Here is a 56,954-nt window from a genome sequence, read left to right as displayed (position 1 = left end):
GTGAACCACATTGATCTGTTCAGCTTTGATCAATTGCAGTAACGCATAGGGGTCTTTGTGCTGCTCCGGCTCGGCCACCACCAGAGGAGCGCCGCAAAGCATAGGCAGGAACAGCTCCCATAGCGACACATCAAAGGTGTACGGCGTTTTTTGCAAAAATCGAGCGTTATGGTCAAGCTGGTACTGAGCCTTCATCCAGAGCAGCCGGTTAACGATAGCGCGGTGACTGACAACGACACCCTTAGGATCCCCTGTGGAGCCGGAGGTATACAGCACGTAAGCCGGATCCTGAGGTTTGGCTGGGCGAATAACTTGCGGCTGGGCTTGAGTATCAAACAACTGACGTACATCAAGGTGTTGAATATTCACGGTCTGAAGTCTGGGCTTGCCGCCATGATAAATAATTGCCTTGGGGCCAGCGCCTCCCAGAATACGTTCTGCACGTTCTGCAGGTTGTGCAATGTCAATGGGTAAGTAAGCTGCACCGCTGGCAATAATACCGTGCAGGCACATGATCATCTCGTCGCTACGTTCCAGAGCTACCGCGACAATATCGCCACGGCCCACGCCCATTGCGGCAAGGTGATTGGCAATATTCTGAATTTTTGCACTGAATTGAGCAAAGGAGAGCGACTGGTCTTTAAACACCAGGGCGGTGTGGTCGCTAAAGTCTATGCACTGCTGGGTGACGAGTTCACCGAGGCTTAGATCGCTGATGGGCTGATCGGTCTGGTTGCAGTCCCTGACCCACTGCAGATGTTCATTCGGAGTTAACGATGGCACCGCGCTGAGACGATTCGCACGCAAAGCGCTGCGCAGAAAGCTCAACAAGCGCTCAAGGTGGGCTTCTACTTCATTTTGCGAATAAAGCTTCGGATTGGCCTCGAGCTCGAGGCGCAGACCCGTGGCATCGGGAGCAGACCTGAAGTTGATGTTCAGGTCTTCTACCGGCCCGGCACACAGCACTCGTTGGCGAGCATCCAGCCCTTCTAAATCGTAGGGTGCATCGAAGGGTAAAATATTGACCAATGGACCGTACAGGCGGCGCAAGCCACCCAGCAAGCCTAGGTCGCGTCGTAGTTGCTCGCTGCGGTAGCGCCCGTGGCGGCGAGCAAGACCAATGCGCTTAGTGCTGTCTTTAAGAAAGTCGCCGATGGTGCCACGCTGATTGATGTGCAGGAGCAAGGGTGCGATATTCATCACGGTGGCGACGGCGCGTGCACTGATGCTACCCATTCTGCCCATCCACGGCATACCGACAATCACGTCGGACTGACCGGTGTGGCGTTGGGTATAGGCGGCACTTAGTGCGGTGAGTATATCGGGCCAGCTGCAACCATACTGGCGCTCTGCAGCCTGCAGTAGTTTAAGAGTGCTGTCGTCTACCGAAGCAGATGCCTGAAGGCGTGTGTGTGCAGTAAGTGCTGCAGAAGCACTCAAGCTCGCAACGTCACCCATGTCGGCAAGCGCGGCTAACCAATGTGATTGGCTACGAGCGCGCGCTTCGCTATGTCGATAGCGCTGATCGTCAAGCAACACTTCACTAAATGAAGTGAGCGGCTTGGCGTGAGTAACGCTGCCTTTGCGCCAGTTTTCATAGAGATAGGTTGCACGGTTTTCGATCAGCGACATTCCGTAGCCGTCAGCCGCCAGGTGGTGCACGCGCTGGTACCATTGGCAATGCGTGTCGGACAGCAAAAACAACTGTTGTGCAGACAGAGGGTCGTGGGTGGGATCTATAGGACTCAGATGATCGGTGCGCATCGCTTGCCCGGCCAGATCGTGGCCATTATCGTGTGCGCGAAGGTCGATCACCTGCAAAGAGGGACGATGGCTGCCGTCAAAATACTGGAGTGGCCCATCTTCGGTCTCGACCATACGCAGCGACAGGGCATCGGCTTCGTCCAGGGTCTGATTAATTGCCCGGCACAGAAGGTCCAGATCAAACTCACCGATAAAGTCAGTGCAATGTGCTGTGTTGAAAATGGGGTTTAGCGGATCAAGTCGCTGCGCATACCATAAGCCCTCCTGAGCTTCTGTCAGGGGGTGCGTCTGGTCGGGCTGAGTCATTCTTTCAACGGCTTGGGAAGCTAGGTGATCTTCGCTAAACATCATAGGTAATACGACAACAAAATCGCCAGTAGGCGTTAGTGATTAAGAGTGGCGCTGACTAGAGCCCACCAGTGTTGCAGCGTGGCATTTTCCGCCATTTCTGAAAACTCGATCTTTGCTCCGGCCTCGCGCCAGCGCGACGCTAAGGTCATGGCTCGCATCGAATCAAGGCCCAGATCCATCAGGTTGTCATCGTCGTGTATATCGGCGGGGTCTTCGTGCAGCATTGCTGCAATATCAGCCCGCATGCTGTCTAAGTTGATGGGAGTGGTCATAATCAGTGTGCTTGTTGAATGATTTCGGCGCGTAATTGAGCCCTTAAGGTTTTGCGGCTGATTTTTCCGGCAGCCGTCTCGCTAAACGCATCCACGAAAACTATTTGATCGGGTACTTTGAATTCAGCGATGCCGCGTTCACGTACCCATTTTTTCAGGTCTGCGGCCCGGGGCTTCTCGCCTTTGGGAATGATAAAAGCGCAGCTGCGTTCACCGAGATATTCATCTGGAATGGAAACCACAGCAGCATCAAAAACCTGGGGGTGTGACAACAGGTGATCTTCCACCTCTTCAGCTGAGATCTTTTCGCCGGCCCGGTTAATGTGATCGCCAGCGCGGCCTTGTACGATGAGATAACCGTTTTCGTTGAGCCTGACGATGTCTCCGGTACGGTAATAGCCGTCTTCGGTGAATGATCGCAGATTAGCCTGGGGGTTATTGTGGTACGCACGGATGGTGTAGGGGCCGCGCGTCAGCAAATGCCCGGATTCTCCCTTGGCTACGGGCACATCGTTATCATCCACAATAAGTAGCTCATCATCTGGGCTAATGGGACGGCCTTGCGTTTCGATGATGGTGTCAATGTCGTCTTCAAGCCGAGTGTAATTGACGAGACCTTCGGCCATTCCGAAGACCTGTTGCACAGTGACATTTAATACAGGCTTAACACGTTTGGCGACTTCTGGAATCAGTTTGGCTCCGCCAACCTGTATCACTTTCAGGCTGGAGATATCGTGATTGCTTTTGGGTGCTGCCTCTAGCCATAGCAAAAGAAGAGGAGGAACCAGGCTGGTGAAGCTAACCTGCTCTTTTTCGATTAATGCGAAGCAGGCCTCAGGGCTGGAAGAAGTACTAAGCACTACGCAGCCCCCGCGTATAGCGTTCCCATGAATCCAGGTGAGCTCATGGGGAAATTGTGCGCCATAGGCAACGCCCCCAGGAAGACGCTGTCGGCATCGACCCCACAGATGCGCGCACTTTCGCGCAGCGTGTAAATGTAGTCGTCGTGGGTGCGTGGAATAAGTTTTGAGGGCCCGGTACTGCCACCAGAAATCTGCAGAAAAGCGACATCTTGAGGTGATGATACCGAAGCAGGTGGAGCCTGATGTTCTGCAGGGTTTTGTTGTAGAGCATCGAAGGACTCAAACTCCTGGGCGTCACCAACAACGAAGGTTTTCTTTAGGGCAGGACAGCGCTTGGCGAGCTCGCGAGCGAGCTCACGGTAATCGAAACCAGCATCTACGTCTGTACAAAGGTAGGCATCAGCTTCACCCGTGCTGGCGAAGTGCTCGATTTCGGTTATGCGGTGTGCAGGTAACGCGTATATGGGGATCAGGCCAGCACGAAACAGCCCAAAGGCTGAGCTGAGAAACTCAGGAATGTTGGGCAAGTGAATAATCACGCGATCACCTGCCTTAAAGCCCGCGCGGATCAGATTTGCAGCCACGGCTGAAGCCCGCCGATCTAGCTCGCGGTATGTCCAGCGCGTATTGCCACCGACCACGGCAATGCGATCGGGATGCGTCTGGGCACGTTTGCTCAGGAACTCACCGAAGGTTTCGCCTTGCCAATAACCGGCTTGTTGATAACGTCTGACAAACTCGGGAGGCCAGACCTGTTGAATAGGAAAATCTTTCATCATGGTAATGAGAACTATTGCATAGAGTTAAGGGTTTGTCAGTTTACTTAGCGCATGTAGCTGCGTTAGATCGAGGGTTTGAGTCTGGAGTGTCGGCTCGCTGCCATAAATGGCAACCGCGCATGAGTAATGCTCGGGGCACTCCACCAACGCATAGGCGTATTTCTCTAGACTTAACTCGGCAGGACCGTTGAGTACATGGGTAAAACATGAACTCGGCTCACGCAGGACCACAGATTTCAGTTCAATGCGCAAGCCGATACCCTGGGCTTTAAGAAGGGCTTCTTTACAGACCCACAGGTTATAGAGCGATACCAGATCGCCAGCCCGCCATGGGTCGTTGGGGAAGTAATGAGTAATTATGCTTTGCAGCTCAATTTCTTGATGGGCCTCGATATCGACCCCTACCGGAGTCTGTGCAATGGCAATGGTAATTTGCCGATTCGAATGCGATAAGTTGATATGCCATACGGGTTGCACTGCCAATTGCGGAACGAATGGCTTACCGAAGGTATCATGCTCAAATTCAAGTGCCGCTGCTGACAGGGCCGTATGCGCCTGTAGCAACCAATAAGCGGTAGCGTAGGCTAACTGGCGAGCCTGTTGATCAGTGTCATGTCTTAATGCACGCACGCGTAACCAGTCTGCGTCTTTCAGGCAGTCAAAGTAATCGCTATCCAGACAGGAAAATAGCTGTGTATTAAGATGGTAGATGTGTATAGGACTCATGACACTGACTTGGATAATAATGGTCGATAGGCTGTAGACGGTAGGTGAAAATCTGGTGCGTATAGCTTGGCTGTCGGGAAATCGAGAGTAGCTGTAAGCGATGGCAAACAGTTAATTATTAGTAAATGTTAATCATTCTCATTCTAGTGCTTTTTGCTTATGAAAGCTAATTAGACTATTGGAACGTTGTGCGTTCTGAGAAATCATATATTGCATGCCGGGCTGAAAGATGAAGCATGGGCCCATGCGTTTGAGCAGCAAACAGTTGCAGGTCGGCAGAAAAATGCTGAGCTTCCTGTAATGCGGTCATAAACTTTCTGATTAGAGGAAGCGTGGGTGATCCGCCGGACCTGATCTGGCCAGGAGCTGCTGCTTTGGCATGCCATTGTTCGTTTTCCCCTGCCATTATCTGCAAGTACTTCGTTTCAAGCTGAGGGGGACTTGCTGACAAGCTCTGGAATCAGTGGCCAATGCCACCATAGCGCCGGGCTCGCTGCATAATAAAAGTCAAAAAGGGCGGGTTGGGTCAATAAGGCGTATAGGCAATACAAGCCACCATACGAATGTCCGAATATCCCTGTTTTCTGCTGCTCTACATTGAGCTCAGAGCGCAGATAGCCAATAACGCTGTTAGCCAGGAAGGCCGAAAAAGCATCAGCGCCACCGCATTGCCAGCTTGCTACCCGCGGGTCTACCTGTTCTCTACCAGGCGCTTTGGGACTGAAATCAAAAGCACGTTGGGCCGCTGTTTCTGCATGGCTGAGCCCGTAGCCTAAAGTAGCGATGTGGACTTGCTGTCTGTTGATAGCACTGGATATATGCTGGATGTCCGCCCCTAACCAGTCGCCATCCAGAAGTAAAAGCAGGGGGCGGGGTGGTCGCCAGCGACGGGCCAAATATGCAGTTGATGCGTTTGGCCCACTGGGTCAACAAGCGAGTGCTCGATAGGATCGGACATCATTTTTGATATTTTGCGTCTTAGGTCTTAGTTATCCTGGATATCCACCATGTATGTTCCTTTCAGAGGCACGGTGAGGAAGCGCTCATTGATCTCATTCAAGGTGTCGGCTGCGGAGACATCTTGGAAACGCTCCGGATGAATCCAGGAGGCCAGAGCCTCAATGAACACAACATGCAGCGGCGAATCATTAAATGCGTGCCAAATACCGTGAGCATTGCCGGCTTTCATGGCAGGCAGTGAGCTTAGTCGGTTAGCCGCAATGATGCGCTCAAGGCTGTTTTGAGCCTCCTCCGGACTCACATCGGTGCCGATGCGCAAACCTGCGTTGGCACGTTTGCCTGCACCTGTGCCCGTGGCCACATAAACCATTGGGTTGCTGCTGTATATGTATTCAAAATTCAGACGGCCGGTGACTGTTTTCAGCACATCACTGCCTATGTTGTGTCCACCCGCATAGCTGATCATGTCGTTGAAGGTGCCTGTTCCAGGCGAGTTGCAGCAGTCGGTACTGCCGGCATGGGCATGCAGGAGAACGGGCGGGCGGTCTTCAGCATCAAGATCGGCCAGGCGGTCTGCCACCCGCTGCATATGCGACTGGTATAAATCAATGAACGACTCGGTGCGTTCGTCTTGGCCAATGGCCGAGCCTAATGCACGCAGACTGGGTACCGTGTTCTGTAGAGGATCAACGAAGAAATCGATGATAATCACGGGTACGCCTGCAGCAGAAAAGTGTCGCAGCAAGACAGAGTCTTCAGGAGGCTGTCCCTTGGAAATGCCAGCAAAACTGGCAGTAAGTACCACCAGGTCGGGCCGTTGGGCCAATGCCTGCTCAACTGAAAAGCTATCGGCGGTATGGCGTGCCACAGTCGGCACATTGGCAATATCGGGAAAGCGCTGCAGGTAGTTTTGATACTCGTTAGAAAAGGACGTGCGGAACTCGTCCGACCACCCTGCCAAAATGCTGACAGGATCAGGATGCAGCAAAGCCAGAACGGGCAGGTGTCGAGCCTGAGCCAGCACAACGCGAGTAGCGGGCTTTTCAAGTGTGACAGATCTACCCAATGCGTCTACTACGGTCACAGGCTGTGCACTGGCGCTGAGCGCTAACACGCTGAATGCTGCTGCCCAAAGTAACGATAACAAACGGTTTTTCATGGTTCGGGTACCTAGGTGATGGGCGTGCGCAAGCCGTCGATCATGACTTGATTGCTGCCTTTGGAGCAGGGTTCTATACGGGCAATTACGCCATAGCCCTCTGCCAGTGAGTCGGCGGTAATGACGTCGTTCGGAGGGCCTTCGCCCAGTAGTTCGCCTTTCTTGATCAAAATAGCGTAGTCGCTGTGACGTAGCGCTACATTGAGGTCGTGCAACACTATCAGCGTGGTTAAACCATGCTGATAGGTTTCCTGGCGTAGTAAGTCCATGACATGAAACTGATAGTTCAAGTCAAGTGCCGACAAGGGTTCATCAAGCAGTAATAGCGTCGGACGGCGAATCAGCGCCTGGGCCAGACCCACCAACTGTTTTTGTCCGCCAGACAATTGATCGAGATAGTGCATAGCCAGGTGATCAATGCCCAGGCGTTTCAGGAGATCAAGAATCTGGGTGTCGTCGACCGCTTGCAAGCCAGGGGCGAGAGCCGAAGCTTTGGCGGCTACTAATACCGACTCAAATACCCGCAAATGAACAGAGGCAGGAAGTGATTGCGGGAGATAAACCACATGCTGTGCCCGCTGCTCGAAGTTGGTGTGATTTAGATTTTTTCCATCCAGAATGATCTCGCCATGCTTTAGCTTAAGCAGTCCGGCCAGGGCTTTAAGTAGCGTGGATTTGCCACTGCCATTGGGGCCCAGTAGTGAAATGACTTGTCCGCTTTGTAGTGGAAGCAGGCTGAGGTCATGAATAATGCGTAGCTTTCCGTAGGAAAGGCTGAGATTGTTGATTTCTAGCATAGCAGCTACTTACCCTGGCGGCGTAATACCACCATCAGGAAAAACGGCACCCCCACCAGCGAGGTCACAATACCAACCGGGATAATAATGCCCTGGGCAATGTTTTTTGATGCGATGGAGGCTAATGACAGAATCAGGGCGCCAATTAAGGCACTGCCAGGCAAATAGAAGCGGTGATCTTCCCCAAACAGACGACGCGCAATATGAGGGGCGATTAAGCCAATGAAGCTAATTGTGCCCACAAATGACACCGCAAGGGCGGCCAGCAGACTGATGCGCAATAAGGACGTAAGCCGCAGGCGTTGCACGTTAATGCCAAAGCTGAAGGCGCGATCTTCACCCAACCGAAGGGCGGTAAGCTTCCAGGAGTCGCGTATGGCCAGTGGCAAAATCAGCAGTACTGCCAGAAACATCGCTCCTACTTTGGGCCACGTGGCGCGGGAGAGACTACCCATTGTCCAGAAGATCAGGGATTGAAGGTCTTCGGCGCTGGCGACAAACTGCATCAATGACACTAGTGCATTGAATGAAAAGACCAGGGCAATACCAAACAGGACGAGACCGGAACTGCTCATAGAGCCCCAGCGAGCGACCGCATCAAGCAACAGGGCTGAGAACAAGGCAAACATGAAAGCATTCGCCGCTACCATCCAGGAGTGGGGCAGACCGGGTAATGACAGATCGAGAATAATAGCCAGAGATGCGCCAAAGGCAGCAGCCGACGAAATCCCCAAAGTAAAGGGGCTGGCCAGGGGTTATTCAGGATGGTCTGCATTTCTGCACCCGCCAGCCCCAGGCCCAGACCGATGGCCACTGCCATCATCGAGTAAGGAAGCCGTAGCTGCCATACAATGACGCTTGTAGTGCTTTGCTCGCCTGCAGGGTTCATCAGGGCCTGCCATAACTCTGACCAGCTTAGCGCCGACGGCCCCAGGGTAAAGTCAGCTAGAACAGAAAGTACGATGACAAACACTAAAGTCGCCATCAGCAACCAACGGTAACGCAAAAGCTCGTGATAGGGGGTGGCCGCAGAGCGAGTATGATCGGCAGAAAGCATTAAGAATTTAAATGAGAACCGTTTACAAAGATAAGAGTATAGTGGATTGATCTCTCAATTGTGCGCAAGAATAGAGTTTGGCTGTCATGAACCATGTACGTTTTACGCTTGAAGCCGCAGAGGGCAGCGTTTTCCATATTAACCTCGCATGGCCTCAGGCGGTGCCTCCCAAAGAGGGTTGGCCCGTTTCGTATATATTGGATGAGAAAGAGTTTTGGATGGCTTTGCGGGCGACGCAAGGTCAGACATCTGCCAATACAATTCCGCAGGATGCTGAGGGCATAGTGGTGGGCATAAGCGTTGCGAACGCGGCGCAGCGTCATTATGCCTACACGCCGCTTATCGACAGAACCTATGCAGCCACTCTGCAGCCCGAAGGCTCGGGGGGCTTTGGGTTTTTAGCCGATCTGCTTATCAACGAGATTGCGCCCACAATAGAGCAGGCTTTGCCGGTTAATCCTTTAAGACGGTCCTTATGCGGGCATTCACTGGCTGGCCTGTTCGTTAGTCACTACATGTTGACGGCGCCTATCAGCTTTAACCGCTATGTGATTTCAAGCCCTTCGGTCTGGTGGTCTGATTTCTATTTGCTTAATCATGCTTCACAATGCTTAAGCTTGCGTCGATTCCATCCGGGCGCGGAAGTCTATATAAGTGTTGGTCAGTACGAACAAGGCCTGGGGCCTGCAGATCAGGCGCTGCCGCAACAGCAGCAAATGCGTAATCAGCAGCGACGCCAGCAGCGCAGAATGGTTGACGGAGCCCGCGAGCTGGCTCATGCGCTGCGCGCTTATTCGTGTTTCAATCTTTACTTCGAAGTCGTAGCCGAGGCAGATCATGGCAACGCCTCGGCAACAGCATGGCGCCGCCTGTTTAGTTAGCGGGCAATACAGGCGGACCATAAAAAGGTAAAATACGAACTGCTGCCCCGTGATTGACATGTGGGCAGTTTTTTATGTCGAGTGTGGTGACTAGCGTTGCGGCACCGCCCCCATTTCTGAATGGGGTTTATCTGTATTTGGAGTCCACCATGTCTGGCCCTATGCTTTACGAGCGCACGGTTGCGCTGAATAAAACTGAACATCACGATTTGAAGATCAACATTCGCGATAATCATTACGAGTTCGCGCGTACGACCAATGCCATGCCATTGTCGATCAGCGAGTTCGCTGACGCCTCACGCAATTACCCTGTGGTTTTTATTCAAAGCGAAGAAAATCAGTTTCACGTGGTTGCGTTGATGGGGCTAGAGAACGCCTCTAACCTCTTCGTATCGCCGGAAGGCAGTTGGGATAAAGACGCCTATATTCCGGGTTTCGCAAGACGCTATCCTTTTATCTTGGGCACCACTGAAGATAAAAGCTCCCTCGCCGTCTATGTCGATGAAAGCTACTCTGGTCTGGGTAAAGATGATGGGTTGGCTTTCTTTGAAAACGGTGAAGAATCGGCCTACCTAAAACAGCTCATGGAATTTCTGCGTGCTTATCAAAATGAAATTTCGGTCAGCCAGAAATTTGCCAGCCGTCTATACAAGATGGGCTTGCTCGAGGCACGTTCTATTACGGTTACCCAAGACGGTGAAGATAAAGTGTTAAGCGGGTTTTGGGTTGTTAACGACGAAAAATTCGATAAGCTTGACGACAAAATGGTGGTTGAGCTGTTTCACAACGGGGCATTGGCCTTAATTGAACTGCATCGGGCGTCACTGGGAAATATCCAGAACCTGGCTCGTCGTGCAGAGCGCCTGACAACCAAATAAGAAGTCTGATTCTGGGCGGCTGTGTCCTGCCTCACAAAAAAGCCGTGCTAAAGGCCATGCCAAAGCATGGCTTTTTTGTTCTTGCTATACAAGAACGCGCCCAACAGCGAAAATGAACTCATGACAACTACCTCTGCCAATGCACGGTTTGTGCCTAAAAACATAATACCTACCCCGGAACAGCTGGCTATTCAGCTATCTCAGCGGCGGATTAGTTTGGTGCATGCCAATGCCGGTGCTGCCAAAACAACTACGTTAGCACTACGCATTGCGGAGGCCCTCGCACGGGGAATGGCGCCAGCCAAGATTCTGGCGTTGGTTTTCACCGATGAGGCCAGGCAAATCTTGCAGCAGCGTCTGCTTGAAATTGGTGTGGCCAGGCATCACTTGCGACAGATACGCATACGCAGCTTCGACGGTTTTGCTACAGAGATGTTAGCCAGCGCAGAAAGTGTCACAGTGCCTGTGTACACTCAGGCAGAAGAATTACGCCCTTACGTATTAGAAGCTATCGAGCGCGTCAGCCTGAAATATGCTCATCGCTACGAATACCTTGATATACGCACACACCATGTGGCTTTAAGCCAGTTTTTAGATTGTCAGCAACGCTTAAAGGCATCGATGAGCTTTGAGGATGATGACCTGGGTCTGAATGTTGAAGATGTGGCCATCAACGCCAAAGCTACGCTGACTGATTACTTAACTACCCTAGAATACGAAGCGCTTAGAAATGACAGTTACGAAGGGGTGGTATTCAGAGGCCCTTATGATGCTACCTACGATCTGGCGCAGTTACTGAGCTATGAAGCGCATTGGCATGATGCCTTGCCGACCTATCGTCTGGTGGTGGCCGATGAACTGCACGATCTGAATGAAGCTTCGTTCAGTATTTTGTGCGCACTGCTCGACAAAGGGGATGTTTACTTTGTAGGGGCAGGTGATAAAGATCAGGTTATTCATGGAGAGCTGGGAGCAGATGAGGCTTTTTTGCTCGATCGTTTTAAACAGCGTTATTCGCATGCCCGCTCGCTGCCTCTGACACAAACTTATCGTCACGGACCACATTTGGCATTCGCCGTTGAGCATTTTAAAAATAAACTGGTTAGTTCAGCCTTGCCTTTGCATACGCAGATTGATACTGCTTATTATGACCATGCAGATCTTGATGCCGGCGGCCTGGCCTGCCTGAAAGCGATCAAAGGCTGGACTGATGCTGGCAATACCCTGAGCGGGTGTACCGTATTGTTGCGCGACGAGCATCAGTCTGTCGCCGTCGAAAGCGCTTTGCTGACAGCACGAGTGCCTTATGTGGCTCAGGGCTTTACACCTTACTTGATGCGGCGTGAGATCGTGTTTATTCGGGGCCTGATGGCGTTGGCGCTGTCTGCACTGGCCGATGTGCCCTCACATGCGTTACGCCGCGAGATGGTGGGAGCCCTTGCATTCTTTGCCGAGCTGGATCTTTCCGACGATGATCTGGTCTTGGCGCAAAATGACATCGCCGAACACCCTGAAATGCTGGCCCTTTTTTACAGCGGACAAATTCTGCGCACAGCCCCTGCCTTGCCCGCTAAGCGGATGTCGCAAGCTCTGGAGTACTTACGAGTTAAGGCCGATGAAGGCTTGGCGCATGAAGTCTTGCACGAGGTCTGCAATATTTTAGACTTTTCTGCAGTGGCCCAACGCTTGTTTGTACATGAACATCAGGCACTGGTTATCAAGAAATCCATTGCAGGCTTTATTCGCGTAGCCGAGCAGAAACAGGTATCGGTAAGAAGCTTTTATGCCTGGCTTATTGAACTGGATCCCTCAGTCAAGGCCGAGAGCCCGCATGGTCAGGCAGTGCGTTTAGAGTGTGTTGCGAACTCCAAAGGCAAAGAATACCCTCACGTTATTCTTCCTTATTTGCACAAAGATGAGTTTCCTTTAAATACGGTCACCACACTAGAAGAGGAAAATCTGTTTTACGTGGCGGTGACGCGTACCCAGCAGCAACTAAGCCTGCTAGTGCCTAAAGATGAAGCGTGGCGGAGTCCTTTTGTTGCGCGCCTGGGCATCAATCAGACCTGGGACCGTTCGAATCAGGCCTTGGCCAGCAATCGCTTACGAGAGAAAGCCCAGCCTTATGTACAGGCCATGACGGGTTCAGGCCCTAGCCGCTTCAGGGTGCAAGAGCCCGCGCGCAGTGGCGAAAGAGTTGATCTTGTGGTGCCCTTTGCTGAAAAGGATGAAGCCAAGGCTCTTGGGGCGATGTGGGACCCAGGCATCAAACGTTGGTATGTACCAGCGGGAGTTGATGCGGCGGCCTTCGAAAGATGGCTGTCGTCTAAATAAGAAAGCTCAGCCATAGACATGGTTATATGGATAATGCGGCACACTGCGGCTTCAGAATTTAGTCGCCATGCGCGTGCTGGGCGAACTTAGCTCGACAGGAATAATATGCAGATTGCCATGGTGCACTCCTGTCTGGGAAGTGATCGCGTGGGCACATGCTTTTACCTCGTTGGCTCTGCCCCGCATAATAAGAGTTTCAAGGCAATTGTTGTGATCAAGGTGGACATGCTGAGAGGCCACCACGATGTCGTGATGGTTGTGCTGCATCTCGGTTAAGCGATTGGCTAGCTGACGGGCATGATGATCATATACATACGTTAACGTGCCCACACACCAGCTTGAGTCACTATCCTCCAGTTCAGCGTCGCCCAGTTCTTTGCGAACGAGATCGCGAAACGCTTCAGAACGATTTAAGTAACTCTTCTTTTTAACCAGTTCGTCAAAGGCATCGGCCAGTGCGTTGTCGACGGAAATTGTGAGGCGCCTCATGAGGGTCCTTTGGGGGAAATTAGAAGTTGTTAGCCGAAGCTCCGCTTATTTTATAAGGCTTTAGTTATTTTCGCTTCAGAAAGAACCGCAGGCATCTGGCAGAAGGCAGGCGTGTGGTCATTAATCGCTTGATTTGGCACGGGGCTATGCTATGCTATTTTCGTGTGATGAATTTTAAATTTATCATACTCACGTTCCTTTTTGCCAATCATTGGGCCCAGTAATACTGCTCAATATCCTGAATAAATCATATGAAAAAACTTGCATTTTTAGCCATTTTTGCCTCGTTGGGCTTGATCTCTACCGCACAGGCTCATGACGCCTGGCTTGCTCCTGCCGGTGACGCTTACGAAGTCGTTTATGGCCATGCTGGTCAGGTAGAAGCTTATGAGGTTGATAAAGTTAAGGCAGTCTCTGCGTGGAACTCAGAGGGCGACGAGCTGGCTATCAAACGTGCACACGTCAACGACACGGTTACCATTACCGTAGAGGGCGATCCGGCGATGATGACCCTCGTGTTTGACAACGGATACTGGAGTAAAGCCAAAGGCGGGAAGACAGTCAATCTTCCCAAAAGCCAGAATCCGGGGGCGGAAACATCCTCGCATCCGATAAAGTTTCATAAGAACATTCTACGCTGGAGCGAATTTGCTTCCACTGCTACGGGTGTACAGGCCGAGATTATTCCTTTAAGCGCTACGCAGCCCAAAGCGGGTGATATGTTTGCGGTGCAGGTGCTGTTCGAGGGTAAGCCTGCGGCAGGCTGGAAAATCGCTCTGAATGATGCTGAAGACAGCCAGCTGCTTACCGATGCTGATGGCAAAGCGGTTTTGTCCTTGACTGGGGGCGAGACATTTGTCTCTGCCGCTCACCGTTTTGAGGTCAGCGATGATCCGGAGACAGATGTGTATGCGGTTAATGTCAATCTTGTATTCACGACCATAAAGTAGCGCCATGTTGACCACTCTACAACGCGCATGTGGGTTGTTTTTAGGGTTGGCGGTACTGTTTAGTGGTCCCGCCCTGAGCCATGCGCTATTGGTCTCTGCCCACGCAGGGCAGGAGGCGATTAGCGGGCAGGCTTTTTATTCTGATGGTACGCCAGCAGCCGATGAGGCGGTGGAGCTGTTTTCCCCACCTGACAGCAAGCAGATACAGCTTTCTGTGCAAACCAATGGAAGCGGCAATTTTACTTTTAGCGACTTGTCCCCCGGATCGTATCGAGTTGTAGCTTACGGCATGGAAGGGCATCGCGCGCAAGCAGACATCTTGCTTCAGAACCCGCGCTCGGCCGATAACGGAACGATGCAAATCGATGCTGCGGATATTGCCTTGCTGAGGCAGGATATTGCCCGGCTTGAGGCCCGCATTCGCCTATCGGATATTGTTGGAGGGATTGGCTACATAGTCGGTTTGGCCGGCTTGTACTTATTTTATTTACGGCGTCGCAAGCCCTGACTTTACACAACGCGTATGCATTTATCTGAAGGTATTCTATCGGCTCCTGTGGTGCTTGCGACGCTGGGCGTGGCAGCACTGGCGACCGCCTGGAGTGTGCGTAACTTATCAGAGCAGGCAATACCGCTGGCCGCTATCTTAGGCTGTGTTTTTTTGCACTTGGCACGGTTCATATTCCCGTCGGGCCTGGAAGCGTTCATTTGCTGTTGAATGGTTTATTAGGTGTGTTGCTGGGCTGGTCTGCTATTCCCGTCATTGTCGTGGCGCTGATATTGCAAGCAGCCTTGTTTGGCTTTGGTGGCTTCGCGGTCTTGGGAGCCAATGTGCTGATCATGGGTTTGCCCGCGGTCGCGGCCTATTACTTTAGCGCTCATCTGCTATATCGACGCCCACTTGTAGCTGGGGTAATCGCTGCTTTCATTGGCGTCAGCGGGGCAGCTATTGTTGCCTCGGTCTTATTGTTTGCGAGCGGGGGCATGTTTTTACTCACGCTATCTACATGCTGCTTATCGTGCATGTGCCAGTTATGTTCATTGAAGCGGCCATTACGGCTCTGGCTTTGCAGGCCTTGCTGAAGCTCAGGCCTGAGCTGCTGCTGCGTTCGGCCTGATGGGTCTGGGTATAGCCGATTCTCGCTTGCGAATAGGCTTGGCTTTCGCGGGTAGCCTGGCGGTAGTTCTGGCGACAGATTTGCTTAGGGTGGCCATTGTGGCATTAGCGCTATTGCCCCTGTCTGTTTGGGTGTACCGAGATCAGCTCAAAACCTTGTTTAAACGCCTGCTTCCCGCAAATCTGTTGTTATTTTTTTTGTTTGCGTTTGTGGCCGTTGACTGGCGAGCCTGGCAGTGGGTCGAGCCAGGGTACTCCTTGGCTTTATTGGCGGTAGCCCGCGCCAATGCGGCTATGCTGCTATGTGCTGCCTGTCTGAAGGGGTTGAGTGCAGAGAGTATCGCCGGAGCAGTGGCCGACATCAGTCGATCTAAAAAGTTTGCGCTGCTCAGTTTTTTGATGGTGCGCTATCTGGCTGAGTTTCAGCAAAGCCGTGATCGTCTAGAACGTAGCCTTAGCGTGCGAGCCTTTGTAGCCAGACCGTCCAGGCATGTTTATAAAAGCTATGGCATCTTTTTTGCCCGCTTGCTGCTCGACGGGCTCGATCGCGCGACGTCGGTGTCGCGAGCCATGCAGGCACGATCTTATAACGGCATCTTTCTTTATCGACAAAAAAAGCGATTTTACGGCCTGATTGGTACCGTGTTTTTGCGGTGCTTCTGTTTATTTTGCTGACCTTGTGGCTGCCCTTATGACTCCAGCTTTAGTGGCTAAAAACTTATGTATTGATGTGTCGTTAAAGCCTTTGATTACAAGGCTTGATCTGTGCATTAATTCGACGCAACGGGTTGCATTGCGCGGCTCGTCAGGCATAGGAAAAAGCACGGTGCTTAACGCCCTGATGGGGTTTATTCCCTTTAAAGCCGATGCCCTGAGTATTTTGAATGTTGATGTCAGCCAAGGCGCTGGTTTTGAGGCCTTGCGTGGCCCAGTGGGTTTTATGTTCCAAAACCCGGACGATCAGCTGTTTTGTCCTACGGTTCTGGATGATGTGCGTTTTGGCCCGTTGAATCAAGGTTTGCTTCCTGAAGAAGCTACGTTTGTAGCTAGGGAGGTATTGAGCTCTTTGGGGATTAGTGATCTTGCTGATCGCTCGTGTGCTGTGCTGTCGGGTGGGCAGAAGCGCCTGGTTGCCTTGGCGGGGGTATTGGCGATGCGTCCGCAGCTATTATTGCTGGATGAGCCTACGGCCTCTTTGGATAAAAGATCGGCGCAACGGGTTCATGATGCCCTGCTGGCCTGCCAGTTACCTATGCTGTTCACCACTCATGATGATTTTTGTGAAAGGGCATTGGCCACCGATGTGGTTCGTCTAGACTCTTAAGCCGCTGATTTACGTCGCTCGGCGCCGCCCTTTGCAGACCCTGAAAGTCTGCAAAGGTATGCAAATTACTTATTGTGCATACATGGTTTTGGCGTCAGCAATACACTTGTCTTTGGCATCGCCGGACATAGCATCACATTTTTCCTTGGCTACCTTGTAATTAGCATCTCGTTTGTCCTCATTGGCGTCTTGCTTGGCTTCAGAGGCTTCCTTTCCTGCCTTTGCGTCTGCTTTGGCGTTATCACGAGTGGCTTTGGCTTGCTGCTCGCATACATCTTTGTCGTTGCCTTGCATGGGTTCGCAACGTTCCATGTCGGTTTGGTATTGGGCCCTGACAGCATCTTTGGAGTGAGCTGCATTTGCGAGCGCTTGTGATCCAAAGCCTGCGCCGAACAAGGCAATGCACGCGCTTGCTGTGGCGAGTTTTTTATTGAGCTTCATCATAGTGATCACTTCCTTGATTAACGAATTAGGTAAAAAGAAATTACGTTGGCACCTATGGTCTTTTATCCCGGATAGCGTCTTTGGTCTGCCCCATTTTCCGCTGAGCCGTACCGGTGGTTTTTTCGACCTTGCCCTTGACCTCAGTTACCGGGTCGTCAGTAACCTTGCCTACCGCTTCCTTAACGCTGCCTTTAACTTCTTTTACCGCACCTTTGATTCGGTCTTTGTCCATGATGACGTCTCCACGAGGTTGTGCATCGGTTGGACGTTAACTGGCACACCCTAAGTGGTGGCAGCTAACGTAATTTCATACTACCCAGTTTGGGCTTTGATAAGTGAGAGGAATACGCTTAGTTCGTAACCTTGTATATGAGCGTCGTAGGGAAAAGCCTCGGCTTGGTAGTGTTTACTTACTCTTCAGCTCCAAGCCCAAGCCGATGCCTGCAGGCGCTATAATCTGCGCCACGCTGCTATTCGCGGCTTTTTGACTCGCAATCTATGCCTACCCACTCAGTCGCCGTTATTGGTGCCGGCCCTGCAGGATTAATGGCCGCTGAAACGCTTGCTAACGCCGGTTTTCAAGTTGACGTCTTCGATGCCATGCCATCAGTGGGGCGTAAGTTCCTTCTCGCCGGGCGAGGCGGCTTAAATCTCACTCATAGCGAAGAATCTGCACGTTTTTTATCCCGCTATGGCGAACATGAGACCCAGGTTGCTGCCTGGTTAGGGGCGTTCAGTGCGCAGGAATTGCGCCAGTGGACGCACGATTTAGGTATAGAGACCTTTGTTGGAAGTTCGGGGCGCGTGTTTCCTAAAGAAATGAAAGCCGCTCCATTGCTGAGGACATGGCTGCAGCGCCTGCGTGCCAGCGGCGTGCGTATTCATTCCCGACATCGCTGGACTGGCTGGAATAGTCAGGAGCTGTGCTTTGAAACGCCTCAGGGTATGTATCACCACCAAGCTTCAGCGACGCTATTGGCAATGGGTGGGGCTAGCTGGCCTCGCCTTGGGTCCGATGGACGCTGGTTGACACCCCTTAAAGAGAAGGGCGTCTCGGTAGCCCCGCTACTGCCGGCAAACTGCGGCTTTTTATATGATTGGTCACCTTACTTTAGCCAACGATTTGCAGGGCAACCACTGAAATCCGTCGCCATGGCGCCTGAAGGCCTCCCGTTTAAGCGAGGCGAAGGCTTGATTACCGAAACCGGCATAGAGGGCAGCCTGGTCTACGCTTGGTCATCACTCCTGCGTGACCGTTTGCTCGCCAATGGAAGTGCAACCCTGCACATAGACTTGCTTCCTGACCGCACGCCAGAACAAATCTATCAGATCGTTGCTATGCCGCGAGGCAGCCGTTCATGGGCCAGCCACCTTGATAATCGATTGCGTTTAAAAGGCGTGAAAATGGCGTTGTTACGCGAGTGTGCTGATGCCAGCGTCTTTGAGAACGCCAGCGCTCTTAGCTCAATAATCAAAAAGCTGCCATTGACCTTATCCGGCATCAAGCCTATAGCTGAGGCTATCAGCAGCGCAGGAGGAGTACGCTTCCAGAGCATTGACGAGAAGCTGATGCTGAAGGCTCTCCCAGGCGTATTTTGTGCCGGTGAAATGATTGATTGGGAAGCGCCAACAGGCGGCTATCTGTTGACGGCCTGCTTTGCCAGCGGAAAAGTAGCCGCGATGGGGGTCGAGCAATGGTTGAAATAGGGGGCAGGCTGGGGGCTGACGGCGCTTATGTGGGCCTAGAATTTGCCTGAATGCATCAACAGAGACGAGGGTGGGTTGGATAGCACCGTGAGTGGCCTGACGTCTATCGGGTGATTGTCTACTTTGGCTTATACAACGAGAACCCTCGCATTGTCGTTTTTCCATAGAGCCCTAAAGACTTAGAGCCGGAGCATTTTATGTATCGACGAGCGGTAGCTCGTAGGGTTGTCCATGGTTTTTTATTTCGGCAGACCGTATACTCTGTTTGTATAAGGACGTTACACAGCCGTCCTGTTTATTGCGATATTTCAAGTTTCACTCACCCGGAGGGCGCCATGGTCAAGATGAACCGGCGACAATTCTTTAAGGTGACAGGTACAACATTGGCAAGCTCAAGCTTGGCGTTGCTGGGCGTGGCGCCCACTCCGGCCATGGCTGAAGTTCGCCAGTACAAGTTGGCGCGTATGAAAGAAACGCGCAACACCTGTCCGTACTGTTCCGTGGCCTGTGGCGTACTTATGTACAGTCTTGGCGACGGCGCAAAAAATGCGCATCCGCGTATCATGCACATCGAGGGCGATCCAGATCACCCGGTAAACCGAGGGACGCTCTGTCCGAAAGGCGCTGGCCTGATGGATTTCATCAACAGCCCCAATCGCCTCAAGTACCCCGAATACCGTGCGCCTGGCTCAGACAAGTGGGAGCGTATCTCTTGGGATACAGCCCTTACCCGCATTGCCCGTCTGATGAAAGACGATCGGGATGCCAACTTTATCGAGCGTAACGATAAAGGCGAAACCGTTAACCGCTGGCTCACAACTGGCATGCTGGCAGCCTCTGCCAGTTCCAACGAAGTTGCTTACGTCACTCATAAAGTATTCCGTAGCATGGGCGCTCTGGCGTTCGATAATCAAGCCCGTGTCTGACACGGCCCGACGGTGGCAGGTCTTGCCCCGACGTTTGGCCGAGGTGCGATGACGAACCATTGGGTCGACATCAAAAACGCGGATGTAATACTGATTATGGGCGGTAATGCTGCCGAGGCTCACCCTTGCGGGTTTAAATGGGTCACTGAAGCAAAGGCGAATAACAAGGCTAGGCTGATCGTTGTCGATCCGCGTTTTACGCGCTCGGCTTCTGTTGCCGATTATTACGCTCCCATCAGAACAGGAACGGACATCATCTTCTTGGGTGGGGTCATACGCTACCTGCTGAAAAACGATAAAATTCAGCACGAATACGTGCGCAATTACACTGACCTTTCTTTTATTGTTCGAGAAGACTTCGACTTCGAAGATGGTCTCTACACGGGTTACAACGAAGAAACTCGTACCTACGATCAGTCCAGCTGGGAATACGAGCTTGGCGAAGACGGTTACGTCAAAACCGATCGCAGCCTTCAGCACCCCCGTTCGGTCTATCAGTTGCTTAAGCACCATTACGAGCGCTATACGCCCGAGATGGTTGAGAACGTTTGCGGTACTCCGCGAGACAAGTTCCTGAAAGTCTGTGAGATGCTGGCCTCTACGGCTAGCAAAGACCGCGCAGGCACAATCCTGTATGCACTGGGCTGGACTCAACACTCCATTGGTTCGCAAATCATCCGCACAGGCGCGATGGTGCAGTTGCTGCTGGGTAATATTGGTATTCCAGGCGGCGGCATGAACGCGTTGCGTGGTCACTCCAATATTCAGGGGCTAACCGACTTGGGGTTGATGTCCAACCTTTTGCCGGGCTATTTGACTCTGCCTAAAGACTCTGAGCAGTCGTACGATGGCTACATCAATAATCGTACTCAGCTTCCAATGCGCGAGAACCAGCTGAGTTATTGGAGCAATTACAACAAGTTCCACGTCAGCCTGATGAAAGCGTGGTGGGGTGACGCCGCTCAGGAGCATAACAATTGGGCTTATGATTACCTGCCCAAGATGGATAAAAGCTACGACATGTTGCAGGCTTACGAGCTGATGCATCAAGGCAAGATGACGGGTTATATCTGTCAAGGCTTCAACCCCTTGGCCGCCGCGCCTTATAAAGCCAAGCTGCTAGAGTCCTTCTCAAAGCTTAAGTTCATGATCATCATGGATCCTCTCGTTACCGAGACTTCCGAGTTCTGGCGTAACGCGGGTGAACATAACGACGTAGACTCCTCGCAGATTCAAACTGAAGTCTTTCGTTTGCCCACCACCTGTTTCGCTGAGGAAGAAGGCACGCTGGTTAGCTCTGGTCGCTGGTTGCAATGGCACTGGAAAGGTGCCGAGCCACCAGGCGAGGCCAAGAGCGATATCGAGATCATGGCGCGGATTTATCAGCGCATACGTGAGCTCTACGTCGAGGAAGGGGTACCTATCCCGGTCCTATCGTCGATCTCGCCTGGCCCTACAGCACACCTCACGACCCAAGCGCCGAAGAGTTGGCCAAGGAAATGAACGGGTACGCTTATGTGGCCATGACTGATCCCGCCGATCCGTCTAAAACGCTGCGTAAGAAAGGTGAGCAGCTGTCTAGCTTCGGCGAGCTACGCGCCGACGGAACAACCACGAGTGGCTGCTGGATCTACACGGGCAGCTGGACGTCTGATGGTAACCAGATGGCTCGCCGCGATAACAGCGATCCTACCGGAATAGGCCAGACATTAAGCTGGGCCTGGGCCTGGCCTGCCAACCGTCGTATCTTGTATAACCGGGCCTCTTGTGACTTAGAGGGACAGCCCTTCGATCCGAGCCGTAGCCTCATCAATTGGGATGGCGGGTCTTGGGTGGGTGCCGACGTACCTGACTTTAAGGTGGATGAAAATCCTGCCGGCGGTATGGGGCCTTTCATTATGAATCCCGAAGGGGTGGCCAGGTTCTTTGCCCGCAAAGGGCTGGTAGAAGGCCCGTTCCCGGTTCATTACGAGCCTTTCGAGACCCCGGTGGGCTACAACCCGCTGTATCCCGATAACAAGCTGGCGATCAGCAACCCTGCAGCTCGTATTTTTGATCGAGATCTGGCCTCTATGGGTACAGTCGAAAACTTCCCGTATGTGGGTACAACGTATCGACTCACCGAGCACTTCCATTACTGGACTAAACACGTCAGGCTCAATGCTATTCTGCAGCCTGAGCAGTTTGTCGAAATTGGTGATGCGCTGGCAGCTGAGCTGGGTATCGCTCAGGGTGATCGTATCAAAGTGTCATCTAACCGAGGCTATATCAAGGCAGTGGCTGTCGTTACCAAGCGTATTAAAGCGCTGACGGTCGAAGGTAAAACTGTGCACCAGGTCGGCATCCCCATTCACTGGGGGTTTGTCGGACTGGCCAAGCCGGGCTTCCTGGCCAACACATTGACTCCACCAGTGGGGGATGGCAACACGAACACGCCCGAGTTCAAGTCATTCCTGGTCAATGTCGAGAAAGCATAGGAGCATAAACCATGGCACTGCAATCATTAGATATTAAACGAATCTCTGCCACCACCACGCCGCCACCCAGTGTGCGCGAAGAGGTGGTGGGGGAGGCGTCGCCAAGTTAATCGACACGACCAAATGTATAGGGTGCAAGGCGTGTCAGGTTGCTTGTATGGAATGGAACGACCTGCGTGATGACATTGGTACGAACGTGGGGGTGTACGACAACCCCAACGATCTGACCGATAAGTCATGGACCGTCATGAGGTTTTCAGAATATGAAGACTCCGAGGGCGATCTCGAATGGCTGATCCGCAAGGACGGCTGTATGCACTGCGAAGATCCAGGCTGCCTCAAAGCCTGTCCTGCGCCGGGCGCCATCATTCAGTACAACAACGGTATTGTCGACTTCCATGAAGAGAACTGCATAGGCTGCGGCTACTGCATTACCGGTTGCCCCTTCGATGTCCCGCGTATCTCCAAGAAGGACAACAAGGCGTATAAGTGCACCTTGTGTTCTGATCGGGTGGCGGTTGGGCAAGAGCCTGCCTGTGTCAAGACCTGTCCAACGGGTGCCATTGTTTTTGGTACCAAGGAAGACATGATCAAGCACGCCGATGACCGTATCGTCGATCTCAACTCTCGTGGTTTTGACAACGCGGGGCTGTACGATCCGGCTGGCGTAGGTGGCACACACGTCATGTACGTGCTGCATCACGCAGACAAGCCAGGGCTGTATAACGATCTGCCCGAAGATCCCAAAATCAGCCCGATGGTTGGTCTTTGGAAGGGTATCAGCAAACCGCTGGGGGCCGCTGCGATGGGCTTGGCGGTGCTGACAGGCTTCTTCCATTATATTCGTCGCGGTCCTAACGAGACGGACGAGGAAGACGAACGTAAAGCCGAGGAGAATACTGATGCATGAGGTTAAAAAACCCAAGCTGATTCAGCGTTATACCGCAGGTGAACGTACTAACCACTGGATCATTGCTATTACGTTTGTATTGCTGACAGTATCAGGTCTGGCTTTGTTTCATCCAGCCTTTTATTGGCTTAGCAACTTGCTGGGTGGCGGCGTGTGGACTCGTATCCTTCATCCCTTTATCGGGGTGTTGATGTTTCTGTGCTTCGCTGTTTTCGCTGCGCGTCTGTTCAGGCATAACCTTTTTCGCCGTGAAGACGTCGAATGGTTAAAGCACGCAAAAGACGTCCTGGACAACAACGAGGACAAGATCCCTGAAGCTGGCCGTTATAACGGTGGGCAGAAGCTGCTGTTCTTTGTGTTGATCGTGCTTATGCTGGGGCTGTTGTTAACCGGTGTAGTGATGTGGCGATCGTACTTTGCATTTTTCTTCCCTATCTGGGCGGTACGCCTGGCTTCGGTGCTGCATGCGCTCTTTGCATTTTTAATGATTTGCGCGATCATAGTGCATATCTATGCAGGGATATGGGTCAAGGGTTCGGTGCGAGCCATGACTCGCGGCACGGTAACACCTGGCTGGGCGTGGAAGCACCACCGGGGGTGGCTGCGTCAATTGCGCGGCGGTACACCCCTCGTAAGTAAGTGCCTCTTGGCTCTTTACTGACATGGCTGTCCCGGGTACGGGACAGCCTTATTTTTCTGGAGAAACTGCTTTGCAGCGAATTCTTGCACGCGGCGAAATAGAAAGCCTCGATCACACTAGTATCTTGCGCTTGCGCCAACCGGTGCGGTCTTCCGTTTTTGCGGATCGGGCGGCACGTTTGCGTCAGTTGGCGCAAGATAATCCCTTGTCTGACTATTTACTCTTGATGGCTGATCTGGTTGACGGCCAAAACCAGGCGCTTAAGCACTGCGATGTTCCTGGTCCCACCGCAGAGCGTATTGATCAGGCGCAGACACACGGTATGCCTCCTCTGCAGGCTATGGGCTGGCGGCGCGACTCAAGCTGGCGCAGCATACTTGCCAGCTTGCTCGATCATATGCTGGCAAGTGAAGGCGTTCCGCCTCAAGCAGTTCAAACCGTAGAAGCATTGAAGAGTACCCTTGAGAGCGATCCTAACGGCATTGAAGCTCAAGCAGATGCGATTCTGGCCGAGAGTGAATTTGGTGTGGATGCGGCAACGGCCCCTTTCATCATGGCAGCGCTGCAAGTGTACTGGACCTGCCTGGCGGCCGATTTCAAAGAAAGTGATATGCCGGTGGTCAGTCCTAAAGGGGTGTGTCCGCTGTGTGGCAGTTTGCCCGTAGCCAGTGTGGTCAGGGTGGGCGGTCAGGCCGAGGGCAATCGTTATCTTTGCTGCTCGTTATGCGCTGCCGAATGGCATCTGGTGCGTGTTACCTGCTCGCACTGTGATGACACTAAAGAAATCTCCTATCACTCCATTGAAGACGGTCCTGAAGGGATAAAGGCTGAGTCCTGCGATCATTGCCATACCTATAGAAAGATTTTCTATCAGGAGAAAGCGCTGGGTGCTGACGCGGTAGCTGATGACCTTGCCAGCCTCATGCTGGATGTCCTGATGGGGGAGGCGGGCTATAGCCGTGCCAGCGGTAATCCATTGCTGTGGCAGCCGGTACAGTCTGAGCCATGACAGTCAGGCAGGTTGTAGAAAGCGCAGATGTCACGGCCAAGGTAGGCGATATTCCTTCACTTGAGCGGCTGTTGGGATCCGAGGCCGCGCTAATACTGGCAGTGGAGGTAGGCCGTAGTCGTCTTGCGAAGGCCTTACGACAGCTGCTAGACGAAATACGTCCAAAGGCGTTGAAAGGCGAGGTGCTTGTCAGCACCATGGAGCCTGGTGCGTTGCTGGCGCAGGTGCAGAAACGCCTGGCCCAGCAAGACCAGCCCCGTTTGCGCGCGGTCTATAACCTCACTGGTACTGTCTTGCACACGAATCTGGGTCGGGCACTCTTGCCCGACCAGGCTGTTCAAGCTGTAGTGCAGGCATTGTCTGCTCCTGCCAATCTTGAGTTTGACCTGCAAACCGGGCATCGGGGTGACCGTGACGATCTGATCGAAGAGCTTTTGTGTGAATTGACCGGGGCCGAGGCCGCCACCGTCGTCAACAATAATGCTGCAGCAGTCCTGCTGAAGCTGAATGCCCTGGCTAACCGGCGTGAGGTTGTCGTATCGCGTGGCGAACTGGTGGAAATCGGAGGCTCGTTCCGTATTCCCGACATTATGCAGCGTGCCGGTGCGCGTCTGGTCGAAGTGGGTACCACCAACCGGACGCATCCTGCTGATTACGAAAATGCGCTGGGCGCACGCTCGGCTATGCTCATGAAAGTTCATTGCAGCAATTACGCCGTGACCGGCTTCACACGTAGCGTGAGTGTGGCTGAGGTTTCTGAAATTGCCCGGCGCCATGGCTTGCCTAGCGCTGTGGATTTGGGTAGTGGTACCTTGGTCGATCTTACTCAGTGGGGATTGCCCAAAGAAGACACCGTACGCGAGACCATAGAAGCCGGAGCTGATATTGTCACTTTCAGTGGCGATAAGTTGCTGGGAGGCCCCCAGGCGGGGTTAATAGTGGGCCGCGCCGATCTGATCCGAAAAATCAAAAAGAACCCGTTGAAGCGGGCATTGCGTGTGGGGAAGCTGACGCTGGCTGCGCTGGAGCCGGTATTGGCCCTCTATAGGTCACCCGAGTTGCTGCCCGAAAGGCTTACTACCTTAAGGCTGCTGACCCGGCCCCAGGCGCAGATGCAGTTGCAGGCAGAGCGGTTGCAAGAGGTACTGCAAGCTGCCGTAGGCGAGGCTTATACAGTGCATACTGCAGCGATGTTCAGCCAGATAGGCAGTGGCGCGTTGCCAGTGGATCAGCTTCCTAGTTACGGACTGGTGGTGCGGCATGCTGGATCAGGTCGATCTGGCCGGGCTTTAAAAAAGCTTGAGGACGGATTGCGTCAATTGCCAAGGCCGGTGGTGGGACGTATTACCCACGACGCGTTCTGGCTGGATCTGCGCTGCCTGGAAGAGACTGACGAAGCTGCTTTTACTCAACAGTTACATGAGTGGGTTGCATGATTATCGGTACGGCTGGACATATTGATCACGGAAAGACCACGCTGGTGCAAGCCTTGACGGGTGTGGACACCGATAGGCTCAAGGAAGAAAAAACGCGTGGAATTTCCATTGAGCTCGGCTACGCTTACACCCCGCTGGAAAATGGGGATATTCTTGGCTTTATTGATGTGCCAGGCCATGAGCGCCTGATTCACACCATGACGGCAGGAGCCAGTGGCATTGATTTCGGCTTGCTCGTGGTGGCGGCTGACGACGGTGTGATGCCTCAAACGCGTGAGCACCTGGCTATTTTGTCGATGCTGGGCGTGGGCCAGGGGGCGGTGGCGATTACCAAAGCTGACCGGGTTGATGAGTCGCGGTTGCACGAGGTGCAACTTGAGGTTGCTCAACTGGTTGCGGGCACCTTTTGCAAGAGATGCCGGCCTTTTTTGTCAGTGCAGCCATACCAGACGACACAGGCCTGGAGACTTTACGATTACATTTGCACGCTGCAGCGCAGGCAATGCACGCTCGTAGTGCAGACGGACTGTTCAGATTGGCAGTAGATCGGGCCTTTACCCTGAAAGGTCACGGTACCGTGGTTACGGGGACGGTCCATGATGGCATATTGCCGCTGAATGATGACGCTATTGATTTACGCCTGATGCCAGGTGGGCAGAAGCTGCGGGTGCGTAGCATCCATGCACAGAACCAGCCTGCCCAAGAGGCGCGTGCCGGGCAGCGTTGCGCATTGAACCTTGGCGGGGCAGAAAAGGATGCCATTGCCAGGGGGACTGGGTTGCTGATGCCCGATGTTTCCTGCCGTCGCGTAATGTCGATGCGCAGTTACGGCTGTTGCCCGAAGCCGGAGGGGCGGTTCGTACCTGGAGCCCCTTGCACATACATCTGGGCGCATCACATTACCTTGCGCATGCGGTGCCACTGTCAAAGGCTTCGTTGGCTGCCGGCGACGAAGGGTGGGTGCAATTGGTGTTCGACCAGCCGGTCTGCGCCATGTCGGGCGATCGCTATATTATTCGCGATGCACAAGCACGGCATACGATAGGTGGCGGCGTCGTGCTGGACCCCAATGCGCCGCAACGCAAGCGTCGCTCGCCTGCGCGGCTGGCATGGTTAGACGCCATCTCAGAGCTGCATGCAGGCGGAACGGTATTGAGCTTGCTGCAACAGGCTCCGTGGGGGCTGGATGAACCCCATGCCATGCGCCTTATGAGCCGCACCTTAGATGACCTTACACTCCCTGAAGGCGCATTATGGGTATCTGCACGTGGTGCTCAGGCTCCTCGTGTTTTGATTTTGCGGTCTCAGTGGAGCGTGTTGACGGCTCAGGTTTTGCAAACCATGCAGTCCTTTCATCAAAACTGGCCGGATGAGCCAGGAGTGAACGCGGCCCGCTTGCGGCGAATGGCGTTGCCTACGGCGCCGGACGCGTTGTGGGAGGCTCTGTGTGACGAGCTGATAGCCACCGCTACGTTGTCGCGTAACGGTCCCTGGCTGCATATACCCGGCCACGCGGTCACATTGACTGCTCAGGAAACCGAGCTGGCCGAACGCTTGCTTCCACTTATTCATGAAGGTGAATTCAATCCTCCATGGACACGAGATCTGGCCAGCCAGCTAAACGAATCCGAGGATCTGGTCCGGCATGTTCTGCTTAAGCTACTGCGGGGGGAGCTATATCAGATTGTGCGCGATTTGTTCTATCATCGCGAGCAGGTGATTAGGCTGGCTGGACAGATTGAGTCTTTAAGCGGAACCGAAGGGGTCAGTGCGAGTGAGTTTCGTGATTGCATTGGGCTGGGGCGCAAACGCAGCATTCAGATACTCGAGTTTTTCAATCGCTCCGGATATACGCGTCGGCTACGCGATCGCCATGTGGTGCGCAAAGGTGGCGCAGACATCTGGCAACGGCTATCATAGTCTCTTCACAGGAAGGTAATCGTGTCCGGTGGCATGGCTGGGCTTCAAACCCAGTTGGGGGCGTCAGACGCTCCCAGGTAGGTTCGACTCCTACTACTTTCCGCCAACTTGCAGGCCCAAATCATCATGAACGATACTGTTTCGACACCAGATAAGCCCCGTCTTACTTCACTCTCCCACGGAGGAGGCTGCGGCTGCAAAATCGCACCAGGTGTGTTGTCGGAACTGCTTTCCCATATGCCTGCAGCACAACCCTATGCGGCATTGCTGGTAGGCAATGAAACCTCTGATGACGCAGCGGTGTATCAGCTCAACGAGCAGCAAGCGTTAATCGCCACTACCGATTTTTTCATGCCTATAGTCGATGATCCCTACGACTTCGGCCGAATTGCCGCTACCAACGCGCTATCGGATGTCTATGCCATGGGTGGCACGCCGATCATGGCGCTGGCGCTTGTTGGCATGCCTATCAATGTGCTCTCCAAGGCTGATATCGCTGGCATTCTGCAGGGCGGTGCTGCAGTGTGCAATCAAGCGGGCATCCCTATTGCCGGCGGGCACTCCATAGACTCCGTCGAGCCCATATACGGGTTGGCGGCCATGGGTCTGGCGCATCCCAAGCATATCAAACGTAATGCCGATGCCCAGGCAGGCGATGTGTTGGTGTTGGGCAAGGCATTAGGCGTCGGTATCCTGTCGGCAGCTCTGAAAAAGAACATACTCGGCGACGACGGCTATCGCTCAATGATAGACAGCACCACTCAATTAAACACGCCCGGTGCTATTTTGGGTAAGTTAAGTGGCGTTCATGCAATAACAGACGTCACGGGTTTCGGCCTGCTGGGCCATACCCTGGAAGTTGCAAGAGCCTCAGGCTTGTCAGCCAGGCTGCGTTATTCCGATTTGCCTTGGCTAGAGGGCGTAAGCGAGTTCGCGGTACAAGGGGTCATTACTGGTGCATCAGGTCGAAATTGGGACTCCATTGCTGAGTCTGTCTCGCTTAGCTCCCAGTTAAACGAAACTATGCGCGCCCTGCTGTGTGATCCTCAAACTTCAGGTGGCTTGCTGGTAGCCTGCGCGCCCGAGGCTGTGGCAGAAGTGCTGAATATCTTTCACTCTGAAGGCTTTGGACACGCCGCAATCGTTGGCGAGTTGCATAGTGAAGGGCCGTTGGTGCAGGTCGAGGCGTAGAGGGGTTTTTCTCTATTAAAAAAAGCAGCGTATTTCGCTGCTTTTTTTGGTCTATTCCTACAGGGTGGCGATGGAAGAACCGGGGGCTTCTGTAGAAGTAGAAGAGACTCGTTATTACTTGGAAGGTTGAAAACCCAGCAAATTAGAAAGCTCAGTAGCTGCGTTATACACGGTATCGACTAGCTGTTGCGAGTTCAGATTGCCCTTAGCTAAATGACCCACAGGAATAGTGACACCAAGCACGGCAATAATAGTGCCTTGGCTGTTTCGCACTGCTACTGCAGCACTAGCCACTTCAGGCTCAAAATATCCTTCATCCAAACCATAGCCACGTTTGGCATCTTGAAGAATTAACTCATATAAAGCCTCAACAGTTGTAGCTGTACGGGCAGAGAATCTCTTTAAATTGTTGTCTGGATACAAGCGTCGCAGGTCTTCTAATTGCATATCACTCAATAAAACACGGCCTAATAACGTTGCGTGCAAGGGTAAGCGAGTACCTATATGCACAGTACTCACAAAAGGCGTAGGCGCCGCCACTTTCCCAATGATTACTGCACTGTGCTCGTCACGCATGGCCAAGTTACAAGACAGACCTGTCTCATCTCGCACGCGTTCCAAAATGGGCTGACTTAGTTCGGTTAATTCTAAAGAGGCTAGGTACTCAAAGCCAAGTCTGAGAATGGCCATGCCTAAACGATAGGTATGGCCGCCTTCAACCCGCTGTACAAACCCCAGACTCTCCAACGTATTTAGTAAACGAAAGGTGGTCGTGCGGGGGATACCCAATCGCTTCGCAAGTTCGGGGGCAGCCAATACTTGTTCATTTCTATTGAATTCTGATAACAGACGTAGACCACGTTCCAAACCTGGAACGGAATAGCGGTCTTGTGTCTGTGTTGGGGGTTGCTCGCTCATTGGTCTCTCAGTTAATCAAACTTAGTGCCTAGTCTTAAGTATAAGTGGGGAAGTTTTTTTACGACAGCTTTGCTCATACCTTTGCTTTATTACTAAAAGCGTAATTCCGGGTTAAAGGGTTTTTACCCATTTATTTCTGAGTTTAAACAAAACTATACTTCATTCGTTCCAAGTATAAAACATTGTTTCATATACGGTATAAAAATAAAGTTTATTTTTCAGGAGAGGAGAATGTTTCTTAGAAAAGTGGTGCCTGTTCTAGCTCTTGTAGCACCCGTAGCAGTCTGTGCGCAGAGTAGTAACGTGCAACTGTATGGAGTGATAGATAGTGGGGTCCGCTATGACAAGATGGTTGATGGCTCCAGTAAGTTCGGCGTGGCAAGTGGTATAGCGGGGCAGTCGCGATTCGGTTTGAGAGGAAGTGAAGACCTGGGCAATGGTTATGCTGTCACCTTTAATCTAGAAGGCGGTTTTTTGACCACTACGGGGGCGCACACTCAGGGAAGAATGTTTGGGCGCCAAGCCACTTTGGGGCTTCAAGGTGGCTTTGGTGAGATACGTATCGGTCGACAAACCGTATTCGGTTATGCCTGGTCACCTTTCATCATTAGTCCTTTCGGTGTTGCTTGGTCAGGCAACTCGGTGGGATCCACCTTTGGTTATAAAAGCGGTGACTATGGCCCAGATGGCCGTTTAAATAATGCGATCGTTTATCAGACCCCGGTCGTGGGGGTTGGAGGCGGGGATTGGTTACAGCTTTTCAACGGACGATGTACAGGCCGCGGGTGCTTCAAATAACAATAGAGTGCTGACAGCTGGGCTGCGTTATAGCAGTGGCCCTTTGCGTGCAGCACTAACATACGAGCGTCTGAATCCCAAGCGTGATTCTAATAAGCGCAATGCGCAGAACTACCAGCTAGGTGTTTCTTACGACTTTGATGTGGTAAAGGCTTTTGCCGGTTTTAACGAACAACGTAATATAAATGCTAACCCGACACCCGGCTATATTGCCGCAGGCAACCGCCGTGATCGCGCTTATAGCCTCGGCTTTTCGGTGCCTACAGGAAAATCAGGTACGACCATGCTGACTTATCAGAGGGCCGTGTTATCGAAGAATCACGGCTTTGCTGCTGCATACCGCCACCAGTTATCTAAACGTACTAGCTTATATGCCATGGGCAATTTGTTCGAGGTACGTAATCACGCCACCGCTACCGATCATAATAAGCGTCAGTTTGGTGCAGGAATTCAACACGCTTTTTGATGTGGTTTTATAGAGTAAATGAGGAAAGAAATGAACGATTTGAAACCTGAGCAAGGCACACCAGTTCCTGATCAAGAAAACCCTTTATTTGCAAGTTGGAAACGACCTACAGATAAAAGTCTATTGGAATGGATAGAGACCCGAGTCTCGCGCAAGAAAACTCGTCAGTACGATTGGAACGCATTAGGCTGGCAAGCTGACGTGAATCCCTTATATCGACGTGCACAAACTCGCTATATTGGTACAGGAGCAGCGGGTGTACAGCATGACGCTAATGTGATTCCTGCGGAGCACTTTACTTTTTCGACCATGATTCTGCCCGCTGGATGCGAAGGTCCCTTGCATGTACATCATGACGTAGAGGAAGCGTTTTTTATTTTGCGCGGTGATGCGGTGCGACTGTTTTTGGAGTATCAAGGTGAACGATGCGAATTAGTGCTAAATGAGCGCGACGTCATTTCTGTTCCTCCAGGTGTTTACAGGGGCTTGCGTAACGAAGGGCAAGAAGAGGCTCTGATGTGTGTGATGTTGGGCGCTAACCGTCCTGATTTGCCGGAATATCCCGCAGATCATCCTCTGACAGCTGCTAAGAAGGCACGAGCACAGGCAGCCGCAGTGGTAAAAAGCTAGACTAAATCATAAGCTGGAGAGCTTTCATGAATCGTAGAAAATTTCTAATTAACAGCATTGGGGCCGCCGGTGCGTTGAGCTTGCCTTTCGCTTCAAGCGTTGCATTTTCTCAATCTAGAGGAACTTACACGTACCTTACTCCCATGACGCTATCGTTGGCTTTTGCCCCGATTCTATACCCTAGTGCAATGGGGGAGTATGAAAAGCTCGGCCTGGACGTCAAGGTTGAGGTGGGCCGTGGTGCCGGCCAGGTTATCCAATTGGTGGCTGCGAAACAGGTTGAGTCCGGGCGTACGGGTGGCGCTAACTATATGGCAGCTCGCGCTAAAGATAACTCGGATGTTGTTGCGTTTGCCACGGTCGCGCAAATATCGCCTTTTGTTGTGATTTCATCAGAAGAGAAGCCTGTACGTGACGTGAAAGAGCTAGAAGGAAAAATTATAGGTATGGCCTCTTTCGGGGGCTCTATGGAGGCCACTCTGAATTTGATGCTGGCAAAGGCGGGAATAGATCCCCAGTCAGTACGTCGAGAGCGCGTTGCCGATGGCCCTGCATCTTTTGCTATGGTCGAGGCGGGACGCATTCAAGCATTTTTCGGTAATACCAGTACCGTTTCTCGACTGCGCGCCGAAGATTATCCTCTGCAGGTAATGGCGGTAGACGATGGTGTGCCAGGACAAGTGTACGTAGCACGCGAAGCAGATCTTGAGGCAAATCGCGATCAGCATGTCACTTTTTTGAAAGGGGCGCGTGAAGCGGTGTTACGTATGGCGGATATGGATGATCAGGAGTTACTGGAAGCTATCCGTATTATTGGGAATAAGTACGACGTGCCGGGTATTCAGAAAGAGGACATTGCGTTGAGTGATCTAAAAGGCAATCGTGACTTATGGTTGGCTCATGGTAAAGAAAACATCCTCCGTAATGTGCCTGAGCAATGGGAGCAGGGCAAGAAGCTGTTGGTAAGTGCCGGGCTCATGGAAGACACCTCTCGTCATCTTTATGATAACGATATTTGGGAGGCGACCCTTGCTTGATAGTCATAATGAAGCTCAGGTTGAGCGTCAGAAAGTCGTTACTTTTGATAATGTAACTAAGCACTTCGAAACCCGTACTGGTACAACGATAGCCCTAGAGAACATTAATCAGCATATCTATGCAGGTGAATTTGTAGCCGTGATCGGGCCATCAGGTTGTGGGAAGTCTACATTGCTGCGTTTGCTATGTGGCTTAGAGCAACCAACATCGGGGAAGGTCCTCTTACCCTTTAACGGGGCCAAAGCAAACTCTGCTATTGGGGTGGCGTTTCAGGAGCATCGTTTGCTACCTTGGCTCAACATCCAGAAAAACATTTTATTGCCTAAGCTCATGCAAGGCAGCGTTAACGCTGAGGACGAGAAGCGCGCAATGACCTTGTCCGAAATGGTCGGCTTAAAAGGTTTCGAGGAAAAGAGACCTTCGGAGCTATCCGGTGGTATGCGACAGCGTGCTTCGTTTGCTCGGGCATTGTTTTCTCGTCCAAGTTTGTTGTTATTGGATGAGCCTTTTGGAGCGTTAGACGCATTGACACGCGAGAAGATCATTGCGGATGCGGAAGAAATCTGGATGGATCAAAAATTTGGTGCGTTTCTTATCACCCACTCAATTAGTGAGGCAGTGCACTTGGCAGACCGGGTTTTGGTAATGTCGGCCCGCCCTGGGCGTATCGTGGCTGAAGTTCCCATCACGCTTGAGCGGCCGCGCACCAACTTCTTGAGTGACCCTGAGTTCACCCGTCTCTGCGACGAATTGCGTCATCATTTGGAGCTGTAACGTGAATCGACTCCTCATACAAGTTATTTCGGTGATAGTTTTTTCTTGCTATGGAAAGGATACGTCTCGTTTTTCGGCGTTTCTCCATTAGTTTTGCCTCCTCCAGAGGATGTCTTAAATGCATTGATACGGCTAATGCAGCGAGATGACACCTATTACCATATTTATACGACTTTAGCTGAGTGTCTGGGCGGCTTTTGCATCGCTGTCATTTTTGGCACGGTAATGGGGCAGTTACTTGGCCGCATTGCTATTCTGGACACCATCTTTAAGCCTTTTGTGATCGCTTTGCAGTTGACACCTAAAGTCGCGCTGATTCCTTTGTTTATTTTATGGTTCGGTTTTGGCATTGAATCCAAGATCATCATTTCGGCTTTACTAGCCTTTTTTCCAGTGTTTTCTAATAGCTATCTCGGGGCTAAGTCTGTCGACACAGGGCTGATTGAGGTTTTTCATGTGGGTCAAGCTAGCTCCTGGCAACGTTTTCGTTTGCTGGTGATACCTGCGTCACTGCCTTATATTCTGACCGGAATGGAAATGGCGATTGTCTTGGCCATCATCGGTGCAGTGGTATCGGAGTTCGTGGCAGGCTCAAGAGGGCTAGGTTATTTGGCTACGATTAAGTTGCAAGATTTAGAGGTTGATACCTTATTTGCAGTGGTGATTTTGCTCGCAATGATTGGCTTTGTGCTCTATTTTTCGGTCGGTTCAATTCGTAAGGTTGTGATCCCATGGCACGAGTCTGCACAAAGAGCTAAGCATTAAAGAGAGGTTGGATTATGCAAAGCTATTCTTCCCCACCCCCTGTGCCCCCTCGTTCTTACAAAGCGACGGTTCGGATGAATGTTTTGTATTGCTGCATGGTATTAGCTCCGGTGCGGCCTCCTGGAGCAAACAGCTAATGACTCAGGGGGAGCGTTATCGCTTATTAGCCTGGGATGCGCCGGGCTACGGCGGTAGTGCTCTGCTTAATACGTCGACGCCTACGGCCAGAGACTACGCGCATAGCTTGAAGCAACTGGTTACTGAGCAAAAGCTGGAGCGCTTCACTTTGGTCGGACATTCTTTGGGCGCGCTGATGGCCAGTGCTTATGCCGCTCTGTATCCGGAGGACGTGCAAAAGCTGGTGCTTGCAAGCGTTGCGCAGGGCTACGGTTTGGCGAGTGCCGAGAAAAAACAGCAGGTCTACCAGATGCGTCCACAGATGCTGGCGCGTCTTGGTCCCGATGGATTGGCAAAAGAGCGTGGTCCGGCTCTGTTGGGACAGCCTACCGAAGCGAATTTGGCACTGGTAAAAAAGTCATGTCCGGGCTCACACAGCAAGGTTTCGAGGCGGCGTCTTATTTACTCGCTTATGACAGTATCGGGCACTATCTGGCTGAGGTTCGCTGTCCGATCCAAATGATTGCGGGGCTCGAAGACAGCATTACGCCTCTTGCGGATATGCAGCTCTTACAACAGCGTTATCCGCACATTGAACTGGCATCCATCGCGCACGCAGGACACCTGCTGTATGTGGATCAGCCTGAGCAGTTCGATGCCTTGGTTTTTAAGCCTGGGCCAGTACATAAATCATAGAGCAAGCATCATGAGTTTTTTAATTGAGGATAAGGTGGCTGTCGTCACAGGCGGTTCATCGGGTATTGGTCTGGAAACGGTACGGCTGTTGTTGCAGCACGGGGCGAAAGTGGCATGGTGCGGGCGCGATGTTTCTCGCTTGCAGGCGTCAATGGAAAGCCTGGCGGCCGAGTATTCGGCCGAAGATATGTATATCCAGCAATGCGATGTACTGGATAAGGCATCAGTACATCGCTTCATTGGGACAACTGCGGCGACGTTCGGCCAGATCGATATGCTGATTAACAATGCCGGTCAGGGGATGGTAGCGGATTTCGAAAGTACGCAAGATGAAGACTGGCTCAGTGAAGTGCAACTGAAGTATTTCAGTGTGCTGAATCCGGTGAGGTGCGTGCTGCCTTATCTGCGGAAATCGACCATTGCCTCTGTTAGCAATGTGAATTCGCTATTGGCGCTTAAGCCGGAAACGCACATGATTGCCACATCGGCGGCCAGGGCAGGTTTGTTAAATCTTAGCAAGAACCTGGCCCATGAATTTATTAAGGATGGGGTTCGGGTCAACTCTATTCTGATCGGCATGGTTGAGTCAGGCCAGTGGCAGCGCCGTTATCAGAATCGTTCAGACCTTGAGCAGAGCTGGGAAGACTGGATAGCAGGTATTGCCCAGAAACGGGGCATTCCAATGGGGCGCTTAGGAAAACCCGTAGAAGCCGCCCGGGCACTGGTTTTTCTGGCCTCACCATTATCGTCCTACACCACGGGTTCCGTAATTGATGTGTCCGGTGGATTTAGCAAAGAAATTTAAGGCGGTAGAGATGAAGAAAATAGCATTTATTGGTTATGGCGCAATGGCCAGAACAGTGCAGAACTATTTACCAGACACTGTGCAGTTGGGGTGGGTCGTGGTGATGGAGCATAGCCGTGAGGCCTTGCAGCAAGAGTTAGGCACAGGGGTACAGGTTGTTAGCCATATTCAGGATATCGCAGGCAGCCCGGAGCTGGTGCTAGAGATGGCAGGCCAGGAAGGCCTGAAAGCGCATGTGTTCGATGTGCTGCAGCGGGGATGGAACCTTGCTGTTATTTCTGTCGGAGCTTTTGCTGATAGTCAGTTTGAACAAGCGGTACGTCAGACTGCGACACAGAACGATGCACAGGTTTTTGTTCTGCCAGGTGCGATTGCCGGTGTAGATGGTCTTGCTGCTGCACGCACGATGGGACTAGATACCGTGGTGTATCAAGGGCGTAAGCGTCCGGCTAGCTGGAAAGGCAGCCATGCCGAAACCCTGGTTGATTTGGATGCCTTAACCGAAGCCACGGTGTTCTTTAAAGGGACTGCCCGCGAAGCCGCTCGTCTGTTTCCCGCCAATGCAAACGTAGCGGCAACGATTGCTTTGGCCGGCGTGGGAATGGATGCCACTCAGGTTGAGCTGATTGCTGATCCTGCCATGAGCCGTAATCAGCATCTGATAAGGGCTGAGGGAGGTTTTGGGGAAATGCAGATCGAAATGCAGGGGGTGTCCCTGGCCGATAACCCTAAAACCTCGACCTTGGCGGCCTTAAGCGTGGTTCGCGCCTGCCAGCAGGTAGGCGACGCTCTGGTCATTTAATTAGGGTAATAAGAATGAAAGCATTGTTTTTGGCCGGAGAGTGGCAAGAAGGTCGGGGGCCAGCGGGACGCAGTTTTTTTCCTGCTGATGGCAGCCTGAACACGGAGTTTTCCACAGCCAGCACCGAGGATGTAGCTGAGGCGATTAGTAAGGCGAATCAAGCGTGGCAACTGCCAGGCTGGCGTAACAGTTTACCGATGGAGCGAGCTCGCGTTCTTTACCGCGTGGCCGATCTTATTGAGCGTGATGCATCGCGTTTGGCGGCTTTGCAAACGCGGGATAACGGTAAGCCCTTAAGCGAAACACGTGGTTTGGTCATGAGCGCAGCGGCTACCGCACGCTATACAGCAGCGAGTCTGGAAACCCTGGATGCCGAGCTTACTAACCCCCGCTCCCGTGATCTGCTCACCATGAGCGTTTATGAGCCACTCGGCGTGGTCGCTGCCATTACGCCCTGGAATTCGCCTATTGCTTCAGAGATGCAAAAGCTGGCGCCAGCCTTGGCAGCTGGCAATTCGGTGGTATTGAAACCTGCAGAGCTTACATCTTTAGCGGCTTTAGAGCTAGCCAAGCTCTTTGAGGAAGCAGGGCTGCCCAAAGGTCTGCTTAGCGTGCTGCCGGGTAAAGGTTCTGTGGTAGGGGATGCCATGGTAAAGCATCCCTTGGTTAAGAAAATTTCCTTTACCGGCGGTACCGCTACAGGACGCCAATTGGCGCACATTGCTGCTGAGCGCTTAATCGGTACTTCGTTAGAGCTGGGCGGCAAGTCGCCAACCATCGTGCTGGACGATGCCGATGTAGACATTGCGGTAAATGGGGTGATTTACGGTATTTTCAGTTCAGCGGGACAAGCGTGTATCGCAGGTTCGCGTTTATTCGTACATGCCAGCCTATACGATAGTTTTGTCCAGAGGCTGGTTGAGAAAGCAGCTCAGTTGCGTGTTGGTCACCCCGAGCACGAGGGTACTCAAATTGGCCCGCTAATTGATGAAAAGCATCTGCAGTCAGTCGATGCCTACGTACAGCAGGCCGTGGCAGAGGGCGGAGAGGTTTTATTGGGCGGGCAAAGGCTTGAACAAGGGGAGCTTGCGAAAGGTAGCTACTATGCGCCCACGATCATTGCGGGGCTCAGCAATCAGGCAAATGTTTGCCAGGAAGAAATTTTTGGACCAGTTCTGGTCGTTATTCTTTTTGAAAATGATGAGCAGTTATTGGTTGAAGCAAACGATAGTGTTTACGGTCTTGCCGCCGGTATCTGGACCGAAAACTATAGGCGTGCCTGGCAGTTGGCCAGGGCACTGGATGTGGGGACCGTCTGGATCAACACCTATAAGAAATTCTCGATATCGACCCCCTTCGGTGGTTTTAAGGAAAGCGGTGTAGGACGGGAAAAAGGGCGTTTGAGCATTCTCTCTTATATGCAGCAAAAAAGTATTTATATTGGCCTCAGTGATAAGCCAGACCCTTGGTGTGACGTATAAAGGATAGGGACATGACAGAAAAAATAACGGTGGGTGAAGCGATTGCCCGCTTATTGGAAACACATCAGGTTAAAAACATTTACGGTGTTATTTCCATTCATAATTTACCTATCGCTGACGCTGTAGGGCGACGAGAGCAGATACATTTTGTCTGTGCCCGCGGCGAAGCAGGCAGCGTCACCATGGCCGATGCCGAGGCCCGTTTTCATGGTTTGGGGGTAGCTTTGACCAGTACCGGAGCCGGGGCTGGAAATGCAGTTGGCTCGTTGATTGAAGCATGTAATGCGGCCAGTCCGGTATTGCATTTAACCGGTCAGGTCGAGCGCGAGTACTTAGATCGTGATGCCAGTTTTATACACGAGGCCAAAGATCAATTAGGTTTTTTACGAGCCTCAAGTAAGGCGGCGTATCGGATCACCAGTCCGGAAAACGCAGTGGGTATTGTTCAAGAGGCTATCCGCGTGGCAAAGACAGTGCCCATGGGGCCGGTTAGTGTGGAAATCCCCATTGATGTACAGGCCGCAGAAATTGAAGTGCCACACGAGCTGCAGCCGGCGCAGGCGCTGCAGTTACCCGCCTTGACGCCAGCCGATCGCGATTTGCTAAGCCAAAAGCTACGACAGGCAAAACGCCCAATCATTTGGATAGGAGGGGCGCTTTGCATGCGACGGAGGAGCTAAGGGAACTGGCCGACCTAGGCATACCCATTGTGTCCTCAACGCATGCCAGGGGCGTGTTGCCCGATAGTCATCCGCGAAGCTTAGGTGCTTTCCATAATTCGGCCGCCGTAGAAACGTTGTTGGCCTCGGCTGATTTGGCATTGGTAGTGGGTTCACGCTTGCGAAGCAACGAGACCAAGACCTATTCCATACAGTTTCCTGAAGAGCTGATCCAGGTGGATGCCGCGCCAGCCGCTCAGCAGCGTAATTATGCTGTCCGTCATTTTATCTGCGCGGAAGCCAGGGAAACTCTTGCTGCGTTGGTACAGGATCTTGCGGGTCACAGCTTCACAAGTGCTGCCTATGATGAGGAAATCCGTCAAGCGCGTACGGATGCCGTGGCTCAGCTTACTGAACAGCTAGGCCCTTATGCCGAGATTTGTTTTGCACTGCGAGAGGCCTTGCCCAAGGACGGTATTCTGGTGCGCGATATCACCATGTCGGGTAGCACCTGGGGCAGTCGTTTGTTTCCCGTAGAAGCGCCACTGCGCAATATCCATTCTCTGGCGGGGGCGATCGGCCTGGGCCTGGCACATGCCATAGGCTCAGCCAAAGCCAATCCTGATAAAAAAGTGGTGGCTCTGGTTGGCGATGGAGGCTTGATGCTGGGCATCGGAGAAATTGCCACGATGGTGCAAGAGCAGAGCAACCTGGTGCTGCTGGTGATGAATGATGGTGGCTATGGTGTGATGCGCGGAATACAAAATAAGTATTTCGATGACCGCCAGTACTTTAACCAGCTGCATACCCCCAGCTATAAAGACCTTGGGACGTCAATGGGGTGCCAGAGCTATTTAGCTACGTCTGTGGCTGAGTTTAAAGATGTGATTCAGCAAGCTATCGCCTACATCGGTCCTTCAGTCGTAGAGGTAGATATGAACAGCATCGGCCCGCTCAATTTCGCTGGCCCCCGCAGAAGAAGCTGTATTAATAAAGGTCCGGCACGGCATCGTAAAACCTCCCTAAGGACAGCTGCTAATATATTGCTATGGACCATCACGATGGCTTGATGCCCGCTGATCCTTGCAATGGTTATTGGCATGACAGGCCTGATAAAGGCCTGACGGTGACCTAAGGAGCTGTTATCGCGTCGGCCCCCTTAATTGAAGCCTTGTCTTGGGCAGGCTTTGCATGGCTGGCTGTTGGCGGTGTGGTGTACACCGTAGGCATAATTTTTTATGCTATCGACCATAAGTGGTCTTATGGTCATGGCGTCTGGCATTTGTTTGTGTTGGGTGGCAGCGCCTGCCATTACTTTACGCTGGTTTTTTATGTTGCCTGAAGCATCAATTCGCGCGCCCGCCCTGGGTGGGTTACCACAAAGTTGGCGCGCGTTTTTTTACTTGCTGGGAGCTTCGCTAATTTTTTGAATCTTGCTGCCTTCCAGTGAAACGCCTGCTACCAAGCCGGCATTCGTCATCACAAATCCGATAACCTCTTCGCCGGCTGTGTTGGTGCCTATGCTGCCATTTGCCCCTATGTTAGCTACGGCGACAGTAGCATCCACGCCCGCTGTCCAGCCGTTGCTAGCACGGAAATTATCCAGGGCTTCCTGAGTCATAAACAGCATGACGACAGCTTTGGACTGAACCCCTGCCTGAAAGCCTATAGATCCGCCGGATAGGCTGTAGTAGCCATCGTTGTTGCCATTTGTTCTAAGTACCCCATTGCCATGTTCACCACCTACCACAAAGCTGGCGCTTAACACCTTGGGAAACACCAGCACGCCCTTGGCATTGGCTACCAGCTCTCTGGACTCGGGTGCCGCCTGATAAAGCCTGTCCAGGGCGGCGCTGGTGCCAGTGTTGATTTCGGCTTTCTGCTGTGCGGCGCTAGCGTCGTCCTTGGGCAGAGTGGTGGTGCAGCCCGTAAAGGCGAGCCCGGCGATGGTCATCGCCAGTATGCTCAGGGTTTTACTGTGTAATACGGACATTTTTCGCATGGTCGATCTCCGTGGGGCTGAAAGAGACATTAGACCTGCACACGCAGACCATTAGCAAGCGGTATGTTCGCGGGTCTGGCTTTATTCAGCATAAAGTCACACACCGTAATTTTAAGCGGCTATAGCCGCCGCCCGCCGCTGCCGCGCTTCATTTAGCAGATACACCTGATAATCGTCCAGGTCGCCTTCGAAGCCCGTTACTCCGCCACGCGACACTAGCCAGAACTCGTCGCAAACCGAGCGTAGCAAGGCGCGGTCGTGACTGACCAGCATGACCGAACCCTGGAACTCATTCAGGGCCACACTCAGCGCTTCTCGTGTGACCAGATCCAAGTGGTTGGTAGGTTCATCCAGCAGCAATAAGTTAGGACGCTGCCATACGATCATGCACAGTACCAAGCGTGCTTTTTCACCGCCACTCATGCTGCCTACGGCCTGTTTGACCATATCACCGCTAAAGTTAAAGGTGCCCAGGAAATTGCGCAGACCCTGCTCACGACAGTCCATGGCGCTGGGCCGTATATTGGCGGGAATTTCCCGCGCTAGGCGCATCATATGTTCCAGGGGCGTTTCGCTTGGATGCAGCACATCCAGTTCTTGTTGTGAAAAATAACCGATGTTCAGGCCTTTACCACGAAGAAACTCGCCGGCAACGGGTTGCAGCGCGTCGGCTACGGTTTTAACGAGTGTGGATTTGCCCTGGCCATTGGCGCCCAGGATGCCGATGCGTTGGCCTGCCAAGACCGAGCGGCTGATTTGGCGCACGATAGTCGTAGGACTGGTTCCCGAGGGGGCGTCGGCGGGAGCCGGGTAGCCTATGCTGGCGTCGGATATGGTCAACATGGGATTGGGCAGGCTGGCTGGTTCCTTGAAGCTGAATTGAAAGTCGGCATCTGCCAGTACCGGTGCAATTTTTTCCATGCGTTCCAGGGCCTTGATGCGGCTTTGGGCCTGCTTGGCTTTACTGGCCGTGGCTTTGAAGCGATTAATAAACTTTTGCAGATGGGCCGCTTTTTCTTGTTGCTTGGCCTGTGCGCCTTGCTGCAGCAGCATCTGTTCGGCCCGCATATCTTCGAATTTGCTGTAATTGCCGCTATAGCGCACCAGTTTGCCGTGGTCTATATGCAAAGTTACGCTGGTGATGGAGTCCAGGAACTCTCTGTCATGGCTAATGACCACCATGGTGCCGGTATAGTTTTTTAACCAAGCCTCCAGCCAGACCAAGGCATCCAGATCCAAGTGGTTGGTGGGTTCGTCCAATAACAGCAGGTCTGATGGCGACATTAGCGCACGCGCCAATTGCAGACGCATGCGCCACCCGCCAGAAAAACTATTGACCGGCCTGTCCAGTTCAGCAACGGTAAAGCCCAGCCCCAGTATCAGGGCTTGTGCCCGTGCGGGGGCATCGTGTGCCCCCGCGTCCTGCAAGGCCATGTAGGCATAGGCGATGCGCATGCCGTCTTCGCCAGCCTCTGAGGCCGTTACTTCTGCCTGGGCCGCTTGCAGTACGGTGTCGCCTTCGATCACGAAGTCGGTGGCACTTTGCCCGGTTTCAGGCATGTCCTGGGCGACTTGGGCCATGCGCCAGGTCGCAGGAATGGAAAAATCACCACCGTCTTCGCGCAGGCTGCCGTTAAGTACAGCAAACAGCGACGACTTGCCCGCGCCATTACGTCCTACGAGTCCGACTCTTTCGCCGGGGTTAAGAGTGACCGAGGTGCTGTCTAGCAACACCTTGCTACCGCGACGCAGGGTCACGTTTTTCAGAATTATCATGTGGGGGTTTAGGCCTGTAATAGCTGGTTTGGCCAGCCCAAGCGTAAATCAATGGGAAAGGGCCAAAATTGTAGCACTGGCGCCGGACAAACACCCGGCAAGTTTTGTATCATGGTCGCAGGTCTGTGGCAGCGCGAGTCCATTCGGCGGCGATTCCTGTTACCCCTACACAATATTAAGGAAATACTATGGCTAAGAAGGACCTGCCCGATCCGGACGAAGTGGCGCTGATTGAATGGTGCATACAGGTTGAGGGCTTGCTGGTGGCTGCTGGCGCCACTCTGCGCGAGGCACAGGACTATATAGACGAAAATGCAGAATGGTTTACTGATCTATTCTACGATGGCCTAACTCCGGAAGAAGCGGCCAAAGAAGCACTGAACTAGGCGAAGTTCAGCAGCATTCGTTCAGTTATTCGCCGTTGAGCGGACGACATGCCACGAATATTGATTAAACTAGCAGACTATATTCTTAAATGGTCTGCTGGTTTTTTATGTCTACCACCCACGAAATTCGTCCTGAACAATCCATAGAGCTATTAAAGGCGCTTCATATCTTGACGCGTGATGGCAAAATGAATCAGGATAGCCGCCGTAAGCTCAAGCAGGTCTACCATCTGTTTCAGTTTATAGAGCCCTTGCTGAAAGACCTGAAACAAGATCGTGATGCGATGACGTTGGTGGATCACGGCTCGGGCAAGTCTTACCTGGGGTTCATACTGTATGACCTGTTCTTTAAGCAGCTACAAGACCAGTCCCATTTGTACGGTATAGAAACACGAGAGGAACTGGTCGAGAGCGCCACCCAGCTAGCACAACGCCTGGGCTTTCCTGGCATGACTTTTTTGAATCTGTCGGTGGCTGACTCCATCACGTCGGACCAGCTACCCGCCACCGTAGATATGGTGACTGCATTGCATGCCTGTAATACGGCTACCGATGACGCAATACGGTTTGCCCTGCATAAACAGGCCAAATATATTGTGGTTGTGCCTTGCTGTCAGGCCGAGGTGGCACGCATACTGCGCAGCCAGAAAGCAGCCTCGTTAAGCGCTGGTGCTTTGGCTGAGCTATGGCGGCATCCTATACACACGCGAGAATTTGGCAGTCATGCCACGAATGTTTTGCGGTGTTTGCAATTAGAGGCGCATGGTTACCAGGTCACTGTGACCGAACTGGTCGGTTGGGAGCACTCGATGAAAAACGAACTTATCGTTGCGACCTATAAGAACTTGCCGCGTCGCAAAGCGACAGAGAGGTTGAGTAGTCTCTTGGGGTTGCTAGGACTGGAAGAAATGCATGAACGGTTTTTTGCGCCTGCGCCTACGACCTGATTGTCAAATTACTATTGGCTGATGCGCTTTTTGCTATGCCCTGATTTACCTGGAAACCGTATGCGTTTGGATAAGTACCTTTGTGAAAGCACCGATCTGACACGTTCGCAGGCCCGCTTGGTGCTGGGCAGTGGAGAAGTGACCGTCAATGGCGAAGTGATCAAGCGCGGCACGCATGTGGTGCGCGATGGGGATGATGTGCGCTGGGAAGACGATAAGCTCAACCTGATCGGCTTGCGCTACATCATGCTGAACAAGCCGGCCGGCTACGAATGCAGCTTGCGCAACAGCCAGCATCTTCCGGTGATGGATCTGCTGGACGTAGATAAACGAGACCGTCTACATACTGTGGGCAGGCTAGATGTAGACACCACAGGACTGATTCTGATTACCGATGATGGGCAGTGGACTCACCGCATCATTTCGCCTCGTCACCGTTGCGACAAGGTTTACCTTGCCACACTGGCAGAACCCCTGCCTGACAACGCCGAAGATTTGTTCACGGCCGGAATACAGCTGGAGGGCGAAGACAAGCCTACGCTGCCCGCTGTGCTTGAACGGGTCGACGAACTCACCGCACGCCTGACCATACAGGAAGGTAAATACCACCAAGTCAGGCGCATGTTTGCATCCTTGGGCAACCATGTGCTTGCCCTGCACCGTGAGCGTATCGGGTCGCTTGCCCTGGATGCTGATCTGCAGCCAGGAGAATCACGTTACCTGACTCCTGCCGAGGTGTCTGACCTGGCTCAGGTGGGCGAAAATTAGCCGGCTACGTGCTGCTTATAGATAATCAGCAGCACGCTACAGCCTATTTAGGCGCCGACCTTATTCTCCAGGCGGCCAATGCCGGTCACTTCAATGGTGACCACATCGCCTCGTTTGAGAAAACGAGGCGGATTAAAGCCTATACCTACTCCTTCCGGCGTGCCTGTGGCAATAATGTCGCCGGGTATCAGGCTGATGCCGGCAGAGAGCGTTTCGATCAAAGTAGGAATGTCAAAAATAAGGTCTCGGGTATTAGCATCTTGGCGTAGCTCGCCATTGACCCAGCACTTTAGATCGAGATTTCCTCCATTGAGTTCATCGGCGGTCACAGCGACGGGGCCTAAAGGGGCGAAGGTGTCGAAAGACTTAGCCATATGCCATTGCTTGTGGCGCTTTTGCCAGTCGCGTGCCGTCACATCATTCACGATGGTGTAGCCCCACACGTGATCCAGGGCATTTTCTTTAGCGATGCCGCGGCCACCCTTGCCAATAATAATAGCGAGCTCCGCCTCATAGTCGACAGCGTCGCTGACGCCTGCGGCATCCCAGATGGGTTCTCCGTGTGCGATAACCGTTTGTGGGGTCTTGGAAAAGATAATGGGGGCGGAAGGAATGGCATCGGCGGCAGTCTGACCCGCATCAAAGCCACTTTTTGTGAACTCCTGTGCATGGTTGCTATAGTTTTTACCTACGCAAAAAAGGTTACGGGCAGGTCTTGGAATGGGAGCAAGCAGTTGCACCGAAGCTATATCCAGAGCCGCTTCATCGGTCTTTAACGAGTTTAGCGCTACAGCGCTTTTGATTAGGTCGACCAAGTCAGAGACCTCCCGGCCGTCGGGATACGACAGCGGCAGTACTTCTCCGTCGGCTTTAAGCTGTCCAATGCGGGTTTGACCAGATTCAGTACGAAAAGCGAGTAATTTCATGGCTAATCCAATGTTGTAGTAATAGCTGGTTTGAATCCTGTTGCTATGTCACCTCAGGATTACACGAGGAAAAGAAAGAGTCTTGCGCCCTGCACCCCGGGGGAGCAGGGCGGGAGGGCCGACCTTACTTAGCCATTTCCTGTCGGCGGAAGCGGTCCAGAATGACGGCCACAATGATCACGATACCGATGGCAAGCATCTGGAAGTAAGACGACACACCAATCATATTCATCACATTGGAAAGCATGCCCAATACGGTGACACCACAGATGACCTCGAACATGCCACCTCGGCCGCCCGTCAGGGCAACCCCGCCCAGCACCACGGCGGCCAGCGCCTGCAGGGTGATTTCAGGTGCAGCAATAGGTTGAGCCGAGCTGGTCCATGCCGTCACGACCATGGCGGCAATACCCGCACATAAGCCGCTGAATGCATAGACGAGCAAAGTGAACCAGCGCACATTAATGCCCGACTTGTGCGCAGCGGCCGAGTTGGAGCCAATCGCATAGACATAGCGGCCAAAAATAGTCTTACGCAAAATAATGGCGCCAAGGGCAGTGGTCAAGATACCTATCCATACTACGACTGGAAGGTACAGGAACCGCGTATAGCCAACAAAGTCGATAAAAGCGGGGGCGATATTGTAAATAGGGGTGCCCTTTACCAGCATCAGTGCAATGGCTTGAGCAACTGAGAGCATCCCTAAGGTCACCACCAGGGGACTCGTTCGCAAATAGGCAATGATGACGCCGTTGAGTAAACCTACCGCGACACCCGTAGCCAGCATGGCGCCAACTCCAGCTGCTACCCCTGCATCTTGCATCACTAATGCGCCAACCACACCGGCCAGTGACAGAACGGCCCCCATGGATAAATCCAGACCGCCACTGATGATGGCAAAGGATTGGCCCACAGCAATGATAAGTAAAGGCATGAGCTGAATGGCGAGATTGGCGAGGTTGGCGGCTGAGGCGAATCGTGGTTCGACAATGGCTGCGCCGACGCCTAGAAGGACGATAAAGGCAGGCAATATAAGCTGTCTGCCCACATTGGCAATATCAATTTTTTTGTACCGGCAGACTGCTTATGTTTCTGCTGAGGTACTTTGCTCATCATGGCAGTCATGTCAGTGCTCCTTGCTCTATTTCCAGCCGCTGGCCTGGACCGTCGCCCAGAATGTCGAAGATAATGTCGGCTTGATCGTCGGTGGTTGGATGCTCATAACAATTGACGATGTGTCCGTGAAACATGGTATAGACCACGTCAGCCAGAGCCAGGATTTCGCTGATATCGCTGCTGACCAGCAATATGCTTAGTCCACTTTCATGCACGGTCCGGCGCAATATGTCGTGGATGGCCAGTTTTGCACCGATGTCGATGCCTGCTGATGGCTCTTCCAGCACTATTAAATCGCGAGCCTGTGACAGGGTTCGCCCAATCAATACTTTTTGCTGATTGCCACCGCTGAGCGAGGTGATTTCCATTTCGGAGGAAGCGCACTTTACGTTTAGCTCGTCAATTTTGCGTAAGGTGATTTGATCCTCTTCTTCGGCGTGAATCCACCCCCAGTGAGAGAGTGCGCTTAAGTGAGACAGGTTGATGTTCTCTTTTACCGACCGGTCGGGGAGTATGCCTTGTGCTCGTTTAGGTGCCAGGTAGGAGACTCCATGTTGCAGCGCTTTATAGGGCGCCCGGGGCTTGTAGGGTTTACCGTGTAGCCAGATCGAAAGTTCGGGGGCGTTGTCCAGTCCTACGAATGAGCGGGCGACTCTTTGGTTGCCGCAGCCTACCACTCCATAAAGAGCAATAATTTTGCCTTTGGGTATTTCAATCGGAGCATGGTCGCCCCGTTTATCAAGCAGGCCTTTCAGACTGATGAGAGGCTCGTTGCTGTTCGTCTCTTTAGTGGCGGCATCAGTGCGTGCCATGCTTCGTTTGCCGCAGAGCTTCTCGAGCAGATCGGCTTGTGCTATTTCTTTACTCATCGCGAATGAATCCACAACCTCGCCATTTTTGAGAAGGGTGACGTGATCTCCGATCTCAAGTACATCGTCTACATGATGGGTCACCAATACAAATGCCATGCCCTTTGCTTTAAGCTGTTTCAGTACGCAGAACAAACGCTCTTTCTCGACGGCATTCAGGGTAGCGGTTGGCTCATCAAGTACGACCAGGCGAGGGTTAGACGATAGGGCCTTGGCCACTTCAATAAGCTGGCGCTGCCCGGCAGCCAAGGTGCCTATACAGGTATCCGGTGATACGTTTAATCCAAAGAGCTGTAATTGTTCTATGCAGTGTTCTCGCTCTTCGGAACGGCGCAGGCTGGACCAGGGGTGCCTGCTTTGTTCTCGTCCCAGGCTGAGGTTTTCGGCTACGCTCAGGTCATCAACCAGAGAGAGCTCTTGGTAGGCAAGCGTGACCCCCAGGTCTCGGACTGCATCGAGACCGCTATTTGTGATGGGCTTGCCATTCAATAGAATTTTGCCCTCATCAGCCTCAATCAGGCCGGCAAGTATTTTTCCTAAAGTGGATTTGCCTGCGCCGTTTTCCCCCAGCAGGCAATGCACTTCTCCAGCGCAAACAGACAGCGATGCGCCAGTCAGAGCCCGGGTCGCACCAAAGCGGCGAGAAAGCTTACGTATTTCGACTAACGGTACCATTGGTTCCTCCTAGAGAAAGCAACAGGCAGAGCGCATTTTTGCTACGCTCTGCTGCGACTGGCTAGCGCATAATTGCCGATGCATCCCAATCGGCAGGAGGGAGATCTGTATCGTAAACAGGGAAGGTGTCGACGTTGGATTCCAGAATGGGAGTGGTAGGTGTCAGTACGTAGGGGTAGGGGAGGTAGTCATCGTTTTGAACGTTAGGCAAGGGTTTATCTTCAGCCTGGCGAATGGCGTATTGAACAATAAGCCTGCCCATGAGGATGCCGGGCTCTGAGACACTGGCATAAATCTGGCCGCGTTTGATGAGTGGCAAGACCTCGGGTACGAGAGCGCTGGTCAGGACTTTGACGTCACGATTCATTTGTCGCGCCGCTTGTGCCGCGCCCATGCCGAGTGAAACCTGAGGCGTAAAAATAGCGTTGATTTCGGACTGTCTGAGCAAAAGATCAGAAGCCTGGGTAAGGCCATTTTGCAGTGTCAAACCGCTGCTGAAAGAAGCGTCCGTGACTTTTGTACCAGGGCATTTTTGTGAAAGCGTTTCTTTGAATGCCTCATGCCTGAGCCGCGCCCACTCGGCACCTGCAGGGCCAGGCAATGCCAGCACTTGCGCCTTGTCGTCTGCTTCGCACAATACTTCCGCCAACTGTTGACCAATACCAGCGTCATCCTGTGTTACCCCCAAGGAAATGTTGGGACTGTTCACAGGGATACCGACGGCCATGACGTTAATACCCGCCCGTTGCAAATCTCTGATGGCCGGGTCGAAGCCATTGAATGCACTCGCACCCAGTACGGCGACATCGACGCCCAGAGTTTTGAAAGTAGAGAGATGGGCAAACTGTTCCCGTACGTTTCCATAAGCACCAGCGACGAAAACGCGTTCAAGTTTTACATTGGATCGTTTGGCTTCATCCTGAATGCCATAGGTGATGCCTCGCCAGAAGTCGTCGTTCAGATGTACAACAGATAGGCCGATTGTCAGGGGTTTGGTCGCAACCAGAGGTTCGACGATGCCCATCAGACGGTCAGAGTCTTGTGCCATCGCAGTTCCGCCTTGCAGCATCATGCCGACGGCAAAGGTGGCGAGCGACAGTTTCTTTAAGCCGCTAAGCAGTGTACTCATGTTTGTCTCCATTATTTTAATAGTGTATGGATGAGAGCTAAGTCTATGTTGCGTAAGAGATATACCCCATTCCACATATCCATTCGATTACTGGCTCGTATCCCAGGACTCTTGCCGGCTTTCCATGCATGGCTCCCATGACTGCCATCCAGTTCAGAATCTCGTGGCCTCCATGCCCCCTTTCTCTTCTATCTCTTCATAGGTCAGGCCTTTAAGGTAGGCAACATCGCCGCGTCCAAAGGCATCCATGATTTCCCGATCCCATTCGACGTTGACAAGTGGGTGCTCTGAGTTCAGGGGTACTGATTCTGTGCAGCCATCCTGACCTCATACTCACACAGGTCTTCATAAAGATGAGGGTCTTCCAGCAGCACCTGTTTACCTTCTGTCTGGTACCGTTTCATGCGCTGTAGAAACTCGTCATCTTCAGGGCTTTCGCTTGTCCAGACGGGCGGCCAGTGGGATAGGCCACCAGTTGCCAGAAACGCGATGCGCATGTCTGATGGATAGGCCTCTACGATGCGACGTATAGCTTCCCCCAAAGCATAAGCGCGGCTGGTTGTTGTTAAGGGTGGAGAGAAAACGTTGGTAAAGACGGGAAGAACGGGAATATCAAACTGAGGCCGGATTAACTTCAGAGGCGTCATCAGGTTGTTGCCATATTCGATTTCACCCATGCGAGCGACGTCGAAACCATCTTTTATCAGTTCGCGAAGAAGGGTCTCACCGAGTTCAGGGTCGCTGGCGATGGTTTCCTTCTTCGTCATGCCCAGTGCTTTAATCATGTAATCGGCAGGGCCCGCATGGCTTTGAGCAATGCCGATTGCAAAAGTAGGCATGAGATTGCGAAAGTGGTTTTCGAAGTGATCATCCAAGAAGGCAATGATCAGATCGGGTGCAGCCTCTTCTAGTTGCTGGGCCAATTCTGCGTGAATGCTTTCCAGGCGGCCACGCATGCCGGGTTCCGGAGCCTCTGGCCAGCCTGTGGCGCCTGGGGCATGCGACATGCTGATTGCCGCGACTATTTTTGCCATTGTTTTATCTCCTTCTTAATTAGTATTGCCAGATCGTTTTTTCGGGCTTGTCTATGTTCTTTTAGCCGTTTCGGCCATAGGCAATAGCCTCAACCTCCAGCAGGAAATCCTCTTTGACGAGGCGGTCTACAACCAATAGCGTGTTTGGCGGAAAGAGTTCGCCTTCAAACAGGGTGGGGAACACTTCAGAGCGGAGTTTCATGAAGCTTTCAATGTGCTGTGAGTGCACCAGGAAAGTGTTGAAGCGGACAATATCGTTAAAGTCCAACCCCAGCCCTCGCAGCACATCACCCATATTGTTAAAGATTTGACGAAACTGGGCCTCAAAGTCATTTTTTCCTACCACGCCGCCGTCGTCGCCAACGGCCAGCTGTCCGGCAATAAAATGAAGCGGCACGCCTGGAATACGAGCGGTGTGTGCGTACAGGCCCTGTGCCTGGCAGGCTCCTTCAGGGTTGATGTATTTCACTCTTTCTGTACTTGTGGTCATTGTTGACTCCTCTTGTGGTGGATCTCGTGAGTTACTGAAGAAATGCCTTCATTAGGCCGATGAGTTTTTTAGGGTGTTCCAGTGCTACCGAATGATTGCATTTAGAAAGAATGACCAGGTCGGCATTTTCAAGCTTCTCCGCCAGCTCGGAACTGGTGGAAGCAGGAATAGGCTTGTCATCACGGCCATGGATCAACAATATTTCATGGCTTAATGCAGCCAGGTCCTCATCACTCAGCGTTGAAGCGCGTACATACTGTTGCTTGTCGCCTTGGAACATGGATGAAAAATACGTTTTATAGGCGCCGTCATATAAAACCTTCTTGCGTCCTTCTATATAGGCGTCGTCAATCAGCGCATCGTCATAAACCAAGGTATGCCCGGCAGTAACGAGGTCGTCAGTGGTCTCCGGGAATGTCCAGACTATGTCCAAGGCCGGGTTTTGTTCCATTGCTGTACCCATCGTGCCTGTTGTGACGACCTTACGGATACGTGTATCGACCGAGGCCAGCTTGAGTGCAATAGCGCCAGATAGAGAATGACCGAGCACGTCAATTTGTGGTGCTTGGAAGAATTCCAGCATATGAGCCGCTTGCCTGACCCATAACTCAAAATCGAAGTAAGGAGGGGCAGGCTTACGACCACTTAGCCCGAACCCTATGAGATCAACGGCGATGACATGGAAGTGTTGACTTAAGGGTTCCAGTATCAGGCGCCAGTTCCCTTGGGTTGATGCGCCGGGGCCAGAGCCATGCAATAACAGTAGGGGAGAGCCGCTTCCGCCTTCCCAATAAGCAAGCGGTATTCCCTCGAACTCAGTTGTTTTTTGAGCCAGCATGTTGTCTCCTTGATGAGTCGTTTCGTGTTAGTATATTTATATTGTATAAAATCGTCAATCGGCAATCTTCAAAATAAAAAAGGGATAAACGATGAGTTTTGCACCCATCCTTGAGAACACCGCTTCACATGCCTCGCTGCCTGAAGTGGTGTACAGGCGTCTGCATGCCGCTATATTGAACGGCGTTTTTAAGCCAGGCCAAATGCTCCGGCAGGAAGAGCTTGCACGCAGCCTCGGGGTCAGCAGGGCACCGCTTCGCGAAGCTTTGCCCAGGCTTGAGGCTGAAGGTATTGTGGTGCAGCTCCCCAGACGAGGCTACGCCGTGGTGTCGCTGGATGCGGAGGAAATCCGGGAGATTTTTGATCTGCGCACCTTAATCGAGGTGCAAGCCGCTTCAATCGCTACAAAAAAGCGAGAACAGAAAGATGTGGAGCGAGCAAAGGATATTCTTCAGCGCATGAACGCGCTGGATGTTGTGGATAGCGAGCAGCGCGTTCAATGGTTCGTTTTGAATTCGTCTTTTCATGAGGCCTTGCTCGAACCTTCGGGGCGCCGACATTTTATTCGGGCTATAGCGAGCTTGCGGACAGCCGTTGAGCCGTATATTCGCGTAGAAATTGCCTTGACGGGAAATGTGCACGCCGCCAATTGTGAGCATGAAGAGATGGTTGATGCGTTTGAAAAGCAGGAGGTTGAGCGAATGGAGCTGCTCACCCGCCTGCATATAGAGCACACTGCTCAGCGCTTGCTCACCGGCCTGGAAAATAGCAGGTCAACTTCTTGAGCCTGCGCTACCAACGATAGCGCAGGCTGGCCCTGATGCTGCGTTGGTAACCATACCAGCACCAGTCTTCTGAATAGCAGGAGGCAACGTATTCTTTGTTGAACAGGTTGTTGACGTTTAGGGCTACAGTCATGCCTTTCAGTGCTGGGTTGGCGCGTTCGAGATCATAGTCGAGTGCAGTATCGACCAGGGTTGCTGCTGGAACCTTAAAGGCATTATGCGTGCCACCTGAGTTGCTGCCGAGATAGCGCGCTCCGGCGGCCAGGCTTAACCCGGCCAGTGGCCCGCTTTGCCATTGATAACGGCCCCATAACGATGCCTGATGTTTAGGAATTCCATATGGCGTGGTGCCTTCCAGGCTAGGACGGCTTGGGGTAGCATTATCTTTGGTGTATTCATTGGCTATATAAGAATAGTTAGCAATCACACTCAAACCGCGAGCAAATTCACCACGCGCCTCCAGCTCAAGACCTTGCGTGCGTAATTCTCCCGTTTGCTCCTGGCAGCCAGAACCCACGCAGCCCGGAATGGTAGTCAGCATATTCTTGCGTCGGGTGTCAAAGGCAGCCACGGAATATAAGGACTTGGTGCCCGGGGGCTGAAACTTCACCCCCACCTCGTATTGTTCCCCTTCAAGAGCATCAAAGGGCTTGTTGTTGGCGTCTGTACCCGATTGCGGCTCAAATGATTCAGCATAGCTGACGTACGGAGCGATGCCGTTATCGAAGTTATAGATAAAACCGACACGGCCTGTAAAAGCCTCGGCACGAGTGGCGCTTGATGTAGGGGCCGAGGTTGTCAGGTTCGTGCCGTTGGAAAGCGTGCGCGACCAGTCGTAACGTCCGCCAAGCAATACGGAGAAACGGTCAATCTTGATCTGATCCTGCAGGTACACGCCGGTCTGGTATTGGCGCTGGTTCGTGTCGCTGATCCAGTTCAGGGAACCGATGTTTTGGTGGTAGTCAGGATTGAATATATCCAGGGGCGGGGCAGCATCAAAACTGCTGGAAAGCGTGTCCGAATTCAGATGTGCGAAATCTACGCCCGCCAAAAGAGTATGTTCTATGGCGCCCGTGGAGAATTTACCCTGTGCATGATTGTCGATCGCATAGGTGTCCATGGTGACATCGGTGCCGCCTTTTGAGCGAGTCAGCAGATTGTTGTTGCTGCCGTCAACATAACCATTGGAGTAGACCGATCGATAGATGCCCTCGGCATGCAAATAACGGGCGTTCGACCGTACGGTAAAGGCATCATTGAACCGGTGTTCGAAGTCGTAGCCCACTGAATGATTGCGTCGGTCACTCACTTCAAAGCCAGCGTCACCATCGTAGAAGTCAGGTCCCAGCTTGTGACCATCCGGAGCATCGACCAAAGTGCGAACTCTGGGCAATGAGCCGTAGGAGCCCATGTGTGGATCGCGTTGCAAGTTGGCCAATAGGGTCAGACGCGTGTCCGCGGAGGGCTGCCAGGTAAACGACGGCGCTATAAAATAACGTCGCTCTTTTGTCTCATTGAGTTGGCCATCGGACATATAACCCGATCCCGTCAGGCGGTAAAGAAACTGCCCTGATTCATCGAAAGGCCCTGAGAAATCGAAGTTGGCCCGCCGATAATCAAAGTTTCCGGCTTGTAGCTCTACTTCATTACGTGCGTCTGCTGTGGGGCGCTTGCTGATCTGGTTAACCACTCCACCGGGGCCTCCCTGTCCGAACATGACCGAGGACGGTCCCTTAAGCACATCAACCTGCTGCAGCCGGTAAGCGTCTACTTGGGGGAGAGCGTCGCGAGAGCCAAATACACGCAGACCGTCAAGAAGGGTGGTGGCGGAGAATCCGCGAACGGTGAACTGATCCAGTCGTGAGGCGGTAGCACCGCGAGTTTCAGGAGCGACGCCTGAAGTGTAGCGTAGCACTTGATTGAGGGTTTGAGCTCCTTGTTCTCGTATTTGGTCTTCGGTGATGATTGAAATCGATTGTGGAACTTCAATCAGCGGGGTGTCAGTCTTGGTGGCAGTCGATGTCTGTTCTGCAACATAGCCAATTGCTTCGTCACTTGAACCTGTCACCGTTACAGGGCTAAGCTGTGCGGCATCTTCTGCACTTTGGGCATGGGTGGGTGCTGTCGCTCCCATTGTCATTGTGAAAATAATGGCCGCCAAAGCCGTAGGCCGGCTGACATGGTTGAGCAACATCAACATGCTTTGCTTCTCCGAAATCTTTATAGTGTTATGGACAACTCTTATGAATAATAATTGTTCTCATTATGCTTCTTATTCTCAAATGTGATGGTATGATTTTGCAACCTTATTTTTCGGACGGCCAATATGTCGGGTCTTATCGGGGGTCCCACTCTGCAGTGGCGTTGTTTTCACGTGTCGTAGCCGCGTTGTTTGGTGGCTATGGCTTGGCTGCGCTTAGCAGTATTGCTGCCGTGGCCTTGCCGATTGCTCGCAGCGAGGCTGTTTTTGTTGGCATGTTAGGCAGCTTTATCGTGTATGCAGGCGCTGTCGTGTGGGTGTTTGCTGTAAAAACCGCCGTGCGCGCCTGGCTTGGCTTGCTGGTAGTCGCCTTGCCATTGGGGCTGGCCGCCTGGCCGGTGTGGGCGCGCTGACTATTATGGCAATGAACACCTCCCCTAAGGCAGCTACTGCCGGTGTCGCTGGGCGCAAAGTCGCTAAAGCGCCTGGCATTCGCCAGACCATGTCGAATCTGCATATTTGGACAGGTCTGCTTGCAGGCTGGATACTCTACGCCATGTTTCTGACAGGTACCGTCAGCTACTTTCGGGATGAGATTTCGCAATGGATGCGACCTGAGGTGCCATCACAGTCTCAGCTGGCTGATGCCGCCGATTTGGCGCCACGCCTGATTTCAACTATGCAAACGCTGGCGCCTGCAAGCCCACAATGGGGCATCAGGTTGCCCGATGCCCGTAACAATACCGCCAGTGCTTTCTGGCGTGATGACAAGCGTTTTCAACGAGCTACCTTTGATCCTGCTACGGCGCAGCCTCTTACGTTGCGTGAGTCTATAGGTGGAGAGTTTTTCTATCGTTTCCATTTCCAGTTGCATTTCCTGCCTGTTTTGTGGGGGCGATGGATTGCCGGGCTGTGCGGTATGTTCATGCTGGTTGCCATCATCAGCGGTGTCATTACGCATAAAAAAATCTTCATTGATTTCTTTACATTCAGGCGGGGTAAAGGCCAACGCTCATGGCTTGATGCGCATAATGCCCTTTCAGTGCTGGGCCTGCCATTCCACTTAATGATTACCTATACCGGGCTGGTCACGTTGATGTTGCTATATATGCCGTGGGGTAGCGACGTCGCCTTTAGAGAGGCTGCGCAACGTCAGGCCATGCAAACCGAGCTGAGCGCGTTTGTGAGCCCCGATCATCCGAGTGGAGAAAAGGCGACGCTGGCACCCGTTTCAGTCATGGTTCAACAGGCGCAGGAGCGCTGGGGGCGTGACGGTATTGGCAATATCAATGTCAATAACCCGGGTGATGCTGCGGCGAGGGTGATCGTGGTGCGCGCCGATGACGCTCGCGTCTCGTCTAGCCCGCAATACATGATGTTCGATGGCACTAACGGGGAATTGCTGCAAACCAAAGATCGTGTAGGCCCCGCAGCAGAGACACGTGGTGTGCTGTACGCATTGCATTTGGGACGTTTTGCCGATTACCCCTTGCGCTGGCTGTACTTTCTGGTGAGTCTGGCAGGAACTGCCATGGTGGGAACAGGCCTGGTTTTGTGGACAGTGAAACGGCGTGCCCGGCTACCTGATCCGGCAAGGCCTTATTTGGGTTTCCGCTTGGTAGAGAAGCTCAATATTGTGAGCATTGCCGGGCTGTCCGTGGCAATGAGCGCGTTTTTTGGGGGAATCGACTGTTGTCCGCAACA

52 protein-coding genes, 1 tRNA gene and 7 pseudogenes (2 of these 60 only partly in view) are annotated in these 56,954 nt (G+C 52.6%); 37 read left to right on the top strand and 23 right to left on the bottom strand.

Translation table 11 applies throughout. The features are described from left to right. The 9 genes and pseudogenes from L1889_RS13525 to L1889_RS13485 form a co-directional block, all read right to left on the bottom strand. Positions 1–2,070: the 5' portion of a non-ribosomal peptide synthetase gene (locus L1889_RS13525; protein WP_238665539.1), read on the bottom strand. It extends 1,368 nt beyond the left edge of the window; only the first 2,070 of its 3,438 coding nucleotides appear in the window; it begins with the start codon at positions 2,068–2,070; the stop codon falls past the left edge of the window. 77 nt (positions 2,071–2,147) lie between these two features. Next, positions 2,148–2,387: a phosphopantetheine-binding protein gene (locus L1889_RS13520; protein WP_238665538.1), complete on the bottom strand. Its 240-nt coding sequence runs from the start codon at positions 2,385–2,387 to the stop codon at positions 2,148–2,150. Positions 2,388–2,389: 2 nt separating this feature from the next. Continuing rightward, positions 2,390–3,247, bottom strand: coding sequence for an AMP-binding protein (locus tag L1889_RS18870; RefSeq protein ID WP_308217643.1), 858 nt, complete (start codon positions 3,245–3,247; stop codon positions 2,390–2,392). Next, complete coding sequence (locus tag L1889_RS18865; RefSeq protein ID WP_308217642.1) at positions 3,247–4,029, bottom strand: AMP-binding protein; 783 nt, start codon at positions 4,027–4,029, stop codon at positions 3,247–3,249. Before L1889_RS18865 ends, L1889_RS18870 begins: the two co-directional genes overlap by 1 nt. 24 nt (positions 4,030–4,053) lie before the next feature. Beyond that, entirely contained in the window at positions 4,054–4,755 is a 702-nt protein-coding gene (locus L1889_RS13505) for a 4'-phosphopantetheinyl transferase family protein (protein WP_238665537.1), read from the bottom strand. Between the two features lie 425 nt (positions 4,756–5,180). Then, on the bottom strand, positions 5,181–5,651 hold the full coding sequence (locus L1889_RS13500) for an alpha/beta hydrolase-fold protein (protein ID WP_238665536.1): 471 nt from the start codon (positions 5,649–5,651) through the stop codon (positions 5,181–5,183). 89 nt (positions 5,652–5,740) lie between these two features. Next, entirely contained in the window at positions 5,741–6,874 is a 1,134-nt protein-coding gene (locus L1889_RS13495) for an ABC transporter substrate-binding protein (protein WP_238665535.1), read from the bottom strand. Positions 6,875–6,885: 11 nt separating this feature from the next. Further along, positions 6,886–7,671, bottom strand: a complete 786-nt coding sequence (locus tag L1889_RS13490; protein WP_238665534.1) for an ABC transporter ATP-binding protein — start codon at positions 7,669–7,671, stop codon at positions 6,886–6,888. A gap of 5 nt (positions 7,672–7,676) precedes the next feature. After that, positions 7,677–8,728: pseudogene (locus L1889_RS13485) on the bottom strand (FecCD family ABC transporter permease). An 86-nt stretch (positions 8,729–8,814) separates the two neighbouring features. On the opposite strand from L1889_RS13485, the gene L1889_RS13480 reads away from it, so the two are divergent. The 3 genes from L1889_RS13480 (at position 8,815) to L1889_RS13470 (ending at position 12,821) form a co-directional block, all read left to right on the top strand. After that, a complete protein-coding gene (locus L1889_RS13480; RefSeq protein WP_238665533.1) occupies positions 8,815–9,609 on the top strand; it encodes an alpha/beta hydrolase in 795 nt (264 codons plus the stop codon). 149 nt (positions 9,610–9,758) lie between these two features. Next, entirely contained in the window at positions 9,759–10,487 is a 729-nt protein-coding gene (locus L1889_RS13475; protein ID WP_238665532.1) for a SapC family protein, read from the top strand. A gap of 120 nt (positions 10,488–10,607) precedes the next feature. Continuing rightward, positions 10,608–12,821, top strand: coding sequence for a DUF5710 domain-containing protein (locus L1889_RS13470; protein WP_238665531.1), 2,214 nt, complete (start codon positions 10,608–10,610; stop codon positions 12,819–12,821). A 51-nt stretch (positions 12,822–12,872) separates the two neighbouring features. Here L1889_RS13470 and nikR read toward each other — a convergent pair whose 3' ends face one another. Continuing rightward, on the bottom strand, positions 12,873–13,310 hold the full coding sequence (gene nikR / locus L1889_RS13465) for a nickel-responsive transcriptional regulator NikR (RefSeq protein ID WP_238665530.1): 438 nt from the start codon (positions 13,308–13,310) through the stop codon (positions 12,873–12,875). Positions 13,311–13,561: 251 nt separating this feature from the next. On the opposite strand from nikR, the gene L1889_RS13460 reads away from it, so the two are divergent. From L1889_RS13460 to L1889_RS13435, 6 genes and pseudogenes are all read left to right on the top strand, one after another. Beyond that, positions 13,562–14,260 carry a DUF4198 domain-containing protein gene (locus L1889_RS13460; protein ID WP_238665529.1) on the top strand — a complete coding sequence of 233 codons (699 nt, stop codon included), beginning with the start codon at positions 13,562–13,564 and terminating at the stop codon, positions 14,258–14,260. 4 nt (positions 14,261–14,264) lie between these two features. Next, positions 14,265–14,768 (top strand): NikL family nickel/cobalt ECF transporter subunit, encoded by a 504-nt coding sequence (locus L1889_RS13455; RefSeq protein WP_238665528.1) that lies wholly within the window; start codon positions 14,265–14,267, stop codon positions 14,766–14,768. A 15-nt stretch (positions 14,769–14,783) separates the two neighbouring features. Continuing rightward, positions 14,784–15,187 (top strand): annotated as a pseudogene (locus L1889_RS19255) (energy-coupling factor ABC transporter permease); the annotation flags it as partial. Positions 15,188–15,267: 80 nt separating this feature from the next. After that, on the top strand, positions 15,268–15,378 hold the full coding sequence (locus L1889_RS19250) for an energy-coupling factor ABC transporter permease (protein ID WP_372871606.1): 111 nt from the start codon (positions 15,268–15,270) through the stop codon (positions 15,376–15,378). Further along, entirely contained in the window at positions 15,378–16,052 is a 675-nt protein-coding gene (locus L1889_RS13440; RefSeq protein WP_238665525.1) for a CbiQ family ECF transporter T component, read from the top strand. The genes L1889_RS19250 and L1889_RS13440 overlap by 1 nt, the downstream gene beginning before the upstream one ends. Before the next feature lie 16 nt (positions 16,053–16,068). Further along, positions 16,069–16,701: an energy-coupling factor ABC transporter ATP-binding protein gene (locus L1889_RS13435; RefSeq protein ID WP_238665524.1), complete on the top strand. Its 633-nt coding sequence runs from the start codon at positions 16,069–16,071 to the stop codon at positions 16,699–16,701. 69 nt (positions 16,702–16,770) lie between these two features. Here the strand turns inward: L1889_RS13435 and L1889_RS13430 are convergent, their stop codons facing one another. Both L1889_RS13430 and L1889_RS13425 read right to left on the bottom strand, forming a co-directional pair. Then, a complete protein-coding gene (locus L1889_RS13430) occupies positions 16,771–17,145 on the bottom strand; it encodes a hypothetical protein (protein ID WP_372871604.1) in 375 nt (124 codons plus the stop codon). A gap of 52 nt (positions 17,146–17,197) precedes the next feature. Then, entirely contained in the window at positions 17,198–17,377 is a 180-nt protein-coding gene (locus L1889_RS13425) for a CsbD family protein (protein WP_238665523.1), read from the bottom strand. A gap of 266 nt (positions 17,378–17,643) precedes the next feature. Between L1889_RS13425 and L1889_RS13420 the strand changes: the two genes are divergently transcribed. The 9 genes and pseudogenes from L1889_RS13420 to selD all read left to right on the top strand — a co-directional run bounded on the left by L1889_RS13420 (position 17,644) and on the right by selD (position 29,361). Beyond that, a complete protein-coding gene (locus tag L1889_RS13420) occupies positions 17,644–18,852 on the top strand; it encodes a TIGR03862 family flavoprotein (protein ID WP_238665522.1) in 1,209 nt (402 codons plus the stop codon). 335 nt (positions 18,853–19,187) lie between these two features. Then, positions 19,188–22,255 (top strand): annotated as a pseudogene (gene fdnG / locus L1889_RS13415) (formate dehydrogenase-N subunit alpha). 11 nt (positions 22,256–22,266) lie between these two features. Then, positions 22,267–23,165: pseudogene (gene fdxH, locus L1889_RS13410) on the top strand (formate dehydrogenase subunit beta). Beyond that, positions 23,158–23,826: a formate dehydrogenase subunit gamma gene (locus tag L1889_RS13405; RefSeq protein WP_238665521.1), complete on the top strand. Its 669-nt coding sequence runs from the start codon at positions 23,158–23,160 to the stop codon at positions 23,824–23,826. Before fdxH ends, L1889_RS13405 begins: the two are co-directional and overlap by 8 nt. Before the next feature lie 49 nt (positions 23,827–23,875). Next, positions 23,876–24,814, top strand: a complete 939-nt coding sequence (gene fdhE, locus L1889_RS13400) for a formate dehydrogenase accessory protein FdhE (protein ID WP_238665520.1) — start codon at positions 23,876–23,878, stop codon at positions 24,812–24,814. Beyond that, a complete protein-coding gene (selA, locus tag L1889_RS13395) occupies positions 24,811–26,250 on the top strand; it encodes an L-seryl-tRNA(Sec) selenium transferase (RefSeq protein WP_238665519.1) in 1,440 nt (479 codons plus the stop codon). The genes fdhE and selA overlap by 4 nt, the downstream gene beginning before the upstream one ends. Continuing rightward, positions 26,247–28,170: pseudogene (gene selB, locus L1889_RS13390) on the top strand (selenocysteine-specific translation elongation factor). The gene selA and the pseudogene selB overlap by 4 nt, the downstream one beginning before the upstream one ends. A 10-nt stretch (positions 28,171–28,180) precedes the next feature. Further along, a tRNA-Sec gene (locus tag L1889_RS13385) sits at positions 28,181–28,276 on the top strand. Positions 28,277–28,296: 20 nt separating this feature from the next. Further along, on the top strand, positions 28,297–29,361 hold the full coding sequence (selD, locus tag L1889_RS13380) for a selenide, water dikinase SelD (RefSeq protein ID WP_238665518.1): 1,065 nt from the start codon (positions 28,297–28,299) through the stop codon (positions 29,359–29,361). Between the two features lie 114 nt (positions 29,362–29,475). On the opposite strand, the gene L1889_RS13375 is transcribed toward selD, so the two are convergent. Next, on the bottom strand, positions 29,476–30,279 hold the full coding sequence (locus L1889_RS13375) for an IclR family transcriptional regulator (protein WP_238665517.1): 804 nt from the start codon (positions 30,277–30,279) through the stop codon (positions 29,476–29,478). 231 nt (positions 30,280–30,510) lie between these two features. On the opposite strand from L1889_RS13375, the pseudogene L1889_RS19245 reads away from it, so the two are divergent. From L1889_RS19245 to L1889_RS13310, 13 genes and pseudogenes are all read left to right on the top strand, one after another. Beyond that, positions 30,511–31,543, top strand: a pseudogene (locus L1889_RS19245) (porin). 30 nt (positions 31,544–31,573) lie between these two features. After that, positions 31,574–32,173, top strand: coding sequence for a cupin domain-containing protein (locus L1889_RS13360; protein WP_238665514.1), 600 nt, complete (start codon positions 31,574–31,576; stop codon positions 32,171–32,173). A gap of 26 nt (positions 32,174–32,199) precedes the next feature. Then, complete coding sequence (locus L1889_RS13355; protein WP_238665513.1) at positions 32,200–33,210, top strand: ABC transporter substrate-binding protein; 1,011 nt, start codon at positions 32,200–32,202, stop codon at positions 33,208–33,210. Next, entirely contained in the window at positions 33,203–33,985 is a 783-nt protein-coding gene (locus L1889_RS13350) for an ABC transporter ATP-binding protein (protein ID WP_238665512.1), read from the top strand. Before L1889_RS13355 ends, L1889_RS13350 begins: the two co-directional genes overlap by 8 nt. Positions 33,986–34,120: 135 nt before the next feature. Then, on the top strand, positions 34,121–34,750 hold the full coding sequence (locus tag L1889_RS13345) for an ABC transporter permease (RefSeq protein WP_238665511.1): 630 nt from the start codon (positions 34,121–34,123) through the stop codon (positions 34,748–34,750). Between the two features lie 7 nt (positions 34,751–34,757). Continuing rightward, positions 34,758–35,390, top strand: coding sequence for an alpha/beta fold hydrolase (locus tag L1889_RS13340; RefSeq protein WP_308217641.1), 633 nt, complete (start codon positions 34,758–34,760; stop codon positions 35,388–35,390). Beyond that, positions 35,387–35,563, top strand: a complete 177-nt coding sequence (locus L1889_RS13335; protein WP_238665509.1) for an alpha/beta fold hydrolase — start codon at positions 35,387–35,389, stop codon at positions 35,561–35,563. The genes L1889_RS13340 and L1889_RS13335 overlap by 4 nt, the downstream gene beginning before the upstream one ends. A gap of 10 nt (positions 35,564–35,573) precedes the next feature. Continuing rightward, positions 35,574–36,368: an SDR family oxidoreductase gene (locus L1889_RS13330; protein ID WP_238665508.1), complete on the top strand. Its 795-nt coding sequence runs from the start codon at positions 35,574–35,576 to the stop codon at positions 36,366–36,368. A 10-nt stretch (positions 36,369–36,378) separates the two neighbouring features. Continuing rightward, positions 36,379–37,170 carry an aspartate dehydrogenase gene (locus L1889_RS13325; RefSeq protein WP_238665507.1) on the top strand — a complete coding sequence of 264 codons (792 nt, stop codon included), beginning with the start codon at positions 36,379–36,381 and terminating at the stop codon, positions 37,168–37,170. A 14-nt stretch (positions 37,171–37,184) separates the two neighbouring features. Next, complete coding sequence (locus tag L1889_RS13320) at positions 37,185–38,651, top strand: aldehyde dehydrogenase (RefSeq protein WP_238665506.1); 1,467 nt, start codon at positions 37,185–37,187, stop codon at positions 38,649–38,651. 11 nt (positions 38,652–38,662) lie between these two features. Beyond that, positions 38,663–39,331: a thiamine pyrophosphate-binding protein gene (locus tag L1889_RS19240; protein ID WP_372871597.1), complete on the top strand. Its 669-nt coding sequence runs from the start codon at positions 38,663–38,665 to the stop codon at positions 39,329–39,331. Then, complete coding sequence (locus L1889_RS19235; protein ID WP_372871595.1) at positions 39,310–40,380, top strand: thiamine pyrophosphate-dependent enzyme; 1,071 nt, start codon at positions 39,310–39,312, stop codon at positions 40,378–40,380. The genes L1889_RS19240 and L1889_RS19235 overlap by 22 nt, the downstream gene beginning before the upstream one ends. Positions 40,381–40,448: 68 nt before the next feature. Next, positions 40,449–40,652, top strand: a pseudogene (locus L1889_RS13310) (hemolysin III family protein); the annotation flags it as partial. Positions 40,653–40,709: 57 nt separating this feature from the next. On the opposite strand, the gene L1889_RS13305 reads toward L1889_RS13310, so the two are convergent. Together L1889_RS13305 and L1889_RS13300 are read right to left on the bottom strand one after the other, a co-directional pair. Beyond that, positions 40,710–41,303: a BPSL1445 family SYLF domain-containing lipoprotein gene (locus L1889_RS13305; RefSeq protein ID WP_238665942.1), complete on the bottom strand. Its 594-nt coding sequence runs from the start codon at positions 41,301–41,303 to the stop codon at positions 40,710–40,712. A 120-nt stretch (positions 41,304–41,423) separates the two neighbouring features. Next, a complete protein-coding gene (locus tag L1889_RS13300) occupies positions 41,424–43,088 on the bottom strand; it encodes an ABC-F family ATP-binding cassette domain-containing protein (protein ID WP_238665505.1) in 1,665 nt (554 codons plus the stop codon). Positions 43,089–43,276: 188 nt separating this feature from the next. On the opposite strand from L1889_RS13300, the gene L1889_RS13295 reads away from it, so the two are divergent. From L1889_RS13295 to L1889_RS13285, 3 genes are all read left to right on the top strand, one after another. Beyond that, positions 43,277–43,474 (top strand): hypothetical protein, encoded by a 198-nt coding sequence (locus L1889_RS13295; protein WP_238665504.1) that lies wholly within the window; start codon positions 43,277–43,279, stop codon positions 43,472–43,474. A 107-nt stretch (positions 43,475–43,581) separates the two neighbouring features. Beyond that, the gene (locus L1889_RS13290) at positions 43,582–44,421 is read left to right on the top strand and encodes a class I SAM-dependent methyltransferase (protein WP_238665503.1); all 840 of its coding nucleotides are present in this window, start codon (positions 43,582–43,584) and stop codon (positions 44,419–44,421) included. Positions 44,422–44,481: 60 nt separating this feature from the next. Further along, on the top strand, positions 44,482–45,189 hold the full coding sequence (locus L1889_RS13285; RefSeq protein WP_238665502.1) for a pseudouridine synthase: 708 nt from the start codon (positions 44,482–44,484) through the stop codon (positions 45,187–45,189). Positions 45,190–45,236: 47 nt separating this feature from the next. Here the strand turns inward: L1889_RS13285 and L1889_RS13280 are convergent, their stop codons facing one another. From L1889_RS13280 to L1889_RS13250, 7 genes are all read right to left on the bottom strand, one after another. Continuing rightward, positions 45,237–46,115, bottom strand: a complete 879-nt coding sequence (locus tag L1889_RS13280; RefSeq protein ID WP_238665501.1) for a fumarylacetoacetate hydrolase family protein — start codon at positions 46,113–46,115, stop codon at positions 45,237–45,239. A 124-nt stretch (positions 46,116–46,239) separates the two neighbouring features. Continuing rightward, a complete protein-coding gene (locus L1889_RS13275; protein WP_238665500.1) occupies positions 46,240–47,163 on the bottom strand; it encodes an ABC transporter permease in 924 nt (307 codons plus the stop codon). 73 nt (positions 47,164–47,236) lie between these two features. Further along, complete coding sequence (locus tag L1889_RS13270) at positions 47,237–48,775, bottom strand: sugar ABC transporter ATP-binding protein (protein ID WP_238665499.1); 1,539 nt, start codon at positions 48,773–48,775, stop codon at positions 47,237–47,239. 61 nt (positions 48,776–48,836) lie between these two features. Further along, the gene (locus tag L1889_RS13265) at positions 48,837–49,904 is read right to left on the bottom strand and encodes a substrate-binding domain-containing protein (protein ID WP_238665498.1); all 1,068 of its coding nucleotides are present in this window, start codon (positions 49,902–49,904) and stop codon (positions 48,837–48,839) included. 293 nt (positions 49,905–50,197) lie between these two features. Continuing rightward, complete coding sequence (locus L1889_RS13260; RefSeq protein WP_238665497.1) at positions 50,198–50,938, bottom strand: DODA-type extradiol aromatic ring-opening family dioxygenase; 741 nt, start codon at positions 50,936–50,938, stop codon at positions 50,198–50,200. Positions 50,939–50,999: 61 nt separating this feature from the next. Next, on the bottom strand, positions 51,000–51,428 hold the full coding sequence (locus L1889_RS13255; protein ID WP_238665496.1) for a RidA family protein: 429 nt from the start codon (positions 51,426–51,428) through the stop codon (positions 51,000–51,002). Between the two features lie 31 nt (positions 51,429–51,459). Then, positions 51,460–52,266, bottom strand: a complete 807-nt coding sequence (locus tag L1889_RS13250) for an alpha/beta fold hydrolase (RefSeq protein ID WP_238665495.1) — start codon at positions 52,264–52,266, stop codon at positions 51,460–51,462. A gap of 91 nt (positions 52,267–52,357) precedes the next feature. On the opposite strand from L1889_RS13250, the gene L1889_RS13245 reads away from it, so the two are divergent. Then, on the top strand, positions 52,358–53,050 hold the full coding sequence (locus tag L1889_RS13245; protein ID WP_238665494.1) for a GntR family transcriptional regulator: 693 nt from the start codon (positions 52,358–52,360) through the stop codon (positions 53,048–53,050). 7 nt (positions 53,051–53,057) lie between these two features. Here L1889_RS13245 and L1889_RS13240 read toward each other — a convergent pair whose 3' ends face one another. Then, positions 53,058–55,190 carry a TonB-dependent siderophore receptor gene (locus tag L1889_RS13240; RefSeq protein WP_238665941.1) on the bottom strand — a complete coding sequence of 711 codons (2,133 nt, stop codon included), beginning with the start codon at positions 55,188–55,190 and terminating at the stop codon, positions 53,058–53,060. Positions 55,191–55,342: 152 nt separating this feature from the next. On the opposite strand from L1889_RS13240, the gene L1889_RS13235 reads away from it, so the two are divergent. After that, positions 55,343–55,663 (top strand): DUF3649 domain-containing protein, encoded by a 321-nt coding sequence (locus L1889_RS13235; RefSeq protein ID WP_238665493.1) that lies wholly within the window; start codon positions 55,343–55,345, stop codon positions 55,661–55,663. Between the two features lie 5 nt (positions 55,664–55,668). Then, a protein-coding gene (locus L1889_RS13230) for a PepSY-associated TM helix domain-containing protein (protein ID WP_308217640.1) crosses the window boundary here: on the top strand, positions 55,669–56,954 show its 5' portion. It continues 55 nt past the right edge of the window; 1,286 of the gene's 1,341 nt are visible here — the first part of the coding sequence; its start codon is at positions 55,669–55,671; its stop codon lies off the right edge, out of view.

It is taken from the genome of Paenalcaligenes niemegkensis (genome assembly GCF_022230885.1).
Lineage (GTDB): Bacteria > Pseudomonadota > Gammaproteobacteria > Burkholderiales > Burkholderiaceae_B > Paenalcaligenes > Paenalcaligenes niemegkensis.
This window is presented reverse-complemented; position numbering and strand designations above follow the sequence as displayed.

What these genes read in the sequence shown, in the direction of transcription:
- L1889_RS13520 (WP_238665538.1), bottom strand. Translation starts at nt 2,387, where the DNA reads ATGACCACTCCCATCAACTTAGACAGCATGCGGGCTGATATTGCAGCA.
- L1889_RS18865 (WP_308217642.1), bottom strand. Translation starts at nt 4,029, where the DNA reads ATGATGAAAGATTTTCCTATTCAACAGGTCTGGCCTCCCGAGTTTGTC.
- L1889_RS13505 (WP_238665537.1), bottom strand. Translation starts at nt 4,755, where the DNA reads ATGAGTCCTATACACATCTACCATCTTAATACACAGCTATTTTCCTGT.
- L1889_RS13495 (WP_238665535.1), bottom strand. Translation starts at nt 6,874, where the DNA reads ATGAAAAACCGTTTGTTATCGTTACTTTGGGCAGCAGCATTCAGCGTG.
- L1889_RS13490 (WP_238665534.1), bottom strand. Translation starts at nt 7,671, where the DNA reads ATGCTAGAAATCAACAATCTCAGCCTTTCCTACGGAAAGCTACGCATT.
- L1889_RS13480 (WP_238665533.1), top strand. Translation starts at nt 8,815, where the DNA reads ATGAACCATGTACGTTTTACGCTTGAAGCCGCAGAGGGCAGCGTTTTC.
- L1889_RS13475 (WP_238665532.1), top strand. Translation starts at nt 9,759, where the DNA reads ATGTCTGGCCCTATGCTTTACGAGCGCACGGTTGCGCTGAATAAAACT.
- L1889_RS13470 (WP_238665531.1), top strand. Translation starts at nt 10,608, where the DNA reads ATGACAACTACCTCTGCCAATGCACGGTTTGTGCCTAAAAACATAATA.
- nikR (WP_238665530.1), bottom strand. Translation starts at nt 13,310, where the DNA reads ATGAGGCGCCTCACAATTTCCGTCGACAACGCACTGGCCGATGCCTTT.
- L1889_RS13460 (WP_238665529.1), top strand. Translation starts at nt 13,562, where the DNA reads ATGAAAAAACTTGCATTTTTAGCCATTTTTGCCTCGTTGGGCTTGATC.
- L1889_RS13455 (WP_238665528.1), top strand. Translation starts at nt 14,265, where the DNA reads ATGTTGACCACTCTACAACGCGCATGTGGGTTGTTTTTAGGGTTGGCG.
- L1889_RS19250 (WP_372871606.1), top strand. Translation starts at nt 15,268, where the DNA reads ATGCTGCTTATCGTGCATGTGCCAGTTATGTTCATTGAAGCGGCCATT.
- L1889_RS13440 (WP_238665525.1), top strand. Translation starts at nt 15,378, where the DNA reads ATGGGTCTGGGTATAGCCGATTCTCGCTTGCGAATAGGCTTGGCTTTC.
- L1889_RS13435 (WP_238665524.1), top strand. Translation starts at nt 16,069, where the DNA reads ATGACTCCAGCTTTAGTGGCTAAAAACTTATGTATTGATGTGTCGTTA.
- L1889_RS13430 (WP_372871604.1), bottom strand. Translation starts at nt 17,145, where the DNA reads ATGATGAAGCTCAATAAAAAACTCGCCACAGCAAGCGCGTGCATTGCC.
- L1889_RS13425 (WP_238665523.1), bottom strand. Translation starts at nt 17,377, where the DNA reads ATGGACAAAGACCGAATCAAAGGTGCGGTAAAAGAAGTTAAAGGCAGC.
- L1889_RS13420 (WP_238665522.1), top strand. Translation starts at nt 17,644, where the DNA reads ATGCCTACCCACTCAGTCGCCGTTATTGGTGCCGGCCCTGCAGGATTA.
- L1889_RS13405 (WP_238665521.1), top strand. Translation starts at nt 23,158, where the DNA reads ATGCATGAGGTTAAAAAACCCAAGCTGATTCAGCGTTATACCGCAGGT.
- selA (WP_238665519.1), top strand. Translation starts at nt 24,811, where the DNA reads ATGACAGTCAGGCAGGTTGTAGAAAGCGCAGATGTCACGGCCAAGGTA.
- selD (WP_238665518.1), top strand. Translation starts at nt 28,297, where the DNA reads ATGAACGATACTGTTTCGACACCAGATAAGCCCCGTCTTACTTCACTC.
- L1889_RS13375 (WP_238665517.1), bottom strand. Translation starts at nt 30,279, where the DNA reads ATGAGCGAGCAACCCCCAACACAGACACAAGACCGCTATTCCGTTCCA.
- L1889_RS13360 (WP_238665514.1), top strand. Translation starts at nt 31,574, where the DNA reads ATGAACGATTTGAAACCTGAGCAAGGCACACCAGTTCCTGATCAAGAA.
- L1889_RS13355 (WP_238665513.1), top strand. Translation starts at nt 32,200, where the DNA reads ATGAATCGTAGAAAATTTCTAATTAACAGCATTGGGGCCGCCGGTGCG.
- L1889_RS13345 (WP_238665511.1), top strand. Translation starts at nt 34,121, where the DNA reads ATGCAGCGAGATGACACCTATTACCATATTTATACGACTTTAGCTGAG.
- L1889_RS13335 (WP_238665509.1), top strand. Translation starts at nt 35,387, where the DNA reads ATGATTGCGGGGCTCGAAGACAGCATTACGCCTCTTGCGGATATGCAG.
- L1889_RS13330 (WP_238665508.1), top strand. Translation starts at nt 35,574, where the DNA reads ATGAGTTTTTTAATTGAGGATAAGGTGGCTGTCGTCACAGGCGGTTCA.
- L1889_RS13325 (WP_238665507.1), top strand. Translation starts at nt 36,379, where the DNA reads ATGAAGAAAATAGCATTTATTGGTTATGGCGCAATGGCCAGAACAGTG.
- L1889_RS13320 (WP_238665506.1), top strand. Translation starts at nt 37,185, where the DNA reads ATGAAAGCATTGTTTTTGGCCGGAGAGTGGCAAGAAGGTCGGGGGCCA.
- L1889_RS19240 (WP_372871597.1), top strand. Translation starts at nt 38,663, where the DNA reads ATGACAGAAAAAATAACGGTGGGTGAAGCGATTGCCCGCTTATTGGAA.
- L1889_RS13305 (WP_238665942.1), bottom strand. Translation starts at nt 41,303, where the DNA reads ATGTCCGTATTACACAGTAAAACCCTGAGCATACTGGCGATGACCATC.
- L1889_RS13300 (WP_238665505.1), bottom strand. Translation starts at nt 43,088, where the DNA reads ATGATAATTCTGAAAAACGTGACCCTGCGTCGCGGTAGCAAGGTGTTG.
- L1889_RS13295 (WP_238665504.1), top strand. Translation starts at nt 43,277, where the DNA reads ATGGCTAAGAAGGACCTGCCCGATCCGGACGAAGTGGCGCTGATTGAA.
- L1889_RS13290 (WP_238665503.1), top strand. Translation starts at nt 43,582, where the DNA reads ATGTCTACCACCCACGAAATTCGTCCTGAACAATCCATAGAGCTATTA.
- L1889_RS13285 (WP_238665502.1), top strand. Translation starts at nt 44,482, where the DNA reads ATGCGTTTGGATAAGTACCTTTGTGAAAGCACCGATCTGACACGTTCG.
- L1889_RS13280 (WP_238665501.1), bottom strand. Translation starts at nt 46,115, where the DNA reads ATGAAATTACTCGCTTTTCGTACTGAATCTGGTCAAACCCGCATTGGA.
- L1889_RS13270 (WP_238665499.1), bottom strand. Translation starts at nt 48,775, where the DNA reads ATGGTACCGTTAGTCGAAATACGTAAGCTTTCTCGCCGCTTTGGTGCG.
- L1889_RS13265 (WP_238665498.1), bottom strand. Translation starts at nt 49,904, where the DNA reads ATGAGTACACTGCTTAGCGGCTTAAAGAAACTGTCGCTCGCCACCTTT.
- L1889_RS13260 (WP_238665497.1), bottom strand. Translation starts at nt 50,938, where the DNA reads ATGGCAAAAATAGTCGCGGCAATCAGCATGTCGCATGCCCCAGGCGCC.
- L1889_RS13255 (WP_238665496.1), bottom strand. Translation starts at nt 51,428, where the DNA reads ATGACCACAAGTACAGAAAGAGTGAAATACATCAACCCTGAAGGAGCC.
- L1889_RS13250 (WP_238665495.1), bottom strand. Translation starts at nt 52,266, where the DNA reads ATGCTGGCTCAAAAAACAACTGAGTTCGAGGGAATACCGCTTGCTTAT.
- L1889_RS13245 (WP_238665494.1), top strand. Translation starts at nt 52,358, where the DNA reads ATGAGTTTTGCACCCATCCTTGAGAACACCGCTTCACATGCCTCGCTG.
- L1889_RS13240 (WP_238665941.1), bottom strand. Translation starts at nt 55,190, where the DNA reads ATGACAATGGGAGCGACAGCACCCACCCATGCCCAAAGTGCAGAAGAT.
- L1889_RS13235 (WP_238665493.1), top strand. Translation starts at nt 55,343, where the DNA reads ATGATTTTGCAACCTTATTTTTCGGACGGCCAATATGTCGGGTCTTAT.